Here is a 56,200-nt window from a genome sequence, read left to right as displayed (position 1 = left end):
CACGGCATGGTGGTGACCGGGGCCGCGGCGCGGCTGTGAGCAAGGTCCCAGTCCGCCCCGGTCCACCAGGTGCTCGCCCGCCGCTACAGTCCGTCGAAGGGTCGGCCTGTACTGGCGGGTAACGGGCGAGTATCCGCCGCACAACTGCTCAGCGGGAGGCACACACCATGGCGCGTGAGTCGGAGTCCGGACTGCCCATCGAGCCGGTCTACGGGCCGGAGGACCTGGAGGGCTGGGATCCGGCCGAGAAGCTGGGCGAGCCGGGGACGTACCCCTTCACCCGCGGCGTGTACCCGACGATGTACACCGGCCGCCCCTGGACGATGCGCCAGTACGCCGGTTTCGGCACGGCCGTGGAGTCCAACGCCCGCTACAAGCAGCTGATCGCCAACGGCACCACGGGCCTGTCGGTCGCCTTCGACCTGCCCACCCAGATGGGCCACGACTCCGACGCCCCGATCGCGCACGGCGAGGTCGGCAAGGTGGGCGTCGCCATCGACTCGATCGACGACATGCGGGTGCTGTTCGACGGCATCCCGCTGGACAAGGTCTCCACGTCGATGACGATCAACGCCCCGGCCGCGCTGCTGCTGCTCCTCTACCAGCTGGTCGCCGAGGAGCAGGGCGTCAGCGCCGACAAGCTCACCGGCACGATCCAGAACGACGTGCTCAAGGAGTACATCGCGCGCGGGACGTACATCTTCCCGCCCAAGCCCTCCCTGCGCCTGATCGCCGACATCTTCCAGTACTGCCGGGCCGAGATCCCGAAGTGGAACACGATCTCGATCTCCGGCTACCACATGGCCGAGGCCGGCGCCTCCCCCGCGCAGGAGATCGCCTTCACCCTCGCCGACGGCATCGAGTACGTCCGCACCGCGGTCGCGGCCGGCATGGACGTCGACGACTTCGCGCCCCGCCTGTCCTTCTTCTTCGTCGCCCGCACCACGATCCTGGAGGAGGTCGCCAAGTTCCGCGCCGCGCGCCGGATCTGGGCGCGGGTGATGAAGGAGGAGTTCGGCGCCGAGAACCCCAAGTCGCTGATGCTGCGCTTCCACACGCAGACCGCCGGGGTGCAGCTGACGGCCCAGCAGCCCGAGGTGAACCTCGTGCGCGTCGCCGTGCAGGCGCTGGCCGCGGTCCTCGGCGGCACCCAGTCGCTGCACACCAACTCCTTCGACGAGGCGATCGCGCTGCCGACCGACAAGAGCGCCCGGCTCGCCCTGCGCACCCAGCAGGTCCTCGCCCACGAGACGGACGTGACGGCGACGGTCGACCCCTTCGCGGGTTCGTACGTCATCGAGAAGATGACCGACGACGTGGAGGCGGCCGCCCTGGAGCTGATGCAGAAGGTGGAGGACCTCGGCGGCGCGGTCGACGCCATCGAGCGCGGCTTCCAGAAGAGCGAGATCGAGCGCAACGCCTACCGCATCGCCCAGGAGACCGACTCCGGCGAACGGGTCGTGGTCGGCGTCAACCGCTTCCAGCTCGACGAGGAGGAGCCCTACGAGCCGCTGCGCGTGGACCCGGCCATCGAGGCCCAGCAGGCGGAACGGCTCGCGAAGCTGCGCGCCGAGCGCGACCAGCGGGCGGTGGACACCGCGCTGGCCGCGCTGAGGAAGGCCGCCGAGGGCGAGGACAACGTCCTGTACCCGATGAAGGAGGCGCTGCGGGCCCGGGCGACGGTGGGCGAGGTGTGCAACGCGCTGCGCGAGGTGTGGGGGACGTACGTGCCGTCGGACGCGTTCTGACCCGGCGGGCCGCCGTGCGACACTCCCTGTCATGTTCGGCGTCATAGACCTCCCCACCTACCTCGCGGGCCTGATCCTCATCGTCCTGCTGCCCGGTCCCAACTCCCTCTACGTGCTGTCCGTCGCCGCCCGGCACGGCGTCCGCGCCGGGTACCGGGGGGCGGCCGGGGTGTGGTGCGGGGACACCGTGCTGATGACCCTGTCGGCGGCCGGGGTCGCCTCGCTGCTGCAGGCCAACGCCGTGCTGTTCGGGATCGTGAAGTACGCCGGCGCCGGGTACCTGACCTGGCTCGCGGTCGGGATGCTGCGGGCCGCGTGGGCGATGTGGCGGACCCGGCGGGAGCGGGCGGCGGAGGGGGCGCCGGCCGGTGCCGCCGGGAGCGAGGAGCGGCCCTTCCGGCGGGCGCTGATCATCAGCCTGTGCAACCCGAAGGCGATCCTGTTCTTCGTCGCCTTCTTCGTGCAGTTCGTCGACCCGGGCTACGCCCACCCGGCCCTCTCCTTCGTCGTCCTCGGCGCCTTCGCCCAGCTCTTCAGCTTCCTGTACCTCAGCGCGCTGATCTTCAGCGGCACCAGGCTGGCCGCCGCCTTCCGGCGCCGCAAGCGGCTGTCGGCGACGGCCACCTCGGCGGCGGGCGCGCTGTTCCTCGGGTTCGCCGTGAAGCTGACGCTGGCCGGCGCCTGACGGCTCAGCCCCGGCCGAAGCGGGCCGTGTAGTCCGCGAGGCCGGCCGGGGTGTCGCCGGCCCAGCCGACGTACCCGTCCGGGCGGACGAGGAACAGCCCCGGCCCGTACGCCGGGTGGGCCGGTCCCCGCACCACGCGCACCGGCTCCGGCACCGCGGGCGCCGGCACGTCCAGCGCGAGCAGCGTCCAGTGCGGGCCGCGGAAGGCGTCGAAGAGCCGTACGCCGCCCACCGTCCCGTCGGGCGCGCGGTCCCCGGCGCGCACCCGGCCCGCCGGGGCGGTACGGCTCTCCCGGGCGAGCGACGACTCCCGGTAGTGCAGATCCAGTTGCGTGGTCGCCGCCCCGCGCCGCTCCTGCCCGCGGTGCACGCGCGTCGACAGGCCGAGCACCTCCGCGGCCACGGCCCGCCGCTCCTCCTGGTAGGTGTCCAGCAGCCCCGGGTCCGCGCCGCCCAGCACCGCGCCCAGCTTCCAGCCCAGGTTGTAGGCGTCCTGCACGCTGGTGTTGAGCCCCTGCCCGCCGGCCGGCGAGTGGATGTGCGCCGCGTCCCCGGCGAGGAACACCCGGCCCGCCCGGAACCGGTCCGCGAGCGCCGTCCGCGGCCGGAACTCCGAGGCCCACCGCACCTCCGTCACGTCGTCGGGGGCCAGATGGGAGCGGGCGGCGACCGCCCTGCGGACGCCGGCCGGGGAGAGGTCCACGGCGGTGTCCTCCGGGAAACGGGCGACGACCTGGAAGTCCTCGGTCCCGGCGAGCGGGCACACCGTGAGGAAGCCCTGGTCGTCCCCGCGCGGCGGGAAGAGGTGCCAGTGGTCGCGGTCCAGGCCCGTGATCCGCACGTCCGCCACGAGCGTCGGCAGCGGGTCGACCTCCTCGCCGGTCATGCCGACGCCGACCGCGCGCCGCACGGCCGAGCGCCCGCCGTCGGCGGCCACCGCGTACCGGGCGGTCAGCTCGGTGCCGTCGCCGCACCGCACCCGTACGCCGGAGGCGTCCTGGTCGAGGTCCGTCACCTCCCGGCCGAAGGCGATCCGTCCGCCCAGCTCCTCCAGCCGCGCCCGCAGGATCTCCTGCGTGCGCCACTGCGGCACCATCCACGGCTCGTTGTACGGCGCGTCCTCGGTCACCTCGACCGGGTCGGACATCCGGTGCTCGCCCATCCGCCGGCCGTCCCGCCAGACCATCCCGGTCGGGTAGCCCCCGCCGGCCGCGCGGATCGCCGCCAGCACGCCGAGGTCGTCGAACACCTCCATGGTGCGCGGCTGGATCCCCTTGCCGCGCGAGCCGGGAAACAGCCCGTCCGCCCGCTCCACGACCAGCGCGTCCACGTTGCGCCGGGCCAGATCGATGCCGAGGGCGAGCCCGGTGGGGCCCGCGCCCGCGATCAGTACGTCCACTGTCATGCCGCCACACTCCTTAACGCCGTTAAGTGCTGTGGTCACGAGCGTGCCCTTAACGGCGTTAAGCTGTCAAGCTGTTCCGCGTGGGTACCGAACGACGCGCCCCCCTCGACCGCCAGCGGGTCGCGGACACGGCGCTGAAGCTGCTGAACGAGGTCGGGCTGGAGGGCCTGACGCTGCGGGCCATCGCCAGGGAGCTGGACGTCAAGGCGCCGGCGCTGTACTGGCACTTCAAGGACAAGCAGGCGCTGCTGGACGAGATGGCGACCGAGATGTACCGGCGCATGGCCGCCGGCACCTCCCGCGACCCGGACGACACCTGGCAGGAGCGGCTGCGGAAGGCCAGCCGGGGGCTGCGCGCGGCGCTGCTCGGCTATCGCGACGGGGCGAAGGTGTTCAGCGGGTCACGGTTCACCGGCATCGAGCACGCCGAGCGGATGGAGGACGACCTGCGGCTGTTCACGGCCGCGGGATTCAGCCTGCCGCGGGCGGTGCGCGCGCTGACCACGGCGCACCTGTACACGCTCGGCTTCGTCACCGAGGAGCAGGGCGTGCGCCCGGTGCCCGGTGAGCGGCGAGCGGGCTACGACATGGCGGAGCGCGCCCGCCTGATGGCCGGCTTCCCGCTGTCGGCCGCGGCGGGCGCGGAGATCTTCGAGGACCACGACCGGCACTTCGAGGAAGGCCTGGACCTGCTGATCGCGGGGATCGAGGCGCGGCAGGCGGATTCCTGACCCGCCGTCAGGTCCGTCCGGCCGGGGACCGGCGCGTCCCGCGGGCCGCGCGCGGGCCGGCCGGCGGCAGCGGATCCGGGGGGAGCCGCCGGCCGGCGGCGGAGCGAGGGCGGACCGCCGGCCGGCGGCGGATCGCGGCGGGCCGCCGGCCGGCCGTACGCCCCGTGAAGGGTCAGCGCGCCCGGGAGAGCGCCGACCGCAGCCGCGGGGTCAGCGGCTCCTCGACGAACCGGTTCAGCAGCCAGGCCAGCAGCAGCATCGAGGCCACCGTCAGGGCGAAGCTCGGCGCCGACGCCAGGTGCAGACCGCGGTGCAGGGCGTGGATCACCACCCAGCCGAGGTGCTCGTGGACCAGGTAGAACGGGTAGGTCAGCGCGCCCGCCACGGTCAGCCAGCGCCAGTTCGCCCACTGCAGCCAGCCCAGCGCGATCGCCGCCACCGCCGCGAAACCGAGCGTCACCACGAGGACGATCCCGAACGACGAGCGGTAGGAGAAGGCGTCCACGCTCGGCGCGTGCCAGAGCTCCCGGACCGCGTGGTGCTGCCCGATCAGCCAGCTCACCCCCACGATGCCCCATGCGCAGGCGTCCCGCCGGTCGCGGTGGACCAGGTAGAGGCCGATGCCGCCGACGAAGAACGGGGCGTACTCGGGCATCAGGACCAGGTCCAGCAGCGGCTCGTTCGCGGCCTGGGCGATCGCCGCCGCCAGGGTCCAGCCCGCGCAGAACAGGACGACCCGGTGGCGATTCGCCCCGGGCAGGACGACGCACAGCGCGAACAGGGCGTAGAAGCGGATCTCCGCCCACAGCGTCCAGCACACGCCCAGCACCCGGTCCGCGCCCAGGGGCTGCTGCAGCATCGTCAGGTTCACCAGCGCGTCGCTCGGCGACACCGCCTCGTAGGCGACCGTCGGCAGGGCGAACACCGCCGTCACCAGTACGACCGCCACCCAGTAGGCGGGCAGCAGACGGGACGCGCGGGAGGCGAAGAACGACGCCAGCGGGCGGCCCCAGCCGCTCATGCAGATCACGAAACCGCTGATCACGAAGAAGACCTGCACGCCGAGACAGCCGTAGGCGAAGAACTCGTGCAGCGTGGGGAACTGCCGCGCGGGCGAGGTGCCCCAGGCGTCGGTGACCTCGCCGCCCCGCCCGCCGTAGTGGTACGCCGCCACCATCAGCGCGGCGACCAGCCGCAGCCCGTCCAGGGCGCGCAGCCGGCCGCCCGGGCGCTTCGCCGCCCGCGGCGGCGCGGCCGGGGCGTTCCGCTCCCGGACGGACGCGGCCACGGCGGGCTGCGGCCTCGATGTGCTGACGGCCGTTTCGGTCACGCTGCTGCCTTTCCCGGGACGCTGCGGGTTCTGTCGGGCGTGCTCCTGACCGCCTTCACCCAGGCCGGAGGAGAACCGCTACCGGAAGCGTAGGACGGGACTTCGCGTACGACTGTTCGACAAAGTCACCCTTTACCGGCCTGTCCCCAAGGGTTCATCCGACGGTTCTCCGCCTGTTCCGTCCGGCGCTCAGCGGCGTACCGCCTTCTGGATCGCGCGGGCCCGGCGCACGATCCGGCGCGCGGTGGCGCTGCGCGGGAGGAACGACAGCTGGGCGGGCACCCCGCCGGGCAGTCCCAGCGAGGTGAGACGCCTCTTCTTGAAGTACCGCCGGGTGTAGGCGTTCAGATGCCGCGCCAGGTACTGCTCGGCCTCCGGGCGCAGCTCGGGCAGGATCTTCGGCTGCATCGCGAAGCCGACGGCCCGGACCAGGCCGGCGAGGGCGTCGGTGTCCGCGCTCCGGCGCTGCTCCTCGACGGCGGCGCGGTCGGTCAGCTCGGGCAGCAGCGCGTCGACGATGGTGACGGGGACGCGGTTGCTGTTCTCGTACGGGGTGAGGCGCTCCAGCAATATCTCCGTGCCCACGCGGGCGACCGGCAGGCGGTACAGCGCGGACGCGGTGAGCAGGGCGGTGGAGAAGCAGCCGACGACCAGCGCCGGACGCATCCGCTGGTACAGCACCTCGGCCAGGACCGGTGTGTCCAGCACCGTGAGGTCCACGCCGAGCTTCTCGGCCTCCTGCTCCAGGGTGCGGGCGTAGCGGGCCGGGGCGGTCGGGTGCGGCTTGAACACGACGCGGGTGTGGCCCAGGCCGAAGGCGCCCCTGAGCATCCGCACATGCAGGTCCTCCTCCTCGTCGGGGGAGAGGATGCCGAGCGCGGACAGGTACTGGCCCAGCAGCAGCGCGGGCTCCTCGATCCGGGGCAGCTCGGCCCCGGTGTCGACGAGTTCGGCCAGCACCTTGGTGAACGCGGCGGTCGGCACCACCTCCGGCTCCACGCCGAACTCGGTGAGCAGCAGCGGCTTCAGACCCGGCACCAGTTCGAGGTGGAGCAGCCGCTCGATCCGCGTGCCGACCAGCGGGTCGATCTTGTTGCGGGTGGGTCCGTAGCTCATCAGGCCGTCGGCGTAGACCGTCACGGGCGCGCCGACGAAGATCTGCGCCACGCCGAGCGCCGGATGCACCTGGATCGACTCGACGGCGAGCTCCACGTCGTCGTCACCGAGGTCCCAGGCCAGCCGCAGGTACCGCTCCCACAGGGGGACGTCGTCCGCGCGCGGCGCCCAGCCCCCCGGATGGAAGGGGAAGATGGTCTCGTTCCACGACACCACGTCGTCGAACCGGTCGCGCAGCCGCTCGAACCCGGGCATGTCGTCGACCGCCGGAGTGGTCTCCGGCGTCGCCGCGTTGTTGGACACGAGCAGGATCCGCCGGTCGGCGGCGTCGAAGCAGCCGGCGTCCAGGGCGGCGGCCAGCGTGGCCGTGCCGTACAGCGTCGAGGCGAGGAAGATCTGCGTGGTCACGCGGCCACCTCCGCGCCCTGGGCGGGACGGCGGCGCAGCCGGCGCAGACGCGTGGCGCGCTCGGTGTCCATGGAGTCGAGCGCCTGGTCGAGCACGTCCTGCGGCATGCGCCGCAGCGCGGCGGCGCTCATCGACTTCAGTTTCCGGGCCACGGGAGGCTCGAACCTTTCGATGGATCCAAGGTGGTGGGAAATGATCGCGCAGTAGGTGCGCACGGCCTTCGGCAGCAGGGTCGCCGCGTCCGGGTCCGCGGCGGTCTCCTCGACGACCTGGTCGAAGGCGCGGATGAAGTCGAGCTGGCGCACGTCGCCGATCTGGGTGAGCGACGAGGCCACCCCGCGCCGGTAGAACACGCCGAGCAGCCCGGAGACCGCGAAGGACTCCGCTTCCCGGTGCAGCTTCCAGATCCACGGCCGGTCCTCGGCGGTGCGCAGCCCGTCCGGGAAGTGCAGCAGGCCGCGGTCGAGCAGCCGGCGGTGGTAGATGCCGGCCCAGGCGTAGGGGTAGTCGACCGAGGTGGAGCGGTGCGTGGGCAGGATCGCGTCGCGCGGGCGCAGGACGACGCCCCGGCGGCCGAGCGGCACCCGGTGCACGGAACGGGCCCGCGCGGTGCACTGGACGTGGTCGACGCGCAGGAAGTCGCAGCCCAGCTCTTCGATCTGGGCGACGAGGCGGGCGTAGTAGCCGGGGGCCAGCCAGTCGTCGCCGTCCAGGAAGGTCAGGTACTCGCCGCGCGCCGCGTCGATGCCGGTGTTGCGCGCGGTGGCCAGGCCGCCGTTCTGCTCGTGCCTGACCAGCACCGCGCCGGGCAGCTCGCGCTCCGCGCGCGCGAGGATGTCCGGTGTGCCGTCGGTCGAGCAGTCGTCGACGAGAATGAACTCGAAGTCCTCACGCGCGTTCGCGCGCAGGCTCCGGAGGGTGTCGGGGGCGTATTGCTGCACGTTGTAGAACGGCACGATGACGGAGAGCTTGAGCACGTCAGCGACGTTAGGGGGCGGCCCGGCCTTCGTCTTTACCTGAAACTTGCGGTCGGGTGAACGGCGCATGGCGATGCCATGAAGCAGGCGCTATTCCGCGCTCCCGGCGGCCCGATTCGCCATTCGGCGGCGTGCTGTTAACCGTTTGTTGCACTCGGGTTGGGCGGTTCCTAGAAATGGCTTCCTAGCGTCTTCGGCGTGCCAGCAAGTGCAGCAAGTACCACGACGACGGGGCCGGCGGAGACGGCGAGGCCCCGGCGGATCGCCGTCCTCGCGGATTCCGACACCCGGTGGAAGTGGGGCGCCCTCACCGCGAACCGCATCGCCCCGGCCGGTCCCGACGGCTCGGACCTCCGCCTGGACGGCTACCTCCTGCGGGGCCGCGCCACGCCCACCGCCCGCCAGCTGCGGGAGGTCGGCGTCCGGGCGGACGCCCTGCACGAGGTGACCGCGGTCGAGTTCCTGCGGGCGATGGCCGAGGAGTCCTACGACATCCTGGTCCTCGCCCTGGTCGGCGGCGGGGTGCAGGCGATGCTGCACGGCCTGAAGCGGGTCTGGGAGGACCGGGCCGACCGGCCCGTCGTCGTCACCGGCTACGTCGGCGTCGTCTACGAGAAGCTCGCCGACGGCCTGCTGCTGCGGCACGGCGCCGACCTCGTGCTCGCCAACTCCCGCCAGGACGCGGAGCGTTTCCGCGCCGTGTACGAGGGGGTGGGCGCCGACGCCTCGTCGGTGACCGAGGTGGCGCTGCCGTTCCTGGGCGGGGAGCCCTACACCGGCGAGCACGACCCCTACACGGTCGTCTTCGCCGCCCAGCCCTCGGTGCCGGAGAGCCGCAAGGACCGTACGTACCTGCTGAACCGGCTGATCCGGCACGCCCGTGCGCACCCCGAGCGCGAGGTGCTGCTCAAGCTGCGCTCCAAGCCGGGCGAGCACACCACCCACATCGAGGAGCTGCCCTACCAGAAGCTGGCGCAGAAGACGGACCTGCCGCCCAACTTCCGCCTGGTGTACGGGCACATGGGCGAGGTCCTCGACCGCACCGACCTGCTGGTGACCGTCAGCTCCACGGCGGCGCTGGAGTCGCTGCACCGCCGCATCCCCACGGTCGTGCTCACCGACCTCGGCGTGCGCGAGGCGCTGGGCAACCACCACTTCGTCGGCTCCGGCTGCCTCGCCTCCTGGGACCAGCTCGACGCCGGCCACCGCCCGGTGCCCGACGAGGAGTGGGTCGCCCGGCAGGGCGTCGCGGCCGGGGGCTCCTCCTCCGGGGGAGGCTCCTACGCGACCGCCTTCGACGCGGCCCGCGAGCGCATCGCCGAACTGCTCGCCCAGCCCGGCGGACTGCCGCCGCTCACCCCGTACTACACGCCCGCCACCGCCCCCGGCTATCTGCCCGGCATCCTCGCCCGCCACCACCTCGGCCCGGACGGCACCCCGCTGCCCGGCGCGCCCGCCGCCGACAGGGAGCCCGGACCGGTCCGGCAGATCGTGCGCCGGGCGGCGCGCGGCGCCTACCGGCACGGCGTGCAGCGGGTCGCCCCGGTGATCCGGCGCATGGGGGAGCTGTGAGTCCCGGGACGACACCCGCCGCCGTACGTCAAGGAGTACATCCCATGTCCGACCAGGAAGCGGGCCGGGGCGCCGGAGCGCGCCGCGTGCTCGCGGTGATCCCCGCCCGCGGCGGCTCCAAGGGCGTGCCCGCGAAGAACCTCGCCCCCGTCGGCGGCGTACCGCTGGTCGCCCGGGCCGTGCGCGAGTGCCGCGCCGCCCGGCTGGTGACCGACGTCGTCGTCTCCACCGACGACCAGGCCATCGCCGCCGCCGCCCGGCAGGCCGGCGCCGAGGTGGTGCTGCGTCCGGCCGCCATCGCCGGCGACACCGCCACCTCCGAGGCCGCCGTGCTGCACGCCATGGACGCGCACGAGGCGCTGCACGGCCGTCCGGTGGACATCGTGCTGCTCGTCCAGTGCACCAGCCCGTTCGTGGTCCGCGAGGACATCGACGGGGTCGCCGCCGCGGTCGCCGAGAACGGCGCCGACACCGCCGTCACCGTCGCGCCCTTCCACGGCTTCCTCTGGCGGGACGCCGACGCCGAGGCGGCCACCGGCGGCGCGGCCACCGCCGCCGACTCCCTGAGCAGCGGCGGCGGCTACGGCGTCAACCACGACAAGTCCTTCCGCCCCCGCCGCCAGGACCGCCCGCAGGACCTGCTGGAGACCGGCGCCGCCTACGCCATGGACGCGGCCGGCTTCCGCGAGCACCGGCACCGCTTCTTCGGCCGCACCGAGCTGGTGCGCACCGACCCCGCCCGCGTGCTGGAGATCGACGATCCGCACGATCTCGCCCGGGCCCGGGCGCTGGCGCCGCTGTTCGACGCGGACCGGCCCGGCGCCCTGCCGACCGCCGGCGACATCGACGCGGTCGTACTCGACTTCGACGGCACCCAGACCGACGACAGGGTGCTGATCGACTCCGAAGGACGGGAGTTCGTCTCCGTGCACCGCGGGGACGGCCTCGGCATCGCGGCCCTCAGGCGCAGCGGCCTGAAGATGCTGATCCTGTCCACGGAGCAGAATCCGGTCGTCGCCGCCCGGGCCCGGAAGCTGAGGATTCCGGTGCTGCACGGCATCGACCGGAAGGACCTCGCGCTGAAGCAGTGGTGCGAGGAGCAGGGCATCGCGCCGGAGCGCGTGCTCTACGTCGGCAACGACGTCAATGACCTCCCGTGCTTCGCCCTCGTCGGCTGGCCCGTGGCGGTCGCGAGCGCCCACGACGTCGTGCGCGGCGCCGCACGCGCGGTCACCACCGTCCCCGGTGGCGACGGCGCGATCCGAGAGATCGCCAGCTGGATCCTCGGCCCCTCTCTCGATTCCCTCACCAAGTAAGGACGACTCCTGCCATGAGCACCAACTCCCGCCTCCGCACGCTCGGTTCCCGCGAGGTCGGTCCCGGCCGCCCCGTCTACGTCACCGGTGAGATCGGCATCAACCACAACGGTGAGCTGGAGAACGCCTTCAAGCTGATCGACGTGGCCGCCGAGGCCGGCTGCGACGCGGTCAAGTTCCAGAAGCGCACCCCGGAGATCTGCACCCCGCGCGACCAGTGGGACATCGAGCGCGACACCCCCTGGGGCCGGATGACGTACATCGACTACCGCCACCGCGTGGAGTTCGGCGAGGACGAGTACCGCCGGATCGACGAGTACTGCAAGGAGAAGGGCATCGACTGGTTCGCCTCCCCGTGGGACACCGAGGCCGTCGCCTTCCTGGAGAAGTTCGACGTCCCGGCCCACAAGGTGGCCAGCGCCTCCCTCACCGACGACGAGCTGCTGCGCGCCCTGCGCGCCACCGGCAAGACGATCATCCTGTCCACCGGCATGTCGACGCCGAAGCAGATCCGCCACGCCGTCGAGGTCCTCGGCAGCGACAACATCCTGCTCTGCCACGCCACCTCCACCTACCCGGCGAAGGCCGAGGAGCTCAACCTCCGCGTGATCAACACGCTGGAGAAGGAGTACCCGAACGTCCCGATCGGCTACTCCGGCCACGAGACGGGCCTGCAGACCACGCTCGCCGCCGTCGCCCTCGGCGCCGTCTTCGTCGAGCGCCACATCACCCTCGACCGCGCCATGTGGGGCTCCGACCAGGCCGCCTCGGTCGAGCCGCAGGGCCTGGCGCGCCTGGTCCGCGACATCCGCACCATCGAGGCGTCCCTCGGCGACGGCGTGAAGAAGGTCTACGAGTCCGAGCTCGGCCCGATGAAGAAGCTGCGCCGCGTCCAGGGCGTCGTCGCCGAGGCGGAGATCGCCGCCGCGGCGGGCGAGCCGGTCACCGTCTGAGCCCGCCCCACCCCACCACCACCCCCTTACGACGGGACGGTCGTACGCCGATGAGCCCCCGCGCCGGGTCAGCCGGCCCCCGCACTCTCGCCTTCGTCGAGAGCCCGGTACAGCTTCTGAACGTGCTGGAGTGGGCGCACGCGCACGCGCTCCGCGCGGGGAACTCCCAGGGCGACGCGCCCCCGGGGCCGGGGCTCACCCTCGTGGTGCTGTCCCCGACCGACCCGATGACCCGCGGTCAGCTGCGCCGCATGGCGGAGCTGGCCCGGCAGGAGGGCTACGAGGTCCGCTGGGAGGAGGCGCGGGGCGGCGCGACGGCGCCGTTCCAGACCGTCGGGGGCCTGGCGGGACCGCTGCGCCGGGCGACCCGGGTGGTGATGGGGGACCCCTTCTCCCGGTACGTCCAGCTGCTGCTGACCATCACCCGGGCCCGTGACCTCGTCGTCGTCGACGACGGCACGGCCACGATGGAGTTCGTCGGGCAGCTCGCCCGCGGCGAGCGGCTGGTGCGCTGGCACCGCAAGGGCGGCCGGCCGGCGCCGCGGGACCTGCTCTTCGCCCCCGTGTCGTCCGCGGCGCGGCGGCGGCTGACGCCGGGCGGGCGGCGGAGCGTGGAGGTCTTCTCCTCCATGCCGGTGCAGGAGACGCCGCGGGGCGTGACGGTGACCGCGAACGACTTCGCCTGGACCCGGGCCCGCTTCGGCCCGCCGCACGTCACCAAGGGCGCCGACCTGGTCGGCACGTCCCTGGTGGAGACCGGGGTGGTGGACGGCGAACGCTACCTGGCGGCCGTCCGCGCCCTGGCCGGGGCCCACGGCGCGACCCGTTACTTCGCGCACCGCCGAGAGAGCGCCGAGAAGCTCCACCGGCTCGCGGTGGAGACCGGCCTGGAGGTCGTCCGCCCCGACCTCCCCCTGGAACTGATCGCCCGTCGCGGCCCGATCGGCCGCACGGTGCTGAGCTTCCCGTCCACCGTCGTCCACACCCTGCCGCTGGCCCTGGCCGGCACGGGGGTGAAGGTGGCGGTCTGCGACATCGACCCCGCCTGGCTGACGGACACCGCCTCCCCCCGGGCCCAGGGCTTCCTGTCGGGCGTGACGGGGACCGCCCGGGACGTGCACCGGCTGTCGAGGGTGAGCGCGGTCTAGCCGTTCCCTCCGGGAGGGCGCGGCCCGGCGAGCCGGGCCCCGGCGGCGCCGGCCGGAGGCCCCGCACCGGACCGTCCGGACTTCTCCGCCGCATGACGTCCGTCACGTGAACGGGTCGGCGTGAGCACGGCGACGCGTGGTATCCGTGAGAAGAGGGTGGGTACCGGAGTGTGGCTGATGTCACACTCCATGGATTCCATGATCGACTCGGCTGAAAAAGCCCGAGTTTACCCACCTGAGCCGACAGTCATGCGCCGGGCGGCAAGGTTTTCTTCCCCCGAGGGACTGAACTTTTGTTGATCGCAGGTCAACCTTCCGCTTCGGCGTCCTACCCTTCAGAGGGTGAAGCAACTGATGTCCCCAGAGTCCGAGGTCGACCTCCCAGGAGAAGCCCTGCTTCCCGGCGCGCTGCCCGAGGCGCTGCGTGCCGAGCTCGTCGCGTTTCGCCGCGATCTGCACATGCACCCCGAGCTCGGCAACCAGGAGTTCCGCACCACCGCCGCGATCAAGGAACGGCTGGAGCAGGCCGGCCTGAAGCCGCGGGTGCTCCCCACCGGGACCGGACTCGTCTGCGACATCGGCGCGCCGGAGGAGCAGGAGGCGGGCATCCTCGCCCTGCGGGCCGACATCGACGCCCTGCCCATCCCGGACATGAAGAGCGACTGCCCGTACCGGTCCACCGTGCCCGACCGCGCCCACGCCTGCGGCCATGACGTGCACACCACCGTGGTGCTCGGCGCGGGCCTGGTCCTCGCCGCGCTGCACCGGCGGGGCGCGCTGCCCCGGCCCGTGCGGCTGATCTTCCAGCCCGCGGAGGAGGTGCTGCCTGGCGGCGCCGGCGACGTCATCGCCGCCGGCGGACTGGACGGCGTCGAGCAGATCCTCGCCGTGCACTGCGACCCCCGGGTGGACGCCGGGCGGATCGGCCTGCGCGAGGGGCCCATCACCTCGGCCTGCGACCGGCTGGAGATCGTGCTCGACGGGCCCGGCGGCCACACCGCGCGGCCCCACCTGACCACCGACCTCGTCACCGCCGCCGCCCGGGTCGTCACCGACGTGCCCGCGCTGGTCGCCCGGCGCGCCGACAGCCGCAGCGGACTCGCCGTGACCTGGGGCCGGATCGAGTCCGGGCACGCCCCGAACGTCATCCCGCAGCACGCCGAGCTCTCGGGCACCGTGCGGTGCCTGGACCTCGACGTGTGGCGGCAGGCCCCGGACCTCGTGGTCGCGGCGATCGACGAGGTCGCCAACCTGCATCGGGCCAAGTCCGAGATCAACTACGTGCGGGGCGTCCCGCCCGTCGTCAACGACCCGGCCGTGACCGAACTGCTCCGGGAGGCCATGGTCGCCCGGCGCGGGCCGGAGTCCGTCGAGGGCACCGAGCAGAGCCTCGGCGGCGAGGACTTCTCCTGGTACCTGGAGCACGTGCCCGGCGCCATGGCGCGGCTCGGCGTGCGTCCCCCCGGCGAGCGCACGGTGCGCGACCTGCACCAGGGCGACTTCGACGTGGACGAACACGCCATCACCGTCGGCGTGGAGCTGTTCACCGCCGCCGCGTTCTTCGGCACCCCCCGGTGACCTCGGCCCGCTCCGGCCGCGGCCGGAGCGGGCGCGGGCCGGCCTGGTGCGCGCGGAGTCCGGGCAGCGCCGACCGCGTTCCGCATGCGCCTTTCGATCCCCTTCACTCCCCTTCGAACCGGTGGTTCACAAGGACGTAACCGGCCACCGCCACGAATGGATAACGGCCCCGCGGAACCCCGTTCCCAGGAGTTTCTACGCGCGTTAATGTGCGCCGAACCGAGCGCCCGCTGCGGGGCTGTGGAGAATGGGGAACTTCAGATGCGTCGGATATCCAGACTGACCCGCGTCGCGGTGGGGGCCGCCTCGCTCGCCCTCGCCGCCACGGCCTGCGGCGGCACCAGCAGCGAGAGCAGCGGCGGCGAGAAGGACACCAGGAGCGGCAAGGGCCTCGCCATCGCGTACGACATCGGCGGCCGGGGCGACCAGTCCTTCAACGACGCCGCCTACGCCGGCCTGCGGAAGGCCAGGAGCGAGTTCGGCTACCAGACCGCCGACATCGAACCCACCGAGGGCGAGACCGACGCCGACAAGGAACAGCGCCTGGCCTCGCTGGCCCGGCAGGGCTACGACCCGATCATCGGCGTCGGCTTCGCCTACGGGCCGGCGATGAAGACCGTGGCCGCGAAGTACCCGGACACCACCTTCGGCATCGTCGACTCCGTGGTCGAGGGCAAGAACGTCGCCTCCCTGGTCTTCGCCGAGGAGCAGGCGTCCTACCTCGCCGGCGTCGCCGCCGCCAAGGCCACCGAGTCCAGGATCGTCGGCTTCGTGGGCGGTGTCGACATCCCGCTGATCCACAAGTTCCAGGCGGGCTTCGAGCAGGGCGTGAAGGACACCGACCCGAAGGTCGAGGTCCTGTCGCAGTACCTGACGCAGACCGCGGAGGAGGGCGGCTTCTCCAGCCCCGACAAGGGCAAGGCCGCCGCCGAGGGCCAGATCGAGAAGAAGGCCGACGTCGTCTACCAGGCGGCCGGCCTGTCCGGGCAGGGCGTCATCGAGGCCGCCGCCAAGGCGAAGGTCTGGGCGATCGGCGTCGACTCCGACCAGTACAAGCAGGAAGCCCTCGCCGAGTACAAGGACCGCATCCTCACCTCCGCGCTCAAGGACGTCGGCGGCGCGGTGTACGCCCTGGCCGAGTCCGTCGAGAACGGCGAGCCGCTGACCGGCACCCGGACCTTCGACCTGAAGGCCGACGGCGTCGGCCTCTCCGAGAGCAACCCGGAGTTCGCCAGGATCCCCGGCCTCAAGGACGCGGTGGCCGAGGCCGAGGAGGGCATCGTCGACGGCTCCATCAAGGTCAGGACGGAGTAGCGGAAACCCGGTGACGCGGCGTCGCGGGCGGGCACCCGCACCGGGTGTCCGCCCGCTTCGCACGTCACCCACCGCCACCCCCCGTTCGCGGTCGGCAAGGGTCCGGCGCACCGCCGCGTGGCGTTGGCCACGGGCGCATAACAAGGTGGACAGAAGGGGTTTTCAGGCCGGTCTACGCGCGTTAATCTGCGGCGAAACCAGCGCCGATGCCGAACCGTCCGGCGCTTGTACGACTAGGAGCACCACACATGCGCCGGATTTCCCGGATCACGGTCGCAGGCGCGGCGACCGCATCCTTGGCCCTCGCCCTCGCCGCCTGCGGCACCACCTCCACCTCCGGCTCGGCGGACACGAAGGGCGACAAGGGCCTCGCCATCGCGTACGACGTCGGCGGCCGGGGCGACCAGTCCTTCAACGACGCCGCCTACGCCGGTCTGCAGAAGGCGCAGAAGGAGTTCGGCTACACGACGGCCGACATCGAGCCCACCGACGGTGAGACCGACGCCGACAAGCAGCAGCGCCTGGAGTCCCTGGCCAAGCAGGGCTACAACCCCGTGATCGGTGTCGGCTACGCGTACGCCGCCGCCGTCAAGGGCGCCGCCGAGAAGTTCCCCGACACCACCTTCGGCATCGTGGACGACTCCACGATCAACGCCGAGAACGTGGCCGACCTGGTCTTCGCCGAGGAGCAGGCGTCCTACCTCGCCGGCGTGGCCGCCGCCGAGAGCACCGAGACCGGCGTCGTCGGCTTCGTGGGCGGTGTGGACAACCCGCTGATCCACAAGTTCCAGGCGGGCTTCGAGCAGGGCGTGAAGGACACCGACCCGAAGGTCGAGGTCCTGTCGCAGTACCTGACGCAGACCGCGGAGGAGGGCGGCTTCTCCAGCCCCGACAAGGGCAAGGCCGCCGCCGAGGGCCAGATCGAGAAGAAGGCCGACGTCGTCTACGCGGCGGCCGGCCTGTCCGGGCAGGGCGTGATCGAGGCCGCCGCCGCCAACGAGGTGTGGGCGATCGGCGTCGACTCCGACCAGTACAAGCAGGAAGCCCTCGCCAAGTACAAGGACCACATCCTCACCTCGGCGACGAAGGACGTCGCCAAGGCGGTGTACAACCTTGCGAAGTCGGTCGAGGAGGGCAAGCCCGAGACCGGTATCGTCAGGGGCGATCTGAAGACCGGCGAGGTCGGCCTCGCGGACTCCAATCCCAAGTTCAAGGCCGACACCGAGCTCCAGGAAGCCATCGAGACGGCCAAGGAGAAGATCGTCAGCGGCGAGATCGAGGTCAAGAGCAGCTGATCACCGCATCGCCTCCGAGCAGCGTGTGACCGCGGGGTCGCGTCCGCTCGACGGGGTACGGGGAGGCCGCTGCCCGTACCCCGTCGTCGCGGTGCGTCGGCCCCTTTGTATGCCATAGGGGCGCTACGCGCGTAGACGACCCCCGTCCCCAGGAGAGTGCGCCATCAACGCGTCCAGCAGCCCTCCGGCCGGTGCGGCGGCGGGCGGTCAGCAGACCGCCGTCGAACTCGCCGGGATCACCAAGCGTTTCCCGGGCGTCGTGGCCAACCACGACATCCACCTCACCGTCCGCAAGGGCACCGTGCACGCCCTCGTCGGCGAGAACGGCGCCGGCAAGTCGACGCTGATGAAGATCCTCTACGGCATGCAGAAGCCGGACGAGGGCACCATCGCCATCGACGGCGAGCAGGTCAGCCTGTCCTCGCCGGCCGACGCCATCGCCCGCGGCATCGGCATGGTGCACCAGCACTTCATGCTCGCCGACAACCTCACGGTGCTGGAGAACGTGGTGCTGGGCAGCGAGAAGCTGTACGGCATCGGCGCGAAGGCCCGCCGCAGGATCAACGAGATCTCCGAGCGGTACGGCCTCGACGTGCGCCCCGACGTGCTGGTCGAGGAGCTCGGCGTCGCCGCCCGCCAGCGCGTGGAGATCCTCAAGGTCCTCTACCGCGGCGCCCGCACGCTGATCCTGGACGAGCCGACGGCCGTGCTCGTGCCGCAGGAGGTGGACGCGCTCTTCGCCAACCTGCGCGAGCTGAAGTCCGAGGGCCTGTCGGTCATCTTCATCTCGCACAAGCTCGGCGAGGTCCTGTCGGTGGCCGACGAGATCACCGTCATCCGCCGCGGCACGACGGTCGGCACGGCCGTCCCCGCCGAGACCACCCCGCGCCAGCTCGCCGAGATGATGGTCGGCAGCGAACTGCCGACCCCGGAGACGGCCGAGTCGACGGTCACCGACCGCCCCGTCATCACCGTCGACAAGCTGAGCCTGCGGGCGCCGGGCGGCAAGGCGCTGCTGGACGACATCAGCTTCACCATCCACGCGGGCGAGGTCCTGGGCATCGCCGGCGTCGAGGGCAACGGCCAGACCGAGCTGGTCGACGCGCTGATCGGCCTCAGGCACGCCGACTCCGGCACGATCGTCCTCGCCGGCGAGGAGATCACCGCCTGGCCCACCCGCAAGCGCCGCGAGCAGGGCATCGGCTACATCCCCGAGGACCGCCACCGCCACGGCCTGCTCCTGGAGGCCCCCCTCTGGGAGAACCGCATCCTCGGCCACGTCACCGAGAAGCCCAACGCCAGGGGCTTCTGGCTGGACCCGAAGGCGGCCCAGGAGGACACGCGCCGGATCGTGACGGCGTACGACGTGCGCACCCCCGGCATCGACGTCACCGCCGCCTCCCTGTCCGGCGGCAACCAGCAGAAGCTGATCGTCGGCCGCGAGATGAGCCACAAGCCGCGCTTCCTCATCGCCGCCCACCCCACCCGCGGCGTGGACGTCGGCGCCCAGGCCGCGATCTGGGACCACATCCGCGCGGCCCGCCACGAGGGCCTGGCCGTGCTGCTGATCTCCGCCGACCTGGACGAGCTGATCGGTCTGTCCGACACCCTCCGGGTCATCTACAACGGCAGGCTGGTCGCCGACGCCGACCCGGCCACCATCACCCCCGAGGAGCTCGGCTCGGCCATGACCGGCGCCGCCACCGGACACCTGGAGCACGAAGAGACCGCTGAGTCTCCGGAAGACGAGGCCCGCTGATGAAGAAGTTCGACCGGGAGCGCGTGCTCCTCGCGGTGGCCGGACCGGTCATCGCGCTCGCCGTGGCCTTCGTGCTGAGCGCGATCGTGCTGATCGCCTCGGGCAAGAGCCCCGTCGAGCCGTTCGCCCTGATGTTCGAGCAGGCGGCGTTCTCCGACATCCAGGTCCTGATCGTCAACCAGGCGTCGATGTACTACATCGCCGCCCTCGCGGTGGCCATCGGCTTCCGGATGAACCTGTTCAACATCGGCGTCGACGGCCAGTACCAGCTCGCCGCCATGATGGCCGCCGTCGTCGGCGCCCACCTGAACCTGCCGGCCGTGCTCCAGATCCCGCTGCTGATCCTGACCGCCCTGTTCACCGGCGCCTTCTGGTCCGGCGTCGCCGGCGTCCTGAAGGTCACCCGCGGGGTCAGCGAGGTCGTCGCGACGATCATGCTGAACGCGATCGCCACCTCCGTCATCGCCTACCTGTGGCTGCCGGACGTCTTCGGCGTCAAGGTCGGCAACAACAACACCACCGGCGAGATGCACGCCTCCGGCTGGGTCCCCGGCATCGACCTGGGCGCGGCCGGCGAGATCTACGGCCTGGTCGTCCTCGCCGTCCTGCTCGGCATCGGCTACTGGGTCGTCCTCAACCGCACCCGCTTCGGCTTCGACCTGCGCGCCTCCGGCGCCTCCGAGAGCGCCGCGGCGGCCAGCGGTGTGGACCCCCGGCGCATGGTGCTCACCGCCATGCTGATCTCCGGCGGCATCGCGGGCCTGGCCGGCCTGCCGATCCTGCTCGGCGACACCCACACCTACAGCCTGAACTTCCCCACCGGCATCGGCTTCCTCGGCATCGGCATCGCCCTGCTCGGCCGCAACAGCCCCGTCGGCATCGCCTTCGCCGCCCTGCTGTGGGCCTGGCTCGACAAGGCCTCGCCCGAGCTGGACTTCCACGGCTACGACAAGGAGATCGCGGTCATCATGCAGGGCCTGATCGTCCTCTCGGTCGTCGTCTCCTACGAGGCCGTCCGCGAGTGGGGCCTGCGCCGCCAGCAGCGCCGGGTCGGCGCGGAACTGGCCGCCGGCCACGTCCTCGGCGCCGACAACAACACCACGAAGGAGGTGGCCGGCCGATGACCGCTCCGACCACAGCGACCGACGTCAACCAGCCCACACTGCAGCCCGCGGCACCGACCGGCCGCCGCCTGTCGTGGCCCGTCCTGCTGCTGATCATCGCCGGAGCGCTGGCGCTGACCTCGCTCGTCCGCATCGTCACCGGCGCCGACGGCATCACCAACGTCAGCCAGATGTCCACCGCGCTCCAGCTCGCCGTCCCGATCGGCCTGGCCGGTCTCGGCGGCCTGTGGGCCGAGCGCGCGGGCGTCGTCAACATCGGCCTCGAGGGCATGATGATCCTCGGCACCTGGTTCGGCGCCTGGGCCGGGTTCCAGTGGGGCCCGTGGACCGGCGTCCTGGTCGGCCTCGCCGGCGGCGCGCTCGGCGGCCTGGTGCACGCCGTCGTCACCGTCACCTTCAACGTCAACCACATCGTCTCCGGTGTGGCGATCAACATCCTCGCCCTCGGCGCCACCCGCTACCTCGCGCCGCTGGCCTTCGAGGGCCACCCGGGCGGCTCCGCCAAGCAGTCCCCGGCGATCGAGTCCCTCGGCCACTTCACGGTTCCGGGCCTGTCCGACGCGCTCCGCGACCTGAACGCCAAGGGCTGGTTCTTCGTCTCCGACATCGCGGGCCTGCTCGGCGGCCTGGTCACCGACGTCTCCTGGCTGACCCTGATCGCCGTCGCGCTGATCCCCGGCACCTGGTGGGTGCTGTGGCGCACCGCGTTCGGCCTGCGCCTGCGCTCCTGCGGCGAGAACCCGGTCGCGGCCGAGTCGCTCGGCGTCAACGTCTACAAGTACAAGTACCTGGCCGTGGTCGTCTCCGGCGCTCTGGCCGGCCTCGGCGGCGTCTTCCTGTCCCTCGTGGCCAACCCCTTCTACCTGGAGGGCCAGACCAGCGGCCGCGGCTACATCGGCCTCGCCGCGATGATCTTCGGCAACTGGATGCCGGGCGGCCTCGCCATCGGCGCGGGCCTGTTCGGCTACACCGACAGCCTCAACCTGCGCGGCGGCTCGGCGAACGTGCACGCGCTGCTGCTGCTCGGCGCGCTGCTGCTGGTCATCGGCGCGATCTGGCTCGCGGTCCGCAAGAAGTACGTCCAGGCCGCGATCACCCTGGTCGTCGGCGCCCTGGTGTTCGCCTGGTACGCGGGCACCGACGAGGTCCCCAACCAGGTCGTCTCCGCCACGCCGTACGTCATCACCCTCGTGGTCCTGGCCCTGTCCGCCCAGCGGCTGCGCATGCCGAAGGCGGACGGCCTGCCGTACCGGAAGGGGCAGGGCAAGTGACGGCCGGGGTCGACTGGGCGGCGCTGCGCGCGGCGGCGCGAGAAGCCATGTCCCGCGCGTACGCCCCCTACTCGGGCTACCCGGTGGGGGTCGCGGCCCTGGTCGACGACGGCCGCACGGTCACCGGCTGCAACGTCGAGAACGCCTCCTACGGCCTCGGCCTGTGCGCCGAGTGCGGGCTGGTGTCGCAGCTGCAGAACACCGGCGGCGGCCGGCTCACGCACTTCACCTGCGTGGACGGCAACGGCGACATCCTCGTCCCGTGCGGCCGCTGCCGGCAGCTGCTGTACGAGTTCGGCGGCCCGGACCTGCTGCTGGAGACTCCGGCGGGGATCCTGCCGCTGTCACAGATGCTGCCCCAGGCCTTCGGCCCGGACCATCTCACCAAGTGAGTCCCCCCGCGGCCCCTCCGAGTCGATCGGAGGGGCCGCGCACTTTCGGAACGTTCGGAAGGAACCCCCATGGCCATGGACGCCATCTCCGTCATCCGCACCAAGCGGGACCGCGGCGAGCTCAGCGACGAGCAGATCGACTGGGTCGTCGACGCGTACACCCGCGGGGAGGTGGCCGACGAGCAGATGTCGGCCCTCGCGATGGCCATCCTGCTCAACGGCATGAACCGCCGCGAGATCGCCCGCTGGACGGCCGCGATGATCGCCTCCGGCGAGCGCATGGACTTCTCCTCCCTGTCCCGCCCGACCGCGGACAAGCACTCCACGGGCGGCGTCGGCGACAAGATCACCCTGCCGCTCGCCCCGCTGGTCGCGGCCTGCGGCGCGGCCGTCCCCCAGCTGTCGGGCCGCGGCCTCGGCCACACCGGCGGCACGCTGGACAAGCTGGAGTCGATCCCGGGCTGGCGGGCGCTGCTGACCAACGAGGAGATGCTGTCCGTCCTGGACGGCGTCGGCGCGGTGATCTGCGCGGCGGGCGACGGCCTGGCCCCCGCCGACAAGAAGCTCTACGCCCTGCGGGACGTCACCGGCACGGTCGAGGCGATCCCGCTCATCGCCTCCTCGATCATGTCGAAGAAGATCGCCGAGGGCACCGGCTCCCTGGTCCTGGACGTGAAGGTGGGCAGCGGCGCCTTCATGAAGACCATCGAGGACGCCCGCGAGCTGGCCTCCACGATGGTCGGTCTCGGCACCGACCACGGCGTGCGGACGGTCGCGCTGCTGACGGACATGTCGACCCCGCTGGGCCTGACCGCGGGCAACGCCCTGGAGGTCCGCGAGTCGCTGGAGGTCCTGGCGGGCGGCGGCCCGGCGGACGTGGTGGAGCTGACCCTCGCCCTGGCCCGCGAGATGCTGGACGCGGCCGGACTGAAGGACGCCGACCCGGCGAAGGCGCTGGCCGACGGCTCGGCCATGGACGTCTGGCGCCGCATGATCGCCGCCCAGGGCGGCGATCCGGACGCTCCCCTGCCCACCTCGCGCGAACAGCACGTGGTGCCGGCCCCGGCCTCGGGCGTCCTGACCCGCCTCGACGCCTACGACGTCGGCGTCGCCGCCTGGCGCCTGGGCGCGGGCCGGGCCCGCAAGGAGGACCCGGTGCAGGCCGCGGCGGGCGTGGAGCTGCACGCCAAGCCGGGCGACACGGTGACCGCGGGACAGCCCCTGCTGACCCTGCACACCGACACCCCCGAGCGTTTCGCCTACGCGCTCCAGGCGCTGGACGGCGCCTACGACGTCGCCGCGCCGGGCACGGAGTTCACGCCGTCGCCGGTGGTGCTGGAGCGCATCGCCTGACCGGGGCCGTGACCGCGGGCCGCTGAGGGCAAGGCCCTTTCGGGCGAACGGGACCGGTGGAGCGCCACCGGTCCCGTTCGGCGTGCCGGGAGCGGTGACGCACCGGTGGGAGACCCCGCCCTGAGCGCACCCGCCGTCGGGATCACTTCCCGGTCCACCGCGGCCAGCGACCGGATCGAGAAGGCCGCGGGCCACGCCCAGGCCGCAGTGCCCCTGCATCTGCTCATCGACGGCCGGACCCCCACGGTCCCACCCTCACGCTGTACGGCGAACCTCAAGGGGACGTCCACCGCGTCCCGCGCGCCGGAGGGTCCGGCGCGCGGGTCCTGGTGCCGGAGCCCTTCGGCCTCGGGCTCGGCACCGACGAGTTCCGCACGGGCTGAAGGGTCAGCCCAGCGACGCCGCCACCACCACCAGCACCGGCACCGCCACCACCGTCGACAGCAGGATCGCCTCCCGGGCCAGCACCTCGCCCACCCGGTACGCGCTCGCGTAGGTGAACAGGTTCTGCGCGGCCGGCAGCGCCGAGGTCACCACCACGTCCAGCAGGGCCGGGCCCCGCAGCCCGAAGACCCCCGCCGCCAGCGCCCAGGCCACCACGGGCTGGGCGAACGACTTCAGCGCCACGGCCAGCAGCACGGGGGCCCGTTCGGCGCCGCGCAGCGGGAGCGTGCTGCCGCGCAGGGAGATGCCGAAGGCCAGCAGGACGGCGGGGACCGACATGTTGCCGATCAGGGTGAGCGGGTCCATCAGCGGACCGGGAAGGTCCACGCCCGCCGCCGACGCCGCGACCCCGGCCAGCGAACCCACCGCCACCGGGTTGCGCAGCGGGGTCAGCAACCGCTGCCACCACGGCCGTTCCGCCCCGCCGCCCGCGACGTCCAGGATCGTCAGCGCCACCGGGGTGACGGCGACCAGCTGGAACAGCAGCACCGGCGCCACCAGCGAGGCGTCGCCCAGGACGTACACCGCGATCGGGATGCCCAGGTTGCCGGAGTTGACGTAACTGGAGCACAGGGCGCCGATCGTGGTGCGGCCCACGCCCCAGCGGCGCACGGCGCCGACCGCCACGAACGCCCCCGCCACCGCCGCCGTGCTCATCGCCGTCACCAGCAGCCGGCTGGAGAAGACCACGGACAGGTCGGCCCGTGCGAGCGTGGTGAACAGCAGGGCGGGTGAGGCCACGTGGAAGGCGAGCCGGGTCAGCACCTCGCGGCCCTGGTCCCCGAGGTGACCGCCCCGGCCGATCACATACCCCACGCCGATGACGACGGCGATCACCGCGAACCCGCTCAGCACCCCCTGCACGGCGGCTCCTCGTGGGCAGGGAGGGCATCGCGCAGCGCGGCGGGACCAGATGCTTGGGGCATACAGCCAACCCTCCGGGGAAGGTCCGGCCCCGGTCAATGTGATCTTCACGGCGTCGCCCGGCCCGGCCGCCGTGACGGGTCCCGGCAGCTCACCCGCGTCCGGGAGCACGGCCGGCCGCCCGCCCCGATGAGTTGCGCCGGCCCGCCCGGTCTACCGGTCGTGGACGCGATGACACCCCCCGTGCTCGTGCTGGCCGGACCCGTCACCCGGGACGAGGTGAGGGAACTGGGCGACCAGGTGCAGGCCCTGCTGCGGACCAGCGGCGCCGGGGTCGTCGTGTGCGACGTCGCGGGACTGGGGCCGCCGGGACTGGGCATCGTCGACCTGCTGGCGCGGCTGCAGCTGGCCGCCGGCCGTGCCCGGGGCCGGATCCGGCTGCGCGACCCCGACCCGGCGCTACCCGCCCTGCTCGACCTGGTCGGGCTCCGCTTCGAGATGGAGGGGCAGCCCGAACAGCGGGAACCACCGCTTGGTGTCGAGGAAGCAGTGGAACCCGGTGATCCGGCCATGTGACGTCTCCAGCACCTGCACCGCCCACGGGGCGAAGCCGCCGGCATCCGGGTCCGGCTTGTACTGGGCGAACCCCGGCAGGCCGTTGACCTGGACCGGAAGCAGACGCGAACCCGCGCAGGACGCGCCGAGCGTGGTCATGAAGCCCGTGATGTCCCGCACGCCGGTCAGCCACAGGTCGAACGGCGGCATCGTCATGACGGCGTCCTCGTGCAGCAGGGCCGTCAGCGCCGACATGTCGTATCCCTCGAAGGCCGCCACATAGCGCTCCAGGAGCTTTCGCTGCTCCTCGTCCAGCGGGTCGGCGACGGCCGCGTCGGCGCCTTGCCGCCGCCGCTCGGCCAGGGTCGCGCGGGCCCGCTGCAGGGCGCTGTTGACCGACGCGACCGAGGTGCCGAGCAGCTCGGCGACCTCGCTCGCCCGCCAGGCCAGCACCTCGCGCAGGATCAGCACCGCCCGCTGCCTGGGCGGCAGCTGCTGCAGCGCGGCCATGAAGGCGAGCCGCACGGACTCCTTGGCGATCGCGGCCTGTTCCGGGTCGTCGGTCGCGGGCAGCACGCGCGCGTCCGGCACCGGCTCCAGCCAGGTGTGGTCCGGGCGGGGGGACAGGGCCGCCCGGGCGAGCGGCGTCGACTCGGTGAGGTCCATGGGCCGCGCACGCTTGTTGCCCGCGCTCAGCATGTCCAGGCAGACGTTGGTCGCGATGCGGTAGAGCCAGGAGCGGACGCTGGAGCGGCCCTCGAACGTGCCGTAGCTCCGCCAGGCGCGGACCAGGGTGTCCTGGACCGCGTCCTCGGCCTCGAAGGAGGAGCCGAGCATGCGGTAGCAGTAGCCCGTCAGCTCGACCCGGTGTTTCTCCAGTGTGGCGCCGAGGTCTGTCGTCGCCGTGCCGTCGTTCATCGTCCACCCGCCCCTGTGGCCGTCCTGTCGGTGCGCCTCTTCGCGCCTCGCACTTCGGAAGCTACCGCAGGGCACTGACAACGGCCCTCGGAGCGGGGAAAGGGCAGCTCACAGGGGGTGGGGGGCGGGTGTCGCGCCCGGCGTGCTCAGGCCGCCGCGAGCCGGCGCCCGGCCCGTGCCGCCCGCGTCCCGAGCACCGTGATCGCCACGACGCCCAGCACCGCCAGCAGCCCGACCCCCACGGTCCCGGCCCAGCCGCCCGCGTGGAAGGCCACCGCGCCCGCCGTGCTGCCCGCGCTGGAGCCGATGTAGTACGCGGACTGGTACAGGGCGGAGGCCTGGGCGCGGCCGTGCGCGGCCGTCCTGCTGACCGCCGAGGACGCCACCGCGTGGCCCGCGAAGAAGCCCGCCGTGATCAGCACCAGGCCCAGCAGCACCAGCGGCAGGGACCCGGCCAGGGACACCAGCAGGCCCGCCGCCGTCGTACCGCCCGCCGCGTACAGCGCGCCCCGGCGGCCCAGGCGCCCGACCAGCCGTCCCGCGGTCGACGCCGACACCGTGCCGACCAGGTAGACCAGGAAGATCGAGCCGACGACGCCCTGCGGCAGCCCGAACGGCGCCTCGGTCAGGCGGTAGCCGATGACCGTGTACACACCGCCGAACACCGTCATGAACAGCGCGCCGATCGCGTACAGGCGGCGCAGCAGCGGGTCGGCGAGGTGGCCGCGGACCGTGCGGGCCAGGACCCGCGGGCGCAGGGAGCCCGGCCGGAAGTGCCGCGGGGCGGGCAGCAGCAGCCGGAAGGCGACCGCGCACGCCACCGCGATCACGCCGATCACGCCGACGGCGACCCGCCAGCCCCACTCCTGCGCGACCCAGCCGGTGACGACCCGGCCGCTCATCCCGCCGACGCTGTTGCCCGCGACGAACAGGCCGATCGCGGTGACCAGCGCCTTCGGGGTGACCTCCTCCGCGAGGTAGGCGGTCGCCGACGCGGGCAGCCCGGCCAGGGCCGCGCCCTGCAGCGCCCGCAGCGCCACCAGGGCGCCCAGCGAGGGCGCGAAGGGCACCAGCAGCCCGATCGTCACCGCGACCGCCAGCGACGCCGTCATGACCGCACGGCGGCCGAAACGTTCCGACAGCGCGCTCATCGGCAGGACGAACAGCGCCAGTCCGCCGGTCGCCGCGGCCACCGTCCAGCTCGCGTCGCTCGCGCTCACCCCGAAGTCGCCGGAGACCAGCGGCAGCAGCGCCTGGGTGGAGTACAGCAGGGCGAAGGTCGCGACCCCGGCGAGGAAGAGGGCGAGGCTCATCCGGCGGTAGCCGGGACCGCCCGGGGCCATGCGGGAGTCGACGACGGGGACAGCGGAGTCGGCGCCCACGACGGCGGGCGCCCCGGTACTGGCGGGAGACATGCCTCGACCGTAGGGACGCCGCCGCTGATCCGTCCAATGCGCCGAATCGCCATAATCGTTCCCATGGAGCATCAGCCGAGGCCACGGGCTCGTCTGTCACCGTCCGGTGACACAGAAGACATGGTGACGTTGCTGGCGCCGCGCCTCGCGTACTTCGCGGGCGTCGCCCGCACCGAGCACGTCACGCGCGCCGCCCAGGAGATGGGCGTCCCGCAGTCCACCCTCTCCCGCGCCCTGGCCCGCCTGGAACAGGACCTGGGCGTCGACCTGTTCGCCCGCCGCGGCCGCACGGTCTCCCTGACCCCCGCCGGCCGCACCTTCCTCGCCTCCGTCGAACGCGCCCTCGCCGAGGTCGGGCGCGCCGCCGACGAGGTCCGCGCCGACGCCGACCCCGCCACCGGCAAGGTCGCCTTCGGCTTCCTGCACACCATGGGCGCCGAGACGGTCCCCGGCCTTCTCCAGGCCTTCCGCGCCGACCACCCCCGCGTCCGCTTCAGCCTGGTCCAGAACTACGGCGAGGCCATGCTCGAGGGCCTGCGCGCCGGCGAGCTGGACCTGTGCCTGACCTCCCCGGTCCCCGACGCGCCCGACCTGGTGGCCCGCCGCCTCGACGAACAGAAGCTCCGCCTGGTCGTCCCCGCCGACCACCGTCTCGCCGGCCGCCGGCGCGTCCGCCTCGCCGAGGCCGCCGAGGAGACCTTCGTCACCCTGGAACCCGGCTACGGCCTGCGCCGCATCACCGACGACCTGTGCGGGCAGGCCGGCTTCAGGCCGCGGATCGCCTTCGAGGGCGAGGAGGCCGAGACCCTGCGGGGCCTGGTGGCGGCCGGTCTGGGCGTCGCCCTCCTGCCGCCCCCGGCCGTCCCCCGCCCCGGCGTCGTGGAACTCACGGTCACCTCCCCGCGAGCGGTCCGGGAGATCGGCGTGGCCTGGCTGGAGGGCCGCCCGGACACGCCGCCGGTGGCCGCGTTCAAGAAGTTCCTGCTGTCGCGCAGGGGCCGCCTGCTGTCCGCGTGAGGCGCGGCGCTAGTGCCGCAACGACCTGCCGAACCCGGCGGCCAGCGGCATCCGCAGCCCCAGCGGCGGCGGAGCGGCCAGCGCGTCCGCCACCGGCCGCGAGAACGCCCTCCCGAAGAGCGCCCCCAGCACGAAGTCCTCGGCCAGCGCCAGCACTTCGTCCCGGTACTGGTGCAACCCGTGCCCGTCGGTGTGCACTTCGAAGCGGCACACGTCCCGGTTCGCCTTCTTCGCCCGGGCCGCGAGCCGGAACGACGACTCCGGGTCGCTGCGCCGGTCGTTCGTGCCGTGCACGATCAGCACCCGCCGCCCGGCCAGCTGCTTCACCGGTTCCGGCGGCGCGGCCACGTCCTCGTCCGGCAGCCAGGGGGCGATCGCCGCCACGGAGTCGACGGCCTCGTGCCCGCCCGCGCGCAGCGCGGCCCGCCCGCCCATGCCGACGCCGACGAGGCACACGGCGACGTCGCCGTAGCGCCGCACGGCCTCGTCCGCGGCCCAGGACGCGTCCCGCGCCAGATGCGCCTCGCTGCCGTTCCAGCCGCGGCAGCGGTAGTGGACGACGTGGACGGCCAGCCCCTCCTCGCGTCCCGCGCGCGCCAGCCGGCGGCCCAGCGCGCGGACCGACGCGGTCGCCAGCAGGGGAGAGGGTCTGCGGCCGGAGACCTCGTCCCCGTCGGGGAGCAGCAGCGCCACCCCGCTCACCGCCGTCGGTTCCGGACCGAGCGCCCGCCCCAGCCGGGCTCCGCGGACCGGTGTCGCTTGCTGTGCCATGACAGAACAGTCTCAGAAGTCCGGGCGTACGCCACCCGTCCGTGCGGTCACCGTTGCGTATCGACGGAAACGCCCGGAGTCCGGAGAAGAGCGCTCTACGCGCGTAGGAGTTACAGTGCGGAGATGACGAGCCACAGCACCGCGAAGACCCCGACGCCGGACCAGATCCGCCGGGCGCCCAAGGTTCTGCTGCACGACCACCTCGACGGCGGGCTGCGCCCCGCCACGATCGTCGAACTCGCCCGCGAGACGGGCTACTCCGGCCTTCCCGAGACCGATCCCGACCGGCTCGCCGTCTGGTTCCGGGAGGCCGCCGACTCCGGCTCCCTGGAGCGCTACCTGGAGACCTTCTCCCACACCGTCGGCGTCATGCAGACCCGCGACGCGCTGGTCCGGGCCGCCGCCGAGTGCGCCGAGGACCTCGCCGAGGACGGGGTCGTCTACGCCGAGGTCCGCTACGCCCCCGAGCAGCACCTCGAGGGCGGACTCCGCCTCGAAGAGGTCGTCGAGGCCGTCAACGAGGGCTTCCGGGAGGGGGAGCGGCGGGCGCGGGCGAACGGCCACCGCATCCGCGTCGGCGCCCTGCTCACCGCGATGCGGCACGCCGCCCGCGCCCTGGAGATCGCCGAACTCGCCAACCGCTACCGGGACCTGGGCGTCGTCGGCTTCGACATCGCGGGCGCCGAGGCCGGCTACCCGCCCACCCGGCACCTCGACGCCTTCGAGTACCTCAAGCGCGAGAACAACCACTTCACCATCCACGCCGGCGAGGCCTTCGGGCTGCCGTCCATCTGGCAGGCCCTGCAGTGGTGCGGCGCCGACCGGCTCGGGCACGGGGTGCGCATCATCGACGACATCCAGGTGCACGAGGACGGCACGGTGAAGCTCGGGCGGCTCGCCTCCTACGTCCGGGACAAGCGCATCCCGCTGGAGCTGTGCCCCAGCTCCAACCTCCAGACGGGGGCGGCGACGTCGTACGCCGAGCACCCCATCGGGCTGCTGCGCCGGCTGCACTTCCGCGCCACGGTCAACACGGACAACCGCCTGATGTCCCACACCAGCATGAGCCGGGAGTTCGAACACCTCGTCGACGCATTCGGTTACACGCTCGACGACATGCAGTGGTTCTCTGTCAATGCGATGAAATCAGCGTTCATTCCTTTCGATGAACGACTGGCCATGATCAATGACGTGATCAAGCCCGGATATGCCGAGCTGAAATCCGAATGGCTGTTCCAGCAGACCGCTTCCACCAGCGGTTTCGCGGCCGAAGGGAACTGACGGGGGAATTCTCGGGGCCTGTTTCGGCGGACCGCATCCACCGGTCGTCCGCATTTCGGGGTTTGCGGCGCGCGGCACCGCGTGTTTACGGTCGTGAACCGCTCACCCCGTCACCCACTTCGAGGACGCATTTCATGAAGCAGTCTGCTGCCAGGACCCTCGGCGTCGCCGCTCTCGGTGCCGCCTTCGCCGCCGCCGGCGCGGGCGCGGCCGACGCGGCCCCGGCCCTCCCGGACGCCGCCCAGACGCTGGGCACCGTCACCCAGGCCCTTCCGACGGAGACCGCCACCCAGGCCGTGCCGGGCGGGAGCGCGGCGCTGGAACAGGGACAGGGCACGGCCGAGGCGGCCCTGACCACCGTGCAGCCGGTCGCCGAGCAGGTGCTGGCCGAGCGGCTCTCCCAGATCCCGGTCCAGCCGGTCGCCGAGCTGCTCGGCGGACTGCCGGTGAACGGCGCGCCCGCGCACGGCCTGCCGGTGACGGGACTCCCGGTCGCCTGAACCGCGCCGTCCGGACGCGCCGACGGGGCGCACCCCCGAACACGGGGTGCGCCCCGTCGGCTTGTCCGCCTGCGGCGGCTCACCAGGCCGCGCGCGCCTTCCCCTCGGACGGCAACAGGATCCACAGCGCGAGATAGAGCAGGAACTGCGGGCCGGGCAACAGACAGGAGAGCAGGAAGATCACGCGCATCGTCGTCGCGGAGGTGCCGAAGCGCCGGGCCAGCGCGGCGCACACGCCGCCGATCATGCGGCCGTGGGTGGGGCGGGCGAGGCGGGACATGGCGGCTCCTTCGTGGTGGCCGGCGGGGTACGCCGTACGTCGGTCCGGGGCTTTCGGCTGGTCGCCCCGTCTGACCTCCACGCTACGGAGACGAAGGGGGCAAAGCGTCACTCCACGGGGCGATCCCGACCCTGGGAATCGTCGGGGTCCGACCCTGAGAGGACTCCTCCCACGGGCCGGCCGCGCGGCCCCGGCGCTCGGACCTGCGGCGCAGCCAGGCACGCCCGGCGGGCACGACCGCCAGATGGGCCAGGGCCACGCCCAGGGCGTTCAGCAGCAGCGAGTCGACGTCCACCACCTGGCCGGGCACCCCGGTCTGCAGCAGCTCGATGGCCAGCGACAGCAGGGCTCCGGCGGCGACGGTACGCAGCAGGGAGGCCAGTGCCGAGACGAACAGCCGGCCGCCGGCCGCCGGCAGCAGCACGCCCAGCGGAGCCAGCAGCGCGAGGCCCTCGCCGATGCGGCGGGCGGCCTGCGCCCAGCCGAGCGCCAGGTCGTCCCGGATGCCGGCCAGCGGGCGGAGGTTGGCGGGCATCACCCAGGGGACGTCCAGCGGTCGCAGCGTGAACCAGGCGACGAACGCGAGGTGGGCGACGAGGAGGACACCTCCTGTCACACGGATGTGGATCACGGCGCTGTCGCCGACGGAGCCTTGACGCTGCACGCCCCCCTAGACGCGGCCACCGGCGGGATCGGTTCCGCCGTGCCGCCCGGCGTACGGGTGAGGCATGCGCCACACGGCCGGGTCAGTCCCCGGCGACCTCGCTCGACGGCGGCCGCTCGCCGCCGGGACGGGCACGGACCTCGTCCGTGCACGCGTACCGGAGCGGCCGCTCCTCGCCCGGGCCCCCCAGGATCACCGAGCCGTCGCCCTCGGCCGCGGCCGAGTCGGAGAACGTGCAGACGATCTGGGCGAGGGCGTGCGCAGTGAGGTCACCGGGCGCGGAGCTCAGCCGCAGGGTGTCCGCCGGATCGCCGGGACGCGGACCGCTCACCGTCGTCCCGCCCGGTACGGCTGTGCTGTACCCGGCCTCCCGCTCCGCCGCCGACGGCGTCGCCGCGAGCTGGTCCAGCAGCCCCTGCGCCACCAGGACGCGCCGCGCGGAGTCCGCGGCGCCCTCCGGGACCCGCACGGACCGGTCGACGGTCACCAGCGAGGTGCCGCACCGCAGGAACACCCGCACCGGCATCCCGCGCGACTCCCGCGCCGACGGCTCCGGCTCGCCGAGCGAACACCGCACCCGCGAGGGCGCCGGCCCGAAGTCCGTCGGCACCTCGGTGGCCCGGATACCGCAGCCGGCGAGCAGCACGGCGAGCACGGGCAGGGCGGAGGCGCCCCGCAGGACGCGGCGCCGCGCCGGCGCCCGGCCGATGCGGCGGCGTATGTTCGTCAGGCCTCCCTGTTCGCGCATCAGACGTCCCTCTTCGCGTCCTTGCCCTCGTCCTCGGCGGCCCCGGCGGCCCCGGTGGTCTGCCCGGTCGGCGCCGGCGTGTGCCGCGGCAGCCGCAGGGTGAACACCGCGCCTCCCTCCGGGGAGTTGGCGGCGGTGATCTCGCCGCCGTGGATGTGCGCGTTCTCCAGGGCGATGGACAGGCCCAGCCCGCTGCCCTCGGAGCGCGGCCGGGAGGCGCTCGCCTTGTAGAAGCGGTCGAAGACGTGCGGCAGGACGTCCTGGGGGATGCCGGGCCCGTGGTCCCGCACCTGGATGAGGAGCTCGTCGTCCGTCTCCCGGACCGACACCCGCACCGGCGACCCGCCGTGCTTGAGGGCGTTGCCGATGAGGTTGGCCAGGATCACGTCCAGGCGGCGCGGGTCGAGACGCGCGTGGATGCCGCGCTCGGCGTCCAGCTCGACCGCGTCCAGCCAGGCCCGGGCGTCGATGCAGGCGGTGATCTGGTCGGCGATGTCGACGTCGTCCAGGACCAGCCGGGCGGTGCCCGCGTCGAAGCGGGTGACCTCCATCAGGTTCTCGACCAGGTCGTTCAGCCGCCGCGTCTCGCTGACGACGAGCCGTACGGCGGGCTCGATCATCGGGTCGATGCCGCCGCCCTCGGAGTCCAGCTCCTCCTCCAGCACCTCGGTGACGGCGGTGATCGCGGTCAGCGGTGTGCGCAGCTCGTGGGACATGTCGGCCACGAAGCGCCGGGAGGCCGCCTCCCGCGCGGCCATGTCGGCCACCCGCTTCTCCAGGGCCTCCGCCGCGCTGTTGAACGTCCGTGACAGATCGGCCAGTTCGTCGGTGCCCGACACCCGCAGCCGGGTGTCCAGCTTCCCCTCGCCGAGCCGCCGCGCGGCGACCCCGAGCCGCTGCACCGGCTTCAGCACGGTGGAGGCGGCGGCCTGCGCCAGCAGCGCCGACCCGATCAGCGCGAGCGCCGTCGCGATGCCGAGCGACCAGGCCAGCGAGTTGAGGTCCTTCGCCTCCGGCTCCAGCGACTTGAGCATGTAGCCGGTCGGGCCGCCGCCGATCACCCTCGTCCCGGCCACCAGGTACGGGGTGTCGCCGTCGACGATCCGCTGCCAGTACAGGTGGTACGGGTACCGGTTGGCCGAGGTGACCTTCTGCTCCTTGTTCACCGCGGCGCGCAGCGACGCGGGCACGTCACCGAGCGCGAAACCGCCCAGCCCGCCGGAACTGCCGTACACCGTCCTGCCGTCGGGGTCCTCGGCGACGAGCAGCACGCCGAACCGCTGGCTGCTGCCCGCCATCTGGCCGGCGGCGTGCTGCAGCTCGTCCTGCGTGGGGTGCGCGGGCAGCGCGCCCGCCCGGTTGCGCATCTCCTGCTCGAAGTCGCGCAGCACGGCGTCCTGGGCGCGGGTGAGCACCGCCTCCCGGTTGAGCCAGTACGCGATCCCGGACGCGGACACGGCCGCGGTGAGCGCGACCAGCCCGAAGACGACGACCAGCCTGAGCCGCAGGCTGGTCAGGCGCAGCCGCGACCAGACTCCCTTGCGCGCCGCGGACCAGCCGCGCGGACCCCCGTCGTGTTCCCGTGTCACTGAGGCGGATCCAGCCGGTAGCCGACACCGCGCACGGTACGGATCAGCGTCGGGGACGACGGCACGTCCTCGACCTTGGCGCGCAGCCGCTGCACGCAGGCGTCCACGAGCCGTGAGTCGCCCAGGTAGTCGTGCTCCCACACCAGCCGCAGCAGCTGCTGCCGCGACAGCGCCTGCCCCGGACGCCGGCTCAGCTCCAGCAGCAGCCGCAGTTCGGTCGGCGTGAGTTGCAGGTCCTGGCCGTTCTTCGTGACGGTCATCGCCGCCCGGTCGATGACGAGGCTGCCGAACGTCGCCGAGTCGCTGGACTCCCGCTCCCCGCGCCGCAGCACGGCCCGGATCCGGGCGTCGAGGACCCGCCCCTGCACCGGCTTGACGACGTAGTCGTCGGCGCCGGACTCCAGGCCGACCACGACGTCGATGTCGTCGCTGCGCGCGGTCAGCAGGATGATCGGCAGCTGGTCCGTGCGCCGGATGCGCCGGCACACCTCGAAACCGTCGATGCCGGGCAGCATGACGTCCAGCACGATCAGGTCCGGCCGCTGCTCACGCAGCAGTTTCAGTCCGTCCTCACCACTGGCAGCGGTGGCCACCCGGTGTCCCTGGCGCGTCAGGGAGAGCTCCAGGGCCGTACGGATGGCGTCGTCGTCCTCGATCAGCAACAGGGAAGGCACGGGCTCATTCTGGCCCATGGAGGGGGCCCCGTTCGACCCGCGGGCCGGGAGAGGAGCCGCCGGGACCCCCGGAGACCGCGCGTGATCTCCGCCGCCACCGCGCCCCGGCCCTGTGACAGGTCTGTGACAGTCGGCGGACACGGCCATGAAGTCGCCCCGGCAAGCTTTTCGGCACAGGCAAGGAAGCGAACCGGAGCGGGCCGGAGCAGGACCGGCGGCACCCGGCGAGCCGAACACCGGAAGTCCACGACGGGGGGCGCGAGATGAGCACGCTGCACGGCACCAGCACCAGCGCAGTGATCACACGCCTGCACGACGTGCACCGGGGTTCCGAGAAGTCCGGTGCCGCGAGCGGGCGGGGGTGCGTTCGCGGCACTGGGCGTCAGCACCCGGCGTACATGTCGGTGGTTGACGCGAACACGGGGGAGACACACGGGGGAACCGCGTACGGGGAGGCTCCGGGGGAGCACCGTTCGCTGTCGGAGGCGGAGTTCACCGCCTACGTCCAGGAACGTCGCGCCTCCCTGTACGCAACCGCCTACCACCTCACCGGCGACCGCTTCGAGGCCGAGGACCTGCTGCAGAGCGCGCTGTTCTCGACGTACCGGGCGTGGGAGCGGATCAGCGACAAGGCGGCCGTCGGCGGATACCTCCGCCGCACCATGACCAACCTGCACATCAGCGCCTGGCGGCGCCGCAAGCTCAACGAGTACCCGACCGAGGAACTGCCGGAGACGCCCGGCGACACGGACGCGATGCGTGGCACCGAGCTGCGCGCGGTCCTGTGGCAGGCGCTGGCCCGGCTGCCCGAACTCCAGCGCACCATGCTGGTCCTGCGCTACTACGAGGGCCGCACGGACCCGGAGATCGCGGAGATCCTCGGCATCAGCGTCGGCACGGTGAAGTCCAGCATCTGGCGGTCGCTGCGCCGGCTGCGCGAGGACGAGGCGCTCAGCCTCGGCCGGGACGAGGAGGACGCCTTCGGCGAGCTCGTCGCCTGAAGGTCCGGGGTCTCCGGGGAATTTCGGAGAATCTTCGGAAGATGAGGACTCGGGGTGTATCAGGGGGGAGGCACCGGGGTCTTCATCACAGGGACCCGGGATCCGGGTCCCCGGGGGGAAGCACCATCCGGGGGGAGCACCACGGGGGAACGGGGGAAAGAAACGGGGGGACACGGGGGAAGCACCACGGGGGAGCACGGGGGAGCGGGACTGGAGGGCCGGGGGTCTCTCCAGTCCCGCTTTTCCGTGTCCGGCCCCGGCGCCTACGCCGAGTGCGCCGCCGTGGGGGCCGGGGCGCACCGCCCCGCCGCCGCGGCCGCCAGCCGGCCCATCGCTTCGTCCCGGTCGCAGGCGTACGCGCCCAGCGCCGTCTGGCGGGCCACGATGGACCGCTCGGCGCGCATCAGCCGCCAGCCGCGGCGCAGCAGGAACGGCACCGACTTGCGGCCCTCCCGCAGATCCCGCAGGAAGCGCCGGCGGAAGGTCGTCACCGCACCGCGGCTCAGACACAGCGCGTCGGCCAGCACGCCCAGTTCCCGGCACCGCGCCACGATCTCCGCGGCGAAGATGCCCTCCGCGATGAACAGCGGGGTCCGCCCGATGTCGACCGTCTCCTCACCGGTGCGGGCGCTGCGCGCGATGTCGTACACGGGGACGTTCGTACGACCCGTGCGGCACAGCTCGGTGATCGCGGCGACGGCGGTGTCCGCGTCCCAGGAGTCGGGATGGTCCCAGTCGATGTCGGAACTCCCGGCCACCAGGGGCAGCGTCGGGTCGTCGCCCTCCTTGTAGAAGTCGTCGAGCCGCAGCACGGGCAGGCCGGAGCGGGCGGCGAGGAGGGACTTGCCGGAGCCGGAGGGGCCGCAGAGCAGCACGACTCGCGTCGGTATGGGCGGATGGGAGTTCACGGGACACCAGTGTGAGGCATCGGCCGGTCGCCGTACGACCCAGCGGGTCGCCTTTGAAGTGCGCGTCACATGGTCACTACTGTTCGTGACGTAATTGTCACCCCGAGTACCGACAAGGCGGCAGCAGTGATGACCCGACGAGCGTCCTCCCCCGTCCCCACCGCCCGGCGTGCCCTGGTCGTCCTCGCGGCGGCGGGGGCGGCGCTGGGCGCAGGCGCGGCGACGGCCGGCGCGGACACCGAACCGTCCGCCCGTGCCGCGCAGACGCGCCCCGCCGCGCCGGGCCAGGCCGGTCCGCAGGCCGTCCGCCTGCTGGTCGACACGATCGGCCACGTCCTCGGTCCGATCGTCCGGCTGAACCCCGACCAGGCGGTGAGCCCCGATCAGGCGGTGAACCCCGAGCAGGCGGTGAGCAGCGGTCCGGCGGCGGACGGTGCCCGGACGGGGGGCGCCGACGGGAGCCGGCAGGGCGACGGCGCGTAAGCGGCCGGCTTCCCGCCGCCCGGCGGTGCGGCAGCCGGGCGGGCGGCGCGAGGACGGCGCGGAGCCGTGTCCCCCTCGGGCGGAGGGGGACACGGCTCTCCGGTCCCGCAGGACGGGTCAGTAGGACGAGCCGGACGCGCCCAGGGAACCCGTCGGGTGCCAGACCGTCTTCGTCTCCAGGAAGGCCGTCATGCGGTCGATGCCCGGAGTGCGCGACCAGTCGTCCACAGGCTGTGGACGCAGGACCCGCTTGAGGTTGTCCGCCGCCGCGATCTCCAGTTCCCTCGCCAGCGCCTCGTCGGCGCCGGCCAGATCGATCGCGTTGACGTCCTGGTGCGCGGCGAGGGGGGCGGCGATCTCCGCCGTGCGGCCCGAGAGGATGTTGACGACGCCGCCCGGCAGGTCGGAGGTGGCGAGCACCTCGCCCAGCGACAGCGCGGGCAGCGGGGAGCGCTCGCTCGCCACCACGACCGCCGTGTTGCCGGTGGCGATCACCGGGGCGACCACCGAGACCAGGCCGAGGAACGACGACTCCTGCGGCGCCAGGACCGCGACCACGCCCGTCGGCTCCGGCGTGGAGAGGTTGAGGAACGGGCCCGCGACCGGGTTGCCGCCGCCGACCACCTGGGCGATCTTGTCGGTCCAGCCCGCGTACCAGACCCAGCGGTCGATCGTCGCGTCCACCTGGCGGGCGGCCTCCGGCTGCGGCAGGCCCTCCGCGTCCGCGACCTCGCGCACGAACTGGTCCCTGCGGCCCTCCAGCATCTCCGCGACGCGGTAGAGGACCTGGCCCCGGTTGTAGGCCGTCGCGCCGGACCAGGCGCCGAACGCCTTGCGGGCCGCGACCACCGCGTCCCGGGCGTCCTTGCGGGAGGACTGCGGCGCGTTGGCCAGCCACTCGCCCTTGGAGTCCGTCACCTCGTACACCCGGCCGCTCTCGGAACGCGGGAACTTCCCGCCCACGTACAGCTTGTAGGTCTTGAACACACTGAGACGGTCAGACATCGAGGTACGCCTCCAGGCCGTGGCGGCCGCCCTCGCGGCCGAAGCCCGACTCCTTGTAGCCGCCGAACGGCGAGGTCGGGTCGAACTTGTTGAACGTGTTGGACCAGACGACGCCCGCGCGGAGCCTGTTCGCCACGGCCAGGATGCGGGAGCCCTTCTCCGTCCAGACGCCCGCCGACAGGCCGTACGGGGTGTTGTTGGCCTTGGCGACGGCCTCGTCCGGGGTGCGGAAGGTCAGCACCGACAGCACCGGGCCGAAGATCTCCTCGCGGGCGACGGTGTGCGCCTGGGTGACGTTGGTGAGGAGCGTCGGGGCGAACCAGTAACCGGAGCCGGGCAGTTCGCAGGCCGGGGACCAGCGCTCGGCGCCCTCGGCCTCGCCCCGCTCGACGAGCGAGGTGATGCGCGCCAGCTGCTCGGCGGAGTTGATCGCGCCGATGTCGGTGTTCTTGTCCAGCGGGTCGCCGAGGCGGAGCGTGGCGAGCCGGCGCTTGAGAGCGTCGAGGAACTCGTCGTGGACCGACTCCTGGACCAGCAGCCGGCTGCCCGCGCAGCAGACCTGGCCCTGGTTGAAGAAGATGCCGCCTACGACGCCCTCGACGGCCTGGTCGATCGGCGCGTCGTCGAAGACGATGTTGGCGCCCTTGCCGCCCAGTTCGAGGGTGAGCTTCTTGCGGGTGCCGGCGACGGTCCGCGCGATCTCCTTGCCGACGGCCGTGGAGCCGGTGAAGGCGACCTTGTCCACGTCCGGGTGGGCGACCAGCGCGGCGCCCGCGTCGCCGTAGCCGGGCAGGATGTTGACGACGCCCTTCGGCAGGCCCGCCTGGCGGCAGACGTCCGCGAAGAACAGGGCGGACAGCGGGGTCGTCTCGGCGGGCTTCAGCACCACCGTGTTGCCGGTCGCGAGCGCCGGGGCGACCTTCCACGCCAGCATCAGCAGGGGGAAGTTCCAGGGGATGACCTGACCCGCGACGCCCAGGGGCCGCGGGTCCGGACCGAAGCCCGCGTGGCCGAGCTTGTCGGCCCAGCCCGCGTAGTAGAAGAAGTGCGCCGCCACCAGGGGCAGGTCGGTGTCCCGCGTCTCCCTGATGGGCTTGCCGTTGTCGAGGGTCTCGAGAACGGCCAGCTCGCGGCTGCGCTCCTGGATGATGCGGGCGATGCGGAACAGGTACTTCGCGCGCTCGGAGCCGGGCAGCGCCGACCACGTCCCGAACGCCTTGCGGGCGGCCCGCACCGCGCGGTCGACGTCCGCCTCGCCCGCCCGGGCGACCTCGGACAGCACCTCCTCGGTGCTGGGGCTGACGCTCTTGAAGACCCTGCCGTCGGCCGCCTCCGCGAACTCGCCGTCGATGAACAGGCCGTAGGACGGGGCGATGTCGACGACCGAGCGGGACTCGGGTGCCGGGGCGTACGCGAACGCGGGGGACCGCTTCGCCGCGGGGGCCGCGGTTCCCGTGGTGGTTCCCGTGGTGTTTTCCGTGGTCATGGTGATCAGTCCACCGTCACGTAGTCGGGGCCGGAGTAGCGGCCGGTGGCCAGCTTCTGGCGCTGCATCAGCAGGTCGTTCAGGAGCGAGGAGGCGCCGAAGCGGAACCAGCGGTTGTCCAGCCAGTCCTCGCCCGCGGTCTCGTTGACCAGGACCAGGAACTTGATCGCGTCCTTGCTGGTGCGGATGCCGCCGGCCGGCTTCACGCCGACCTGGACGCCGGTCCGGGCGCGGAAGTCCCGGACCGCCTCCAGCATGAGGAGGGTGTTCGCGGGGGTCGCGTTGACGGCGACCTTGCCGGTGGAGGTCTTGATGAAGTCCGCCCCGGCCAGCATGGCGAGCCAGCTCGCGCGGCGGATGTTGTCGTACGTCGACAGCTCGCCCGTCTCGAAGATGACCTTCAGGCGGGCGCTCGTCCCGCAGGCCTCCTTCACGGCGGCGATCTCGTCGTACACCTTCATGTACCGGCCCGCGAGGAACGCCCCGCGGTCGATGACCATGTCGATCTCGTCGGCGCCCGCCGCCACGGCCTCGCGCACGTCGGCCAGCTTGACGGCGATCGGGGCGCGGCCCGCCGGGAAGGCGGTGGCGACCGAGGCGACCTTCACGGACGAACCGGCGACGGCCTCCTTGGCGACGGCCACCAGGTCGGGGTAGACGCAGACCGCGGCCGTGGCGGGGGTCGTGCGGTCCGTCGGGTCGGGGCGGACCGCCTTCGCGCCGAGCGCCCGGACCTTGCCCGGGGTGTCCGCGCCTTCCAGCGTCGTCAGGTCGACCATCGAGATGGCGAGGTCGATGGCGTACGCCTTCGCGGTGGTCTTGACGGAGCGGGTGCCGAGGGAGGCGGCGCGCGCCTCCAGGCCGACCGCGTCGACGCCGGGCAGCCCGTGCAGGAAGCGGCGCAGCGTGTCGTCGGACGCGGTGACGTCCGTGAGTGCGTGAGCGCGTCGGGCGCCTCCCGCCGGTTCGGCGGCGGGGGAGGGTGCAGTGGTGGGCATGGTCACCAGACGAGCATATCTACGCGCGTAGCGGCTGTACAGCCCCCGGAGACCGGGCGGAGAGCGGGGCGGTGGGCGGGATCGCGGTGCGGCGCCCGCGAGGACGTCGGGCACAATCGGCTGCATGACGAGCCCGGAGCACCAGTCACCAGCGCCGCAGCCATCGGAACCCGAGTCCGCCGGGTACCGGGAGCAGGTCCACCGGTCGTCCGGGGGGATCGCCGGCGGTGTCCTGCTGCTCGCCGTCATCGGCTGGCTCGGCATCGACGCGGTGGCCACGGGGGAGGGCCGCACGCCGTGGCTGGCGCTCGCCGCGCTGCTGTTCCTGGTGCCGCTGGTCGTCGCCTTCACCCTGCGGCCCGCCGTCCTGGTGAGCGAGGACCGGCTGCGGGTCCGCAACCCCTTCCGGATGATCGTGCTGCCGTGGGGGCAGATCGCCGCGCTGCGCTCCGGCTACTCCCACGAGGTCGTCACCCGGTCCGGTGCGAAGTACCAGCTGTGGGCCCTTCCCGTCTCGCTGCGCGCCCGGAAGAAGGCGGCGCGGCGGGCGGCGCGGGCGGCGGCGGAGGGGGCGCCGGAGACGACCGGCCGGAGCGGTCCGGGACGCGGCGGCCTCCTGCACCGGGGAGGCGCCGGGGACGGACCCGTGCGGGCGGAGACCGACAAGATCATGGACGACCTGCGCGCGCTGCTGGAGGACCGGGGGGAGGCGCGGACGGCGCAGGGCGAGGTGACCGTGCGCTGGGCATACGAGGTGGCGGCCCCGGCCGCGGCCGGGGCCGTGCTGCTGGCCGTGCTGCTGGCGGTGGGGTGAGGAACCGGGGGGCGCCCGCCGGGCGGGGCGCCCCCGGGCCGGATCAGATGCCGGCCGCCGCCGACAGGTCCCGCTTGAGGGCCGCCAGCAGGTCCGCCGCCCGCGCGCGGGCCGCCGGCAGGTCCGCGCGGGCGGCGACCGGGACGACCACCTCCAGGTAGCACTTCAGCTTCGGCTCCGTGCCGCTCGGGCGGACGATCACGCGGGCGCCGTCGAGGGTGTAGCGCAGGCCGTCGGTGGGCGGAAGGGCGTCCGTGCCCCGCGTGAGGTCCTCGGCGCGGGTGACGGGCAGGCCGCCGAGGCGGGCCGGGGGCCGCTCCCGCAGGCGGCGCATCGCGGCCGCGATGACGGAGAGGTCCTGGACGCGGACCGAGAGCTGGTCCGTGGCGTGCAGGCCGTGCTCGACGGCCAGGTCGTCGAGGAGGTCGAGGAGGGTGCGGCCCCGCTCCTTGAGCACGGAGGCGAGTTCGGTGACGAGGAGGGCCGCGGTGATGCCGTCCTTGTCGCGCACGCCGTCCGGGTCGACGCAGTAGCCGAGGGCCTCCTCGTAGCCGTAGCGCAGGCCCTCGGCGCGGGCGATCCACTTGAAGCCGGTGAGGGTCTCCGTGTGGCGCAGTCCCGCCTTCCCGGCGATGCGGCCGAGCAGGGAGGAGGAGACGATCGACTCGGCGAACGTGCCCCGGGCGCCGCGGTCGACCAGGTGGGCGGCGAGGAGGGCGCCCACCTCGTCGCCGCGGAGCATGCGCCAGTCCCCGCCGTCCCTGACGGCGACGGCGCAGCGGTCGGCGTCCGGGTCGTTCGCGATGACCAGGTCCGGGTCCGTCTCGCGGGCCCGGGCGTAGGCGAGGTCCAGCGCGCCGGGCTCCTCCGGGTTGGGGAAGGCGACGGTGGGGAAGTCCGGGTCGGGGTCGGCCTGCTCGGCGACGAGGACCGGCTCCGGGAAGCCGGCGCGGGCGAAGGCGGCGAGGAGGACGTCCCGGCCGACGCCGTGCATCGCCGTGTAGACCGTGCGGGCGGTGCGCGGGGAGCCGGGGGCGAGGACGGCGTCGGTGCGGGCCAGGTAGGCGTCCAGCACGCTGTCGTCGAGGACCTCCCAGCCGGTGGTGGGGCGGGGGACGTCGGCGAGGGCGGCGATCGCGTCGATCTCGGCGGCGATCCCGGTGTCGGCGGGCGGGACGATCTGGGAGCCGTCGCCCAGGTAGACCTTGTAGCCGTTGTCGCGGGGCGGGTTGTGGCTGGCGGTGACCTCCACGCCGGCGACCGCGCCGAGGTGCCGGACGGCGAAGGCGAGGACGGGGGTGGGCAGGGGGCGGGGGAGCAGGGCCGCCCTCAGGCCGGCGCCGGTCATCACCGCCGCGGTGTCCCGGGCGAAGTCGGCCGACTTGTGGCGGGCGTCGTAGCCGATGACGACGAGGCCGCCGGCGTGGCCCCGCTTCGTCAGGTACGCGGCGAGACCGGCGGCGGCGCGGATGACCACCGCGCGGTTCATGCGCAGGGGACCGGCGCCCAGTTCGCCGCGGAGGCCCGCGGTGCCGAACTGGAGGGTGCCGCTGAAGCGTGCGGCGAGTTCGGTGACGTCCCCGGCGTCGATGAGCCGGGCGAGTTCCGCGCGGGTGTCCGCGTCGGGGTCCTCGGCCAGCCACGCCTTGGCCCGTGCGAGGAGGTCGTCGTGCACGTCGGGTCAGCCTCTCGTTGTCGTTCGTACGGGGTCGTTCGTACGGGGCGGGTCCCCCGTGGGGACGGGTGTGCGGGGTGCGGGCGCCCGCGGCGGCCCGGCGGGCGCGGTGGGACGCCCGCGGCGGCCTGTGCGGCTCGGCGGAGATCGCTGCGGCACCTGCGGTGGAGCGGGCGGACACCCCCGGCACGGTCCCTTCCCGCCGTCGGCGGCCGCGGGTGCGGGGGAGGGGATCCCCGCCTCGCGGGTGCGGGCGGCCGAGGGCTCGTGGAGGCCGGTCCCCGGCCTTCCGGTCGTGGCGACCGCGGGTGCGCGGGGGTGGCCCCCCGCCTTCCGCCGCGGGTGCGCGGCCCCGGCCCGTGCCCTCCCGCCACGGGCGGCCGCGGGTGCGGGGCCGGTCCCGGTCCTTGGGCCGTGGGCGGCCGAGCGGAGGCCGCCGGTCCCGCGGGCCGTCCGCCGGGCCGTGGGGGCTCGCTCCGTCCGGGGGCCCTACAGCCGGCCCAGCACCTGGGCCAGCAGCGAGCCCATCCGGGCGGCGGAGTCGCGGCCCGCCTGGAGCACCTCCTCGTGGTTCAGGGGCTCGCCCGTCATGCCGGCGGCGAGGTTGGTGACCAGGGAGATGCCGAGGACCTCGGCGCCGGCCTCGCGGGCGGCGATCGCCTCCAGGACCGTCGACATGCCCACCAGGTCCGCGCCTATGGCGCGGGCCATGCGGATCTCGGCCGGCGTCTCGTAGTGCGGGCCGGGGAACTGGGCGTAGACGCCCTCCTCCAGGGTGGGGTCGACCTCCTTGCACAGGGCGCGCAGGCGGGGGGAGTAGAGGTCGGTGAGGTCGACGAAGTTGGCGCCGACGATCGGGGAGGTGGCCGTGAGGTTGATGTGATCGCTGATCAGGACCGGCTGGCCGGGGCGCATGCCCGCGCGCAGGCCGCCGCAGCCGTTGGTCAGGATCACGGTCTTGCCGCCGGCGGCGACGGCCGTGCGGACGCCGTGGGCGACGGCGGCCACCCCGTGGCCCTCGTAGTAGTGCGTGCGGCCCAGGAAGACGAGGGCGCGCCTGTCACCGATGCGGTACGAACGGACCTTGCCGCCGTGGCCCGCGACCGCGGGCTCGGGGAAACCGGGCAGCTCGGTGACCTGGAGCTCGGCCTCGGGGGTGCCGAGGGCGTCCACGGCCGGAGCCCAGCCGGAGCCCATCACCAGGGCGACGTCGTGGGTCTCGGCGCCCGTGAGCTCGCGCAGGCGCGCGGCGGCGGCGTCGGCGGCGGCGTAGGGGTCGCCCTGGATGTCGTCCGGAAGAAGAGATGCGTTCACGCCGATGAGGGTAGCCGGTCTCTGCCTACGCGCGTAGATGGCGGAGCTCACGGGACGGCGATCGTTGTCCGGTCGTTTCCGGCGAGGGCGCCGGCGGGTGTCAGCAGGGGCGCTTGCGCAGTTCCAGCACGTAGTCGTGCGGGGCGCCGGCCGATTCGGCGGCGTCGGCGATCTCGCCCAGGTGGCGGGCCGACGGCAGGCCGCCCTCGTAGGCGTTGAGGACGTACGCCCAGGCCTGCTCCTCGCCGTCGAGGGTGTGCGCGCGGACCCGGGTGCGGCGGTAGACGTCGAGGCCCACGCCCACCCAGTGGTCCAGCTGGTCCTCGTCCATCGGGGCGATGTCGTACAGGGCCACGAAGACCTGGGACACCGGGTCCTCGACGATCGTGGGGAGCGCGCCCTCCCAGCCCATGTGCTCGCCGCCGAAGGTCAGTCGCCACCCGTTCAGCCAGCCGGTGGCGCGCAGCGGCGAGTGCGGGGCGCGACGGGACATCAGCCGCGCGTCGAGGTTGCCGGCGTACGCGGCGTAGAGCGACATGGGGAGAGGGTACGGCAGGCGCCGCCGCGTCACTTCCGGTGACGGAGGAGCCGCGGCCGGGCCCCCGGGGCGGCCGTACGCCGAAGGTGCGGGACAATGGGGTACGTGACTCGGATCGTGATCATCGGTGGCGGACCCGGCGGATACGAAGCGGCGCTGGTCGCCGCGCAGCTCGGTGCGGAGGTGACCGTCGTCGACCGCGACGGTCTGGGCGGTGCGTCGGTGCTGACCGACTGCGTGCCGTCGAAGACCCTGATCGCCACGGCCGAGGTGATGACCACCTTCGACTCCTCGCATCAGGAACTGGGCATCATCGTCGCCGACGACACCCCGCCCATGGAGCAGGCCGCCCGGGTGGTGGGGGTCGATCTCGGAAAGGTCAACCGGCGGGTCAAGCGGCTGGCGCTGGCGCAGTCGCACGACATCACCGCCGCCGTCACGCGCGCCGGCGCGCGGGTCGTGCGCGGGCGCGGCCGGCTGGAGGGCACGCAGGCCCTCGACGGGTCGCGGAAGGTCGTCGTCACCGCCGCCGACGGCAGCGAGGATACGCTCACCGCGGACGCCGTGCTCATCGCGACCGGCGGTCATCCGCGGGAGCTGCCCGACGCCCGGCCCGACGGCGAGCGGATCCTGAACTGGACCCAGGTCTACGACCTGACCGAGCTCCCGGAGGAGCTGATCGTGGTCGGGTCGGGCGTGACCGGCGCCGAGTTCGCCGGCGCCTACCAGGCGCTCGGGTCGAAGGTGACGCTCGTGTCGTCCCGGGACCGGGTGCTGCCGGGCGAGGACCCGGACGCGGCCGCCGTCCTGGAGGACGTGTTCCGGCGGCGCGGCATGAACGTCATGGCGCGCTCGCGCGCCCAGTCCGCCAAGCGGGCCGGGGACCGGGTGGAGGTGACGCTCGCCGACGGGCGGGTGATCACCGGGTCGCACTGTCTGATGGCCGTCGGCGCCGTGCCCAACACCGAGGGCATGGGCCTGGAGGAGGCCGGGGTCAGGCTGCGCGAGTCCGGGCACGTCTGGACCGACAAGGTGTCGCGCACGACCGCCCCGGGCGTGTACGCCGCCGGCGACGTGACCGGTGTGTTCGCCCTGGCGTCCGTGGCCGCCATGCAGGGCCGGATCGCCATGTACCACTTCCTCGGCGACGCGGTGGCCCCGCTGAACCTGAAGACCGTCTCGTCGAACGTCTTCACGGACCCGGAGATCGCGACCGTCGGCTACACCCAGGCCGACGTCGACGCCGGCAAGATCGACGCCCGGGTCGTGAAGCTCCCGCTGCTGCGCAACCCGCGCGCCAAGATGCAGGGCATCCGGGACGGCTTCGTGAAGATCTTCTGCCGCCCGGGCACCGGGATCGTGGTGGGCGGTGTGGTCGTGGCGCCGCGCGCCTCGGAACTGATCCACCCCATCTCGATCGCCGTCGACAACAATCTGACGGTCGAACAGATCGCGAACGCCTTCACCGTGTACCCCTCCCTGTCGGGCTCGATCGCCGAGGTGGCCCGGCAGCTCCACACCCGCAAGGCGGCGGACGAGGTCTGACGGCCGGAGGCGGATCCCCGCTGGTCACGGCGTTTTGCCGGGCATCCGTGCGGGACGGATGCCCGAGCCGGGCCTCTATACCACCGCGCGCCCTGCCGTGCGAACAACTTCTGTTATTCGGCGCAAACCGCTGAAAGCAGACGGTCGTTGGCGTTACTGTCAGTTTCGTGTTCGCTGCAGAACGTCGCCAATTGATCCTCGAAATGGTGCGAGCGAACGGGGCCGTGTCGCTCCGTGAGCTCGCCCGCGTCGTCCAGACCTCCGAAGTGACCGTACGGCGGGACGTGCGCGCACTGGAGGCAGAAGGACTCCTCGACCGCCGGCACGGCGGTGCGGTACTGCCGGGTGGCTTCACGCGAGAGTCCGGCTTTCCGCAGAAGTCCCATCTCGCGACCGCCGAGAAGACGGCCATCGCCGACCTCGCCGCGGGCCTCGTCGAAGAGGGCGAGGCCATCGTGGTCGGCGCGGGTACGACCACGCAGGAGCTGGCCCGCCGGCTCGCCCGCGTGCCCGGGCTGACCGTCGTCACCAACTCCCTGCTGGTGGCCCAGGCGCTGGCCCACGCCAACCGCGTGGAGGTCGTGATGACCGGCGGCACGCTCAGGGGGTCCAACTACGCCCTGGTCGGATCCGGAGCCGAGCAGTCCCTGCAGGGGCTGCGGGTGGCGAAGGCCTTCCTGTCCGGCAGCGGGCTGACCGCCGAGCGCGGGCTGTCCACGTCCAACATGCTGTCGGCCTCCGTCGACCGGGCCCTGGTGCAGGCCGCCGCCGAGGTCGTCGTCCTCGCCGACCACACCAAGCTCGGCACGGACACCATGTTCCAGACCGTGCCGACGGACCTGATCACGCGGCTGGTGACCGACGAGCCGCCCGCCCACGACGACCGCGCCGCCACCGAGCTCCAGGCCCTCGCCGACCAGGGGGTCCAGATCGCCGTGGCCGGCACCCAGGGGGGCCCGGCGGGTTCGGGAGGTGATGCCGCCCCGGCGCGCCGGCAGCGCCGGGACGTGCCGCTGCCCGGTCCGCGCCGCCAGGGCCCCGGCACGGGAGCCGGGCTGCGGACGAGCGCGATGCTGGGGGAGCAGACACCGGGTACGGAACGCGGCCGGGTCGCGGACCTGCGGCGCCGCTGAGGCACCGGGCGGGAGCGGAGGCGGGGGCGGCTCCACGGCCGGGCGCCGGGCCCGTGACCGGCGCGGCCGGGACGACGGGCGCCCGGCGGACCGCCGATGCGGTCCGCCGGGTGCCCGGACGGGTTCCGTGCGGCTCAGTCCTTGATCTCGCAGATGGGTGCGCCGGAGGTGAGGGAGGCGCCGATCTCGGCGGTCAGGCCCTTGACGGTGCCGGACTTGTGGGCGTTGAGGGGCTGTTCCATCTTCATGGCCTCCAGGACGACGACCAGGTCGCCTTCCTTGACCTCCTGGCCCTCTTCGACGGCGACCTTGACGATGGTGCCCTGCATGGGGGAGGTGAGGGTGTCGCCGGAAGCGGCGGGGCCGGATTTGCGGGCGGCGCGGCGCTTGGGCCGGGCGCCGGCGGCCAGGCCGGTGCGGGCCAGGGACATGCCCAGCGAGGCGGGCAGGGAGACCTCCAGGCGCTTGCCGCCGACCTCGACCACGACCGTCTCGCGGCTGGCCTCCTCGTCGGTGTCGGCGGGGCCGGCGGGGGCGGTGAAGGGCGGGATGTCGTTGGTGAACTCGGTCTCGATCCAGCGGGTGTGGACGGTGAAGGGCCCGTCGGAGCCGTGCAGTTCGGGGGCGAAGGCGGGGTCGGTGACCACCTTGCGGTGGAAGGGCAGGGCGGTGGCCATGCCCTCCACGCGGAACTCCGCCAGCGCGCGGGCGGCGCGCTGCAGGGCCTGCTCGCGGGTGGCGCCGGTGACGATCAGCTTGGCCAGCAGCGAGTCCCAGGCCGGGCCGATCACGGAGCCGGACTCCACGCCGGCGTCCAGGCGCACGCCGGGGCCGGAGGGCGGCTCGAAGACGGTGACGGTGCCGGGGGCGGGCAGGAAGTTGCGGCCCGGGTCCTCGCCGTTGATGCGGAACTCGAAGGAGTGCCCGCGCAGCACCGGGTCGTCGTAGCCCAGTTCCTCGCCGTCGGCGATGCGGAACATCTCCCGCACCAGGTCGATGCCGGCGACCTCCTCGGTGACCGGGTGCTCGACCTGCAGGCGGGTGTTGACCTCCAGGAAGGAGATGGTGCCGTCGGTGCCGACCAGGAACTCCACCGTGCCGGCGCCGACGTAGCCGGCCTCCTTCAGGATCGCCTTGGAGGCCCGGTACAGCTCCGCGCGCTGCTCCTCGGTCAGGAACGGTGCGGGGGCCTCCTCGACCAGCTTCTGGTGGCGGCGCTGCAGCGAGCAGTCCCGGGTGGAGACCACCACCACGTTGCCGTGGGTGTCGGCCAGGCACTGCGTCTCCACGTGCCGGGGCCGGTCCAGGTAGCGCTCGACGAAGCACTCCCCGCGGCCGAAGGCGGCCACCGCCTCGCGCACCGCCGAGTCGTACAGCTCGGGAACCTCCTCCAGCGTGCGCGCCACCTTCAGGCCGCGGCCGCCGCCGCCGAACGCGGCCTTGATCGCGATGGGCAGCCCGTGCTCCTCGGCGAAGGCCACCACCTCCTCCGCGCCCGACACCGGGTCGGGGGTGCCGGCCACCAGCGGGGCGCCGGCCCGCTGGGCGATGTGCCGGGCGGCGACCTTGTCGCCCAGGTCCCGGATGGCCTGCGGCGGCGGGCCGATCCAGATCAGCCCCGCGTCCAGCACCGCCTGCGCGAAATCGGCGTTCTCCGACAGGAAGCCGTAACCGGGATGGACCGCGTCCGCGCCCGACTCGCGCGCCGCCCGCAGCACCTTGTCGATGTCCAGGTAGCTGGCCGCCGGAGTGTCACCCCCCAGGGCGAACGCCTCGTCCGCGGCCCGCACATGCACCGCGTCCCGGTCCGGGTCGGCGTAGACGGCCACGCTCGCGATCCCGGCATCCCGGCACGCCCGGGCCACGCGGACAGCGATTTCGCCACGGTTGGCGATCAGCACCTTGCGCACGATTGAGGCTCCCTCCTTGAAACAAGCCGAGTTTAGGGACTGCCGACACGCCGCTTCGACCCGTCCCCAGTGGTGAGCTTGCCCACACGGAGCGTGATACGAGGCTCGCTCGACCCGCGAAATCCCTTGTCGCACCGCGAAACGCAGAACTCCTCCGGGAAACCCTAGCCGCCTCCTGTGGTCAAGGTCTCTGTCATCACATGCTGCGGGCCACTCGGTTTCTTTGTGGAGTCCCTACGAACGGCCCCATGATTCTTTGCCCTCCGCAGGACTCTTGTCCCTCGGTTTACCCGTTAGTAGCGTCCACGATGACCCGAACGCACTAGGGGGAACAGCAGACTTTCACGGAAACGGCCGGGAGGGGTGGGGCCCATGGTGCGCGGACCGGTGGCGTGGATCGTGGCGGTCGTCCTCTTCGGCGAGGCGTTCGGAATCGCGGCCCTGACCTGGTTCCTGGGGGACGTCGTCGACCGGCAGGACATGTCCCTGGCCGGCCTGGACCCGCATCCGACGGCGGTGGCGTCGAAGGCCGGCGGCGTGGTCTTCGGCCTCTGCCTCGCCCTGTGCGGCCTGGCGGCCCTGCTGGTCGCCCTGCGGGACCGGCCCCCGGCCGGCCTCGGCCGCGTCCTGCTGACCGGCGCGGCCGTGGTGCACGGCCTGCTCGGCGCCCTCGCCTGGGGGCTGGTGGGCCGGTCGGCGTTCCTGCTGATGGTGCTGGTGCTCGCGCTGATCGTGTGGCTGCTGGTGGCCTGCGACCGCCCGGCCGGGCCGGAGGGGCCGGCCGGCGCCGCGCCCGGCGGCGCCGGCTCCCCGGTCAGCTCTCCGCAGGCGCCCACAGCTGGGTGATGCCCACGCCCAGTTCGCCGAGCAGCCGCCGGAACAGCGGCAGGCTGAGGCCGATGACGTTGCCGTGGTCGCCGTCGATGCCGTCGATGAACGGGGCCGAACGGCCGTCGAGGGTGAAGGCGCCGGCGACGTGGAGGGGCTCGCCCGAGGCGACGTAGGCGGCGATCTCCTCGTCGGTGGGCTCGCCGAAGCGGACGACGGTGGAGGCGGTCGCGGAGGCGTACCGGCCGGTCGCGGTGTCGTACACGCAGTGGCCCGTCTGGAGGGTTCCGGCGCGTCCGCGCATGGCCTTCCAGCGGGCCGTCGCCTCCTCGGCGTCGGCGGGCTTGCCGAGGGCCTGGCCGTCCAGGTCGAGCACGGAGTCGCAGCCGATCACGATCGCGCCCTTGACCTCGGGTTTCGCGGCCACGACGGAGGCCTTGGCCTCGGCCAGGGCGAGTGCCAGCTCGGCGGGGGTGGGGGCGGTGACGGCGTCCTCGTCGACGCCGCTCACGATCACCTCGGGATCCAGTCCGGCCTGGCGCAGCAGGCCGAGCCGGGCGGGGGACCGGGAGGCGAGGACGAGTCGGCGGCGCGGCTGATCTGTCATGCGATCAGCGTATCGGCGTCCCCCGTCCGCCTCATCTCACGCCGATCACGAGCATCGCCAGCACCATGGCCGTCGCCAGGAGAACGCTCAGCCGCCGCATCATGTCCTGCGTCCGGCGCAGTTCCTCGGGCGGTTCGTTCTCGGGGTCGGACCACAGCATGCCTTCCATCGTCCGGCGGCGCGCCGGCGCGGCGCCTGAGTACGCGTACTCAACTTCCGCCCGCCCCGCCGCGCCGGAACGGGCGACGCGGTCGCCGGCCCGCACCGCGCCCCGGCCGGCCCGGCGGACCCGGACCGGCCGCGTCCGCCCACGACTCCGGCGGCCGCCCGCACTCCGGCGAGGCCTGGGTACGCGGTGCGGCCGAAGCCGTGGCGGCGGTGCTCCGGGCCGCCTTACGCGCCCGGCCAGTACGTGCGCGCCCACGCCGCCGGTCCCGGCCGGGGCAGCCGGCGCGCGGCGATGCGGGACGGGTCGGACCAGGAGGCGCGGGGACCGGGCGCGCCGGGCGGCGCGGCGGTCTCCGCCGCGGCGCGGGCCCGGACCACCGCCAGGGCGGCGGCCAGCTCCTCCGGGGTCGGGTTGCCTCGTACGACCTTGATCGTCACAGCCACTCCTGCGGTCGGCGGTCAGAGGGGGATGTTGCCGTGCTTCTTCGGAGGCAGGGATTCCCGTTTGGTGCGCAGCTGACGCAGGCCGCGTACGACGTGGCGGCGGGTGTCCGACGGCATGATCACGGCATCGACGTAGCCGCGCTCGGCCGCGATGTAGGGGTTGAGCAGGGTGTCCTCGTACTCCTGCAGCAGCCGGGCCCGGGTCTCCTCGGCCTCGCCGGCCTCCTCCGCCTCGGCGAGGGTGCGGCGGTGCAGGATGTTGACCGCGCCCTGGGCGCCCATGACGGCGATCTGGGCGGTGGGCCAGGCCAGGTTGAGGTCGGCCCCCAGATGCTTGGAGCCCATGACGTCGTACGCCCCGCCGAAGGCCTTGCGGGTGATCACCGTGATCAGCGGGACCGTCGCCTCGGCGTAGGCGTAGATCAGCTTGGCGCCGCGGCGGATGATGCCGTCGTGCTCCTGGTCGACACCGGGCAGGAAGCCGGGGACGTCGACGAAGGTCAGCACCGGGATGTTGAAGGCGTCGCAGGTGCGCACGAAGCGGGCCGCCTTCTCGCTCGCCTTGATGTCCAGGCAGCCGGCGAACTGCATCGGCTGGTTGGCGACGACGCCCACCGGGTGGCCCTCGACCCGGCCGAAGCCGGTGAGGATGTTCGGCGCGTACAGCGGCTGCGTCTCGAAGAACTCGGCGTCGTCCAGGACGTGCTCGATCACCGTGTGCATGTCGTACGGCTGGTTCGCGCTGTCCGGGACGACCGTGTCCAGCTCGCGGTCCTCGTCGGTGACGGTGAGGTCCGCCTCCTCCGGGAACGCCGGGGGCTCGGAGAGGTTGTTGGACGGCAGATAGCTCAGCAGCTGCTTGACGTACTCGATGGCGTCCTTCTCGTCCCCGGCCATGTGGTGGGCCACGCCGGAGGCGGTGTTGTGGGTGCGGGCGCCGCCCAGTTCCTCGAAGCCGACGTCCTCGCCGGTGACCGTCTTGATGACGTCCGGGCCGGTGATGAACATGTGCGAGGTCTGATCGACCATCACGGTGAAGTCGGTGATCGCCGGGGAGTAGACCGCGCCGCCCGCGCAGGGCCCCACGATCAGGCTGATCTGCGGGATCACCCCGGAGGCGTGGGTGTTGCGGCGGAAGATCTCCCCGTACGCCCCGAGCGAGGCCACGCCCTCCTGGATGCGGGCGCCGCCGGAGTCGTTGATGCCGATGACCGGGCAGCCGGTCTTCAGCGCGAAGTCCATCACCTTGACGATCTTCTGGCCGTAGACCTCGCCCAGCGCCCCGCCGAAGACGGTGAAGTCCTGCGAGAAGACGGCCACCGGACGTCCGTCGACGGTGCCGTAGCCGGTGACGACGCCGTCCCCGTACGGGCGGTTGTTCTCCAGCCCGAAGTTGGTGGAGCGGTGCCGGGCGAACTCGTCCAGCTCGACGAAGGACCCCTCGTCCAGCAGCAGAGCGACGCGTTCACGGGCCGTCAGCTTGCCCTTGGCATGCTGTTTCTCGACCGCGCGGGCCGAGCCGGCGTGCGTCGCCTCGTGGACGCGACGCTTCAGGTCCGCGAGCTTTCCCGCGGTGGTGTGGATGTCAACCTCTTGACGCTCTTCCGGCTCGGACATCGGGATGTGGCTCCCTGCCTGCTCAAAAGGGGGGACGGTTACTCATCCGCAGCGTAGTGCGGTGCCCACCGGTCGGCAGTGCGGCGTTTACCACACCTAGGGTGGCTTGCATGACGCCGCGAGACGCATCAGACGACAGCCGCTGGTCCGACCTGGACCGTCCGCCGCTGAACGCCGCCGCCCTGCGCCGGGCACTGGTCCGGCCGGGCGGGCTCTGGTCGGACGTCGAGGTGGTGCAGCGCACCGGTTCCACCAACTCCGACCTCGTCGCCCGCGCCGAACAGGGCAAGGCGGCCGAGGGCGCGGTCCTGGTCGCCGAGGAGCAGTCCGCGGGCCGCGGGCGGCTGGACCGGCGGTGGACGGCCCCGGCCCGCTCCGGCCTGTTCTTCTCCGTGCTGCTCACCCCGGCCGAGGTGCCGGTGGCCCGCTGGGGCTGGCTGCCGCTGCTCACCGGGGTCGCGGTGGCGACCGGACTGTCCCGGGCGGCGGGCGTCGACACGGCGCTCAAATGGCCGAACGACCTGCTCGTCACCGTCGGCGGCGAGGAGCGCAAAGCCGGCGGGATCCTGGCCGAGCGGGCCGGGGAGCACGGGGTCGTCGTCGGTGTGGGCATCAACGTCACCCTCCGCGCGGACGAGCTGCCGGTCCCGCAGGCCGGGTCGCTGGCCCTGGCCGGCGCGGTGAGCACGGACCGCGATCCGCTGCTGCGGGCGGTGCTGCGCTCCCTGGCGGACTGGTACGGACGGTGGCGGGCCGCCGGCGGCGACCCCGCGGCCTGCGGGCTCCAGGAGACGTACGCGGCCGGGTGCGCGACCCTCGGGCGGCCGGTCCGGGCTCAGCTGCCGGGGAACCGGTCGATCAGCGGGGAGGCGGTCGCGGTGGACGGGGACGGGCGGCTGGTGCTGGCCACGGAGGACGGCGTGCAGGAGCCGGTGGGGGCGGGCGACATAGTCCACCTGCGCCCGGCGTGAGCCGCCCGGCCCCGGTGCGCGCCGACCTGCCCCGGCGCACACCGGGGCCGGGGGCCGTACGGGGCGGTCACCGCCTCGGGGGCGGGCGGCCGCCGCTCGCGGGAGTGAGCTACCGCACACCTGCCGTAAAGTTGAGGCCGGTCGATACCTGACCGTGGCAGATCGGAAGGGCAGCAGGCGTGACCGTCGACGACACGGGCCCCGGCGCGGACGCGGACCGGGTGGACCCGCAGCCCGCCGACTCCGGCGAGGACCCCCTCGCACTGCGCCTGGAACAGCTCATCCTGGGCGCGGAGCGCCGCTACACCCCCTTCCAGGCGGCCCGCAGCGCGGGCGTCTCCATGGAGCTGGCCTCCCGTTTCTGGCGGGCGATGGGCTTCGCCGACATCGGGCAGGCCAGGGCGCTCACGGAGGCCGACGTGCTCGCGCTGCGCCGGCTCGCCGGCCTGGTGGAGGCGGGGCTGCTGAGCGAGGCCATGGCCGTGCAGGTGGCACGGTCCACCGGGCAGACCACGGCCAGGCTCGCCGAGTGGCAGATCGACTCCTTCCTGGAAGGGCTGACCGAGCCGCCCGAGCCGGGCATGACCCGTACCGAGGTCACGTATCCCATCGTCGAACTGCTGCTGCCCGAGCTGGAGGAGTTCCTCGTCTACGTCTGGCGGCGGCAGCTCGCGGCCTCGGCCGGGCGGGTGGTGCAGGCCGCCGACGACGAGGAGATGGTCGACCGGCGCCTCGCGGTCGGCTTCGCCGACCTGGTGGGTTTCACCCGGTTGACGCGCCGGATGGAGGAGGAGGAACTCGGCGAGCTCGTCGAGGCCTTCGAGACCACCGCCGCCGACCTGATCGCCGCGCACGGCGGACGCCTGGTCAAGACCCTCGGCGACGAGGTCCTGTACGTCGCCGACGACGCGGGCACGGCCGCGGAGATCGCGCTCCGGCTCATCGAGACCATGGCGAACGACGAGACCATGCCGAAGCTGCGGGTCGGCATGGCCTTCGGCACGGTGACCACCCGCATGGGCGATGTCTTCGGCACGACCGTCAACCTGGCCTCCCGGCTCACCTCGATAGCGCCCCGGGACGCCGTCCTGGTCGACAGCGCCTTCGCGGAGGAGCTGATCCGCACCCGGGACGCCCCCGCCTCGGAGACGGAGGCGGCCGAGGAGGCGGCCGCCGCGGAGAAGGAGGGCGAGGAGCCGCCGGCGTACCGCTTCGGGCTGCAGCCGATGTGGCAGCGCCCGGTGCGCGGCCTGGGCGTCGTCGAGCCGTGGCTGCTCACGCGGCGGGGCGGCACGGGGTAGCGGCGCACGCCGCGGTGGCCGGCGTGCCGTGGCCGTCAGCCGCGCCCCAGCGGGGAGTCCACGCACAGGCCGATGATCGGTACGCACAGCGCCGGCCAGTCGGACCGGTCCGGCGGGCCGGGCGGGACCGGCTGCTCGGGCTTCGCGGACGGGGCGGCCGGCGCGTCCCGGCTCGGCGCCGCGGTGGGCGTCGGGCGCGGCGCGGGGCCCGACGGCCCCGGCGGACGGGACGCGGAGGGGGCCGGGACGGTCGCCGCCG

52 protein-coding genes and 1 pseudogene are annotated in these 56,200 nt (G+C 73.2%); 28 read left to right on the top strand and 25 right to left on the bottom strand.

Annotation, left to right across the window (positions count from 1 at the left end):
- The first annotated feature begins 167 nt into the window (after window positions 1–167).
- Entirely contained in the window at window positions 168–1,748 is a 1,581-nt protein-coding gene (locus ABD363_RS12475) for an acyl-CoA mutase large subunit family protein (RefSeq protein WP_344602585.1), read from the top strand.
- Between the two features lie 31 nt (window positions 1,749–1,779).
- Window positions 1,780–2,433: a leucine efflux protein LeuE gene (gene leuE, locus ABD363_RS12470; protein WP_344602583.1), complete on the top strand. Its 654-nt coding sequence runs from the start codon at window positions 1,780–1,782 to the stop codon at window positions 2,431–2,433.
- Between the two features lie 4 nt (window positions 2,434–2,437).
- Here leuE and ABD363_RS12465 read toward each other — a convergent pair whose 3' ends face one another.
- The gene (locus tag ABD363_RS12465) at window positions 2,438–3,838 is read right to left on the bottom strand and encodes an FAD-dependent monooxygenase (RefSeq protein ID WP_344602581.1); all 1,401 of its coding nucleotides are present in this window, start codon (window positions 3,836–3,838) and stop codon (window positions 2,438–2,440) included.
- An 80-nt stretch (window positions 3,839–3,918) separates the two neighbouring features.
- On the opposite strand from ABD363_RS12465, the gene ABD363_RS12460 reads away from it, so the two are divergent.
- Window positions 3,919–4,569: a TetR/AcrR family transcriptional regulator C-terminal domain-containing protein gene (locus ABD363_RS12460; RefSeq protein WP_344602579.1), complete on the top strand. Its 651-nt coding sequence runs from the start codon at window positions 3,919–3,921 to the stop codon at window positions 4,567–4,569.
- A gap of 172 nt (window positions 4,570–4,741) precedes the next feature.
- Here ABD363_RS12460 and ABD363_RS12455 read toward each other — a convergent pair whose 3' ends face one another.
- From ABD363_RS12455 to ABD363_RS12445, 3 genes are all read right to left on the bottom strand, one after another.
- Window positions 4,742–5,899, bottom strand: coding sequence for an acyltransferase family protein (locus ABD363_RS12455; protein WP_344602577.1), 1,158 nt, complete (start codon window positions 5,897–5,899; stop codon window positions 4,742–4,744).
- 189 nt (window positions 5,900–6,088) lie between these two features.
- A complete protein-coding gene (locus ABD363_RS12450) occupies window positions 6,089–7,423 on the bottom strand; it encodes a polysialyltransferase family glycosyltransferase (RefSeq protein WP_344602575.1) in 1,335 nt (444 codons plus the stop codon).
- Entirely contained in the window at window positions 7,420–8,400 is a 981-nt protein-coding gene (locus tag ABD363_RS12445) for a glycosyltransferase family 2 protein (protein ID WP_344602573.1), read from the bottom strand. Before ABD363_RS12445 ends, ABD363_RS12450 begins: the two co-directional genes overlap by 4 nt.
- Window positions 8,401–8,661: 261 nt before the next feature.
- Between ABD363_RS12445 and ABD363_RS12440 the strand changes: the two genes are divergently transcribed.
- The 12 genes from ABD363_RS12440 (at window position 8,662) to ABD363_RS12385 (ending at window position 23,475) form a co-directional block, all read left to right on the top strand.
- Window positions 8,662–9,972, top strand: coding sequence for a DUF6716 putative glycosyltransferase (locus ABD363_RS12440; protein WP_344602742.1), 1,311 nt, complete (start codon window positions 8,662–8,664; stop codon window positions 9,970–9,972).
- Between the two features lie 44 nt (window positions 9,973–10,016).
- Complete coding sequence (locus ABD363_RS12435; RefSeq protein WP_344602571.1) at window positions 10,017–11,288, top strand: cytidylyltransferase domain-containing protein; 1,272 nt, start codon at window positions 10,017–10,019, stop codon at window positions 11,286–11,288.
- 14 nt (window positions 11,289–11,302) lie between these two features.
- Window positions 11,303–12,241, top strand: coding sequence for an N-acetylneuraminate synthase family protein (locus tag ABD363_RS12430; RefSeq protein WP_344602569.1), 939 nt, complete (start codon window positions 11,303–11,305; stop codon window positions 12,239–12,241).
- Window positions 12,242–12,291: 50 nt separating this feature from the next.
- Complete coding sequence (locus tag ABD363_RS12425) at window positions 12,292–13,389, top strand: hypothetical protein (protein WP_344602567.1); 1,098 nt, start codon at window positions 12,292–12,294, stop codon at window positions 13,387–13,389.
- 354 nt (window positions 13,390–13,743) lie between these two features.
- Window positions 13,744–14,967: a M20 family metallopeptidase gene (locus ABD363_RS12420; RefSeq protein WP_344602565.1), complete on the top strand. Its 1,224-nt coding sequence runs from the start codon at window positions 13,744–13,746 to the stop codon at window positions 14,965–14,967.
- Window positions 14,968–15,228: 261 nt separating this feature from the next.
- A complete protein-coding gene (locus ABD363_RS12415; protein WP_344602563.1) occupies window positions 15,229–16,281 on the top strand; it encodes a BMP family lipoprotein in 1,053 nt (350 codons plus the stop codon).
- Between the two features lie 248 nt (window positions 16,282–16,529).
- Window positions 16,530–17,576 (top strand): BMP family lipoprotein, encoded by a 1,047-nt coding sequence (locus tag ABD363_RS12410; protein WP_344602561.1) that lies wholly within the window; start codon window positions 16,530–16,532, stop codon window positions 17,574–17,576.
- 163 nt (window positions 17,577–17,739) lie between these two features.
- Window positions 17,740–19,335: an ABC transporter ATP-binding protein gene (locus tag ABD363_RS12405; RefSeq protein WP_344602740.1), complete on the top strand. Its 1,596-nt coding sequence runs from the start codon at window positions 17,740–17,742 to the stop codon at window positions 19,333–19,335.
- Complete coding sequence (locus ABD363_RS12400; protein ID WP_344602559.1) at window positions 19,335–20,459, top strand: ABC transporter permease; 1,125 nt, start codon at window positions 19,335–19,337, stop codon at window positions 20,457–20,459. The genes ABD363_RS12405 and ABD363_RS12400 overlap by 1 nt, the downstream gene beginning before the upstream one ends.
- Window positions 20,456–21,730 carry an ABC transporter permease gene (locus ABD363_RS12395; protein WP_344602557.1) on the top strand — a complete coding sequence of 425 codons (1,275 nt, stop codon included), beginning with the start codon at window positions 20,456–20,458 and terminating at the stop codon, window positions 21,728–21,730. The genes ABD363_RS12400 and ABD363_RS12395 overlap by 4 nt, the downstream gene beginning before the upstream one ends.
- On the top strand, window positions 21,727–22,122 hold the full coding sequence (locus tag ABD363_RS12390) for a cytidine deaminase (protein WP_344602555.1): 396 nt from the start codon (window positions 21,727–21,729) through the stop codon (window positions 22,120–22,122). Before ABD363_RS12395 ends, ABD363_RS12390 begins: the two co-directional genes overlap by 4 nt.
- Window positions 22,123–22,191: 69 nt before the next feature.
- Window positions 22,192–23,475, top strand: a complete 1,284-nt coding sequence (locus ABD363_RS12385; protein WP_344602553.1) for a thymidine phosphorylase — start codon at window positions 22,192–22,194, stop codon at window positions 23,473–23,475.
- 387 nt (window positions 23,476–23,862) lie between these two features.
- Here ABD363_RS12385 and ABD363_RS12380 read toward each other — a convergent pair whose 3' ends face one another.
- Window positions 23,863–24,783: an AEC family transporter gene (locus tag ABD363_RS12380; RefSeq protein WP_344602552.1), complete on the bottom strand. Its 921-nt coding sequence runs from the start codon at window positions 24,781–24,783 to the stop codon at window positions 23,863–23,865.
- A 189-nt stretch (window positions 24,784–24,972) separates the two neighbouring features.
- Between ABD363_RS12380 and ABD363_RS12375 the strand changes: the two genes are divergently transcribed.
- Window positions 24,973–25,359, top strand: coding sequence for an STAS domain-containing protein (locus tag ABD363_RS12375; protein WP_344602550.1), 387 nt, complete (start codon window positions 24,973–24,975; stop codon window positions 25,357–25,359).
- Here ABD363_RS12375 and ABD363_RS12370 read toward each other — a convergent pair.
- Both ABD363_RS12370 and ABD363_RS12365 read right to left on the bottom strand, forming a co-directional pair.
- Window positions 25,243–26,256: a sigma-70 family RNA polymerase sigma factor gene (locus ABD363_RS12370; protein ID WP_344602548.1), complete on the bottom strand. Its 1,014-nt coding sequence runs from the start codon at window positions 26,254–26,256 to the stop codon at window positions 25,243–25,245. The genes ABD363_RS12375 and ABD363_RS12370 overlap by 117 nt on opposite strands.
- A 146-nt stretch (window positions 26,257–26,402) precedes the next feature.
- Window positions 26,403–27,671, bottom strand: coding sequence for an MFS transporter (locus ABD363_RS12365; protein WP_344602546.1), 1,269 nt, complete (start codon window positions 27,669–27,671; stop codon window positions 26,403–26,405).
- A 63-nt stretch (window positions 27,672–27,734) separates the two neighbouring features.
- Between ABD363_RS12365 and ABD363_RS12360 the strand changes: the two genes are divergently transcribed.
- Complete coding sequence (locus ABD363_RS12360) at window positions 27,735–28,688, top strand: LysR family transcriptional regulator (protein WP_344602544.1); 954 nt, start codon at window positions 27,735–27,737, stop codon at window positions 28,686–28,688.
- A 9-nt stretch (window positions 28,689–28,697) separates the two neighbouring features.
- On the opposite strand, the gene ABD363_RS12355 is transcribed toward ABD363_RS12360, so the two are convergent.
- Window positions 28,698–29,459: an alpha/beta hydrolase gene (locus ABD363_RS12355; protein ID WP_344602542.1), complete on the bottom strand. Its 762-nt coding sequence runs from the start codon at window positions 29,457–29,459 to the stop codon at window positions 28,698–28,700.
- Between the two features lie 123 nt (window positions 29,460–29,582).
- Between ABD363_RS12355 and ABD363_RS12350 the strand changes: the two genes are divergently transcribed.
- Complete coding sequence (locus ABD363_RS12350; RefSeq protein ID WP_344602540.1) at window positions 29,583–30,740, top strand: adenosine deaminase; 1,158 nt, start codon at window positions 29,583–29,585, stop codon at window positions 30,738–30,740.
- A gap of 134 nt (window positions 30,741–30,874) precedes the next feature.
- Window positions 30,875–31,240 carry an ATP-binding protein gene (locus tag ABD363_RS12345; protein ID WP_344602538.1) on the top strand — a complete coding sequence of 122 codons (366 nt, stop codon included), beginning with the start codon at window positions 30,875–30,877 and terminating at the stop codon, window positions 31,238–31,240.
- A 79-nt stretch (window positions 31,241–31,319) separates the two neighbouring features.
- On the opposite strand, the gene ABD363_RS12340 is transcribed toward ABD363_RS12345, so the two are convergent.
- The 5 genes from ABD363_RS12340 to afsQ1 all read right to left on the bottom strand — a co-directional run bounded on the left by ABD363_RS12340 (window position 31,320) and on the right by afsQ1 (window position 35,195).
- Window positions 31,320–31,520, bottom strand: coding sequence for a PspC domain-containing protein (locus ABD363_RS12340; protein ID WP_344602536.1), 201 nt, complete (start codon window positions 31,518–31,520; stop codon window positions 31,320–31,322).
- 82 nt (window positions 31,521–31,602) lie between these two features.
- Window positions 31,603–32,184 carry a VanZ family protein gene (locus ABD363_RS12335; RefSeq protein WP_344602534.1) on the bottom strand — a complete coding sequence of 194 codons (582 nt, stop codon included), beginning with the start codon at window positions 32,182–32,184 and terminating at the stop codon, window positions 31,603–31,605.
- Between the two features lie 82 nt (window positions 32,185–32,266).
- Window positions 32,267–32,932 carry a hypothetical protein gene (locus tag ABD363_RS12330; protein ID WP_344602532.1) on the bottom strand — a complete coding sequence of 222 codons (666 nt, stop codon included), beginning with the start codon at window positions 32,930–32,932 and terminating at the stop codon, window positions 32,267–32,269.
- The gene (locus ABD363_RS12325; protein WP_344602530.1) at window positions 32,932–34,521 is read right to left on the bottom strand and encodes an ATP-binding protein; all 1,590 of its coding nucleotides are present in this window, start codon (window positions 34,519–34,521) and stop codon (window positions 32,932–32,934) included. The genes ABD363_RS12330 and ABD363_RS12325 overlap by 1 nt, the downstream gene beginning before the upstream one ends.
- On the bottom strand, window positions 34,518–35,195 hold the full coding sequence (afsQ1, locus tag ABD363_RS12320) for a two-component system response regulator AfsQ1 (RefSeq protein ID WP_189287708.1): 678 nt from the start codon (window positions 35,193–35,195) through the stop codon (window positions 34,518–34,520). The genes ABD363_RS12325 and afsQ1 overlap by 4 nt, the downstream gene beginning before the upstream one ends.
- Window positions 35,196–35,458: 263 nt before the next feature.
- Here afsQ1 and ABD363_RS12315 point away from each other — a divergent pair, with 263 nt between their 5' ends.
- Window positions 35,459–36,196: a SigE family RNA polymerase sigma factor gene (locus tag ABD363_RS12315; RefSeq protein WP_344602526.1), complete on the top strand. Its 738-nt coding sequence runs from the start codon at window positions 35,459–35,461 to the stop codon at window positions 36,194–36,196.
- A 263-nt stretch (window positions 36,197–36,459) separates the two neighbouring features.
- Here ABD363_RS12315 and ABD363_RS12310 read toward each other — a convergent pair whose 3' ends face one another.
- The gene (locus tag ABD363_RS12310; protein WP_425577977.1) at window positions 36,460–37,173 is read right to left on the bottom strand and encodes a uridine kinase family protein; all 714 of its coding nucleotides are present in this window, start codon (window positions 37,171–37,173) and stop codon (window positions 36,460–36,462) included.
- Window positions 37,174–37,233: 60 nt separating this feature from the next.
- On the opposite strand from ABD363_RS12310, the gene ABD363_RS12305 reads away from it, so the two are divergent.
- Entirely contained in the window at window positions 37,234–37,587 is a 354-nt protein-coding gene (locus tag ABD363_RS12305) for a hypothetical protein (protein WP_344602522.1), read from the top strand.
- A 117-nt stretch (window positions 37,588–37,704) separates the two neighbouring features.
- Here ABD363_RS12305 and ABD363_RS12300 read toward each other — a convergent pair whose 3' ends face one another.
- The 3 genes from ABD363_RS12300 to deoC are packed head-to-tail and all read right to left on the bottom strand — an operon-like array spanning window position 37,705 to window position 41,076.
- Window positions 37,705–38,592, bottom strand: coding sequence for an aldehyde dehydrogenase family protein (locus tag ABD363_RS12300; protein WP_344602520.1), 888 nt, complete (start codon window positions 38,590–38,592; stop codon window positions 37,705–37,707).
- Window positions 38,585–40,078, bottom strand: coding sequence for an aldehyde dehydrogenase family protein (locus tag ABD363_RS12295; RefSeq protein WP_344602519.1), 1,494 nt, complete (start codon window positions 40,076–40,078; stop codon window positions 38,585–38,587). The genes ABD363_RS12300 and ABD363_RS12295 overlap by 8 nt, the downstream gene beginning before the upstream one ends.
- A 5-nt stretch (window positions 40,079–40,083) precedes the next feature.
- Window positions 40,084–41,076, bottom strand: coding sequence for a deoxyribose-phosphate aldolase (gene deoC / locus ABD363_RS12290; RefSeq protein WP_344602738.1), 993 nt, complete (start codon window positions 41,074–41,076; stop codon window positions 40,084–40,086).
- A gap of 124 nt (window positions 41,077–41,200) precedes the next feature.
- Between deoC and ABD363_RS12285 the strand changes: the two genes are divergently transcribed.
- Window positions 41,201–41,890, top strand: coding sequence for a PH domain-containing protein (locus ABD363_RS12285; protein ID WP_344602517.1), 690 nt, complete (start codon window positions 41,201–41,203; stop codon window positions 41,888–41,890).
- 43 nt (window positions 41,891–41,933) lie between these two features.
- Here ABD363_RS12285 and ABD363_RS12280 read toward each other — a convergent pair whose 3' ends face one another.
- The 3 genes from ABD363_RS12280 to ABD363_RS12270 form a co-directional block, all read right to left on the bottom strand.
- Window positions 41,934–43,565: a phospho-sugar mutase gene (locus ABD363_RS12280; protein ID WP_344602515.1), complete on the bottom strand. Its 1,632-nt coding sequence runs from the start codon at window positions 43,563–43,565 to the stop codon at window positions 41,934–41,936.
- Window positions 43,566–44,054: 489 nt separating this feature from the next.
- Window positions 44,055–44,879 carry a purine-nucleoside phosphorylase gene (locus ABD363_RS12275; RefSeq protein WP_344602513.1) on the bottom strand — a complete coding sequence of 275 codons (825 nt, stop codon included), beginning with the start codon at window positions 44,877–44,879 and terminating at the stop codon, window positions 44,055–44,057.
- A 100-nt stretch (window positions 44,880–44,979) separates the two neighbouring features.
- Window positions 44,980–45,417: a gamma-glutamylcyclotransferase family protein gene (locus tag ABD363_RS12270; protein WP_344602511.1), complete on the bottom strand. Its 438-nt coding sequence runs from the start codon at window positions 45,415–45,417 to the stop codon at window positions 44,980–44,982.
- A 96-nt stretch (window positions 45,418–45,513) separates the two neighbouring features.
- On the opposite strand from ABD363_RS12270, the gene ABD363_RS12265 reads away from it, so the two are divergent.
- Window positions 45,514–46,962, top strand: coding sequence for an NAD(P)H-quinone dehydrogenase (locus ABD363_RS12265; protein ID WP_344602509.1), 1,449 nt, complete (start codon window positions 45,514–45,516; stop codon window positions 46,960–46,962).
- A gap of 167 nt (window positions 46,963–47,129) precedes the next feature.
- Entirely contained in the window at window positions 47,130–48,095 is a 966-nt protein-coding gene (locus ABD363_RS12260) for a DeoR/GlpR family DNA-binding transcription regulator (RefSeq protein ID WP_486388791.1), read from the top strand.
- Between the two features lie 134 nt (window positions 48,096–48,229).
- Here ABD363_RS12260 and ABD363_RS12255 read toward each other — a convergent pair whose 3' ends face one another.
- A complete protein-coding gene (locus ABD363_RS12255) occupies window positions 48,230–50,005 on the bottom strand; it encodes an acetyl/propionyl/methylcrotonyl-CoA carboxylase subunit alpha (RefSeq protein WP_344602507.1) in 1,776 nt (591 codons plus the stop codon).
- A 372-nt stretch (window positions 50,006–50,377) separates the two neighbouring features.
- Here ABD363_RS12255 and ABD363_RS12250 point away from each other — a divergent pair, with 372 nt between their 5' ends.
- On the top strand, window positions 50,378–50,851 hold the full coding sequence (locus tag ABD363_RS12250) for a hypothetical protein (RefSeq protein WP_344602504.1): 474 nt from the start codon (window positions 50,378–50,380) through the stop codon (window positions 50,849–50,851).
- Here the strand turns inward: ABD363_RS12250 and ABD363_RS12245 are convergent.
- The 4 genes from ABD363_RS12245 to ABD363_RS12230 form a co-directional block, all read right to left on the bottom strand.
- Window positions 50,820–51,440 carry a Maf family protein gene (locus ABD363_RS12245; RefSeq protein ID WP_344602502.1) on the bottom strand — a complete coding sequence of 207 codons (621 nt, stop codon included), beginning with the start codon at window positions 51,438–51,440 and terminating at the stop codon, window positions 50,820–50,822. The two genes, ABD363_RS12250 and ABD363_RS12245, sit on opposite strands and share 32 nt — an antisense overlap.
- Before the next feature lie 31 nt (window positions 51,441–51,471).
- Window positions 51,472–51,600 carry a morphogenic membrane protein MmpB gene (mmpB, locus tag ABD363_RS12240; protein ID WP_344602500.1) on the bottom strand — a complete coding sequence of 43 codons (129 nt, stop codon included), beginning with the start codon at window positions 51,598–51,600 and terminating at the stop codon, window positions 51,472–51,474.
- A 233-nt stretch (window positions 51,601–51,833) separates the two neighbouring features.
- Entirely contained in the window at window positions 51,834–52,046 is a 213-nt protein-coding gene (locus ABD363_RS12235) for an acyl-CoA carboxylase epsilon subunit (protein WP_344602498.1), read from the bottom strand.
- Between the two features lie 21 nt (window positions 52,047–52,067).
- On the bottom strand, window positions 52,068–53,669 hold the full coding sequence (locus ABD363_RS12230) for an acyl-CoA carboxylase subunit beta (protein WP_344602496.1): 1,602 nt from the start codon (window positions 53,667–53,669) through the stop codon (window positions 52,068–52,070).
- A gap of 110 nt (window positions 53,670–53,779) precedes the next feature.
- Between ABD363_RS12230 and ABD363_RS12225 the strand changes: the two genes are divergently transcribed.
- The 3 genes and pseudogenes from ABD363_RS12225 to ABD363_RS12215 form a co-directional block, all read left to right on the top strand.
- Entirely contained in the window at window positions 53,780–54,640 is an 861-nt protein-coding gene (locus ABD363_RS12225) for a biotin--[acetyl-CoA-carboxylase] ligase (protein ID WP_344602494.1), read from the top strand.
- 179 nt (window positions 54,641–54,819) lie between these two features.
- Window positions 54,820–55,941 (top strand): adenylate/guanylate cyclase domain-containing protein, encoded by a 1,122-nt coding sequence (locus ABD363_RS12220; protein ID WP_344602492.1) that lies wholly within the window; start codon window positions 54,820–54,822, stop codon window positions 55,939–55,941.
- A 72-nt stretch (window positions 55,942–56,013) separates the two neighbouring features.
- Window positions 56,014–56,200, top strand: a pseudogene (locus ABD363_RS12215) (hypothetical protein); the annotation flags it as partial.

This window comes from Streptomyces glaucus (assembly GCF_039533365.1).
Lineage (GTDB): Bacteria > Actinomycetota > Actinomycetes > Streptomycetales > Streptomycetaceae > Streptomyces > Streptomyces glaucus.
This window is presented reverse-complemented; position numbering and strand designations above follow the sequence as displayed.

What these genes read in the sequence shown, in the direction of transcription:
- ABD363_RS12305 (WP_344602522.1), top strand. Translation starts at nt 37,234, where the DNA reads ATGACCCGACGAGCGTCCTCCCCCGTCCCCACCGCCCGGCGTGCCCTG.
- ABD363_RS12375 (WP_344602550.1), top strand. Translation starts at nt 24,973, where the DNA reads ATGAGTTGCGCCGGCCCGCCCGGTCTACCGGTCGTGGACGCGATGACA.
- ABD363_RS12250 (WP_344602504.1), top strand. Translation starts at nt 50,378, where the DNA reads ATGGTGCGCGGACCGGTGGCGTGGATCGTGGCGGTCGTCCTCTTCGGC.
- ABD363_RS12385 (WP_344602553.1), top strand. Translation starts at nt 22,192, where the DNA reads ATGGCCATGGACGCCATCTCCGTCATCCGCACCAAGCGGGACCGCGGC.
- ABD363_RS12270 (WP_344602511.1), bottom strand. Translation starts at nt 45,417, where the DNA reads ATGTCGCTCTACGCCGCGTACGCCGGCAACCTCGACGCGCGGCTGATG.
- ABD363_RS12340 (WP_344602536.1), bottom strand. Translation starts at nt 31,520, where the DNA reads ATGTCCCGCCTCGCCCGCCCCACCCACGGCCGCATGATCGGCGGCGTG.
- ABD363_RS12430 (WP_344602569.1), top strand. Translation starts at nt 11,303, where the DNA reads ATGAGCACCAACTCCCGCCTCCGCACGCTCGGTTCCCGCGAGGTCGGT.
- ABD363_RS12465 (WP_344602581.1), bottom strand. Translation starts at nt 3,838, where the DNA reads ATGACAGTGGACGTACTGATCGCGGGCGCGGGCCCCACCGGGCTCGCC.
- ABD363_RS12285 (WP_344602517.1), top strand. Translation starts at nt 41,201, where the DNA reads ATGACGAGCCCGGAGCACCAGTCACCAGCGCCGCAGCCATCGGAACCC.
- ABD363_RS12360 (WP_344602544.1), top strand. Translation starts at nt 27,735, where the DNA reads ATGGAGCATCAGCCGAGGCCACGGGCTCGTCTGTCACCGTCCGGTGAC.
- ABD363_RS12230 (WP_344602496.1), bottom strand. Translation starts at nt 53,669, where the DNA reads ATGTCCGAGCCGGAAGAGCGTCAAGAGGTTGACATCCACACCACCGCG.
- ABD363_RS12475 (WP_344602585.1), top strand. Translation starts at nt 168, where the DNA reads ATGGCGCGTGAGTCGGAGTCCGGACTGCCCATCGAGCCGGTCTACGGG.
- ABD363_RS12350 (WP_344602540.1), top strand. Translation starts at nt 29,583, where the DNA reads ATGACGAGCCACAGCACCGCGAAGACCCCGACGCCGGACCAGATCCGC.
- ABD363_RS12330 (WP_344602532.1), bottom strand. Translation starts at nt 32,932, where the DNA reads ATGCGCGAACAGGGAGGCCTGACGAACATACGCCGCCGCATCGGCCGG.
- ABD363_RS12300 (WP_344602520.1), bottom strand. Translation starts at nt 38,592, where the DNA reads ATGTCTGACCGTCTCAGTGTGTTCAAGACCTACAAGCTGTACGTGGGC.
- ABD363_RS12245 (WP_344602502.1), bottom strand. Translation starts at nt 51,440, where the DNA reads ATGACAGATCAGCCGCGCCGCCGACTCGTCCTCGCCTCCCGGTCCCCC.
- ABD363_RS12315 (WP_344602526.1), top strand. Translation starts at nt 35,459, where the DNA reads ATGAGCACGCTGCACGGCACCAGCACCAGCGCAGTGATCACACGCCTG.
- ABD363_RS12355 (WP_344602542.1), bottom strand. Translation starts at nt 29,459, where the DNA reads ATGGCACAGCAAGCGACACCGGTCCGCGGAGCCCGGCTGGGGCGGGCG.
- ABD363_RS12265 (WP_344602509.1), top strand. Translation starts at nt 45,514, where the DNA reads ATGGGGTACGTGACTCGGATCGTGATCATCGGTGGCGGACCCGGCGGA.
- ABD363_RS12345 (WP_344602538.1), top strand. Translation starts at nt 30,875, where the DNA reads ATGAAGCAGTCTGCTGCCAGGACCCTCGGCGTCGCCGCTCTCGGTGCC.
- ABD363_RS12410 (WP_344602561.1), top strand. Translation starts at nt 16,530, where the DNA reads ATGCGCCGGATTTCCCGGATCACGGTCGCAGGCGCGGCGACCGCATCC.
- leuE (WP_344602583.1), top strand. Translation starts at nt 1,780, where the DNA reads ATGTTCGGCGTCATAGACCTCCCCACCTACCTCGCGGGCCTGATCCTC.
- ABD363_RS12295 (WP_344602519.1), bottom strand. Translation starts at nt 40,078, where the DNA reads ATGACCACGGAAAACACCACGGGAACCACCACGGGAACCGCGGCCCCC.
- ABD363_RS12395 (WP_344602557.1), top strand. Translation starts at nt 20,456, where the DNA reads ATGACCGCTCCGACCACAGCGACCGACGTCAACCAGCCCACACTGCAG.
- ABD363_RS12370 (WP_344602548.1), bottom strand. Translation starts at nt 26,256, where the DNA reads ATGAACGACGGCACGGCGACGACAGACCTCGGCGCCACACTGGAGAAA.
- ABD363_RS12400 (WP_344602559.1), top strand. Translation starts at nt 19,335, where the DNA reads ATGAAGAAGTTCGACCGGGAGCGCGTGCTCCTCGCGGTGGCCGGACCG.
- ABD363_RS12420 (WP_344602565.1), top strand. Translation starts at nt 13,744, where the DNA reads ATGTCCCCAGAGTCCGAGGTCGACCTCCCAGGAGAAGCCCTGCTTCCC.
- ABD363_RS12225 (WP_344602494.1), top strand. Translation starts at nt 53,780, where the DNA reads ATGACGCCGCGAGACGCATCAGACGACAGCCGCTGGTCCGACCTGGAC.
- ABD363_RS12415 (WP_344602563.1), top strand. Translation starts at nt 15,229, where the DNA reads ATGCGTCGGATATCCAGACTGACCCGCGTCGCGGTGGGGGCCGCCTCG.
- mmpB (WP_344602500.1), bottom strand. Translation starts at nt 51,600, where the DNA reads ATGCTGTGGTCCGACCCCGAGAACGAACCGCCCGAGGAACTGCGCCGG.
- ABD363_RS12425 (WP_344602567.1), top strand. Translation starts at nt 12,292, where the DNA reads ATGAGCCCCCGCGCCGGGTCAGCCGGCCCCCGCACTCTCGCCTTCGTC.
- deoC (WP_344602738.1), bottom strand. Translation starts at nt 41,076, where the DNA reads ATGCCCACCACTGCACCCTCCCCCGCCGCCGAACCGGCGGGAGGCGCC.
- ABD363_RS12365 (WP_344602546.1), bottom strand. Translation starts at nt 27,671, where the DNA reads ATGTCTCCCGCCAGTACCGGGGCGCCCGCCGTCGTGGGCGCCGACTCC.
- ABD363_RS12435 (WP_344602571.1), top strand. Translation starts at nt 10,017, where the DNA reads ATGTCCGACCAGGAAGCGGGCCGGGGCGCCGGAGCGCGCCGCGTGCTC.